The organism is Flavobacterium polysaccharolyticum (genome assembly GCF_038739875.1).
In the GTDB taxonomy this organism is placed as follows: Bacteria; Bacteroidota; Bacteroidia; order Flavobacteriales; family Flavobacteriaceae; genus Flavobacterium; species Flavobacterium polysaccharolyticum.
This window is the reverse complement of the sequence record NZ_JBCGDP010000025.1, coordinates 1-54,464: the sequence shown is the minus strand read 5'-3', so window position 1 is coordinate 54,464 and position 54,464 is coordinate 1. Positions and strand designations below refer to the sequence as shown.

The 54,464-nt window shown below is 35.6% G+C and carries 45 protein-coding genes; 29 read left to right on the top strand and 16 right to left on the bottom strand.

The genetic code is table 11. The annotated features are described in order from the left end of the window. Positions 1-20: 20 nt before the first annotated feature. A complete protein-coding gene (locus WFZ86_RS18320) occupies positions 21-2,804 on the bottom strand; it encodes a TonB-dependent receptor (protein ID WP_342693278.1) in 2,784 nt (927 codons plus the stop codon). Positions 2,805-3,042: 238 nt separating this feature from the next. Here WFZ86_RS18320 and WFZ86_RS18315 point away from each other — a divergent pair, with 238 nt between their 5' ends. The 8 genes from WFZ86_RS18315 (at position 3,043) to phoU (ending at position 11,569) form a co-directional block, all read left to right on the top strand. Further along, a complete protein-coding gene (locus WFZ86_RS18315; protein ID WP_159687398.1) occupies positions 3,043-3,726 on the top strand; it encodes a response regulator transcription factor in 684 nt (227 codons plus the stop codon). Positions 3,727-3,878: 152 nt separating this feature from the next. Further along, positions 3,879-4,982, top strand: coding sequence for a sensor histidine kinase (locus tag WFZ86_RS18310; protein WP_342693281.1), 1,104 nt, complete (start codon positions 3,879-3,881; stop codon positions 4,980-4,982). Between the two features lie 375 nt (positions 4,983-5,357). Beyond that, the gene (locus tag WFZ86_RS18305; RefSeq protein ID WP_342693277.1) at positions 5,358-6,650 is read left to right on the top strand and encodes a porin; all 1,293 of its coding nucleotides are present in this window, start codon (positions 5,358-5,360) and stop codon (positions 6,648-6,650) included. Between the two features lie 168 nt (positions 6,651-6,818). Next, positions 6,819-7,646, top strand: coding sequence for a phosphate ABC transporter substrate-binding protein (locus WFZ86_RS18300; protein WP_342693276.1), 828 nt, complete (start codon positions 6,819-6,821; stop codon positions 7,644-7,646). Positions 7,647-7,720: 74 nt separating this feature from the next. Beyond that, positions 7,721-8,893 (top strand): phosphate ABC transporter permease subunit PstC, encoded by a 1,173-nt coding sequence (pstC, locus tag WFZ86_RS18295; RefSeq protein ID WP_342693275.1) that lies wholly within the window; start codon positions 7,721-7,723, stop codon positions 8,891-8,893. 3 nt (positions 8,894-8,896) lie between these two features. Then, entirely contained in the window at positions 8,897-9,844 is a 948-nt protein-coding gene (pstA, locus tag WFZ86_RS18290) for a phosphate ABC transporter permease PstA (protein ID WP_342693274.1), read from the top strand. Positions 9,845-10,014: 170 nt separating this feature from the next. Continuing rightward, entirely contained in the window at positions 10,015-10,773 is a 759-nt protein-coding gene (gene pstB / locus WFZ86_RS18285; RefSeq protein ID WP_342693273.1) for a phosphate ABC transporter ATP-binding protein PstB, read from the top strand. Positions 10,774-10,900: 127 nt separating this feature from the next. Then, positions 10,901-11,569, top strand: a complete 669-nt coding sequence (phoU, locus tag WFZ86_RS18280; protein WP_342693272.1) for a phosphate signaling complex protein PhoU — start codon at positions 10,901-10,903, stop codon at positions 11,567-11,569. Between the two features lie 129 nt (positions 11,570-11,698). On the opposite strand, the gene WFZ86_RS18275 is transcribed toward phoU, so the two are convergent. The 3 genes from WFZ86_RS18275 to WFZ86_RS18265 all read right to left on the bottom strand — a co-directional run bounded on the left by WFZ86_RS18275 (position 11,699) and on the right by WFZ86_RS18265 (position 17,356). Then, on the bottom strand, positions 11,699-12,787 hold the full coding sequence (locus WFZ86_RS18275) for a glycosyltransferase (protein WP_342693271.1): 1,089 nt from the start codon (positions 12,785-12,787) through the stop codon (positions 11,699-11,701). 162 nt (positions 12,788-12,949) lie between these two features. Further along, on the bottom strand, positions 12,950-13,474 hold the full coding sequence (locus tag WFZ86_RS18270) for a hypothetical protein (RefSeq protein ID WP_342693270.1): 525 nt from the start codon (positions 13,472-13,474) through the stop codon (positions 12,950-12,952). A 450-nt stretch (positions 13,475-13,924) separates the two neighbouring features. Beyond that, positions 13,925-17,356: a hypothetical protein gene (locus tag WFZ86_RS18265; RefSeq protein WP_342693280.1), complete on the bottom strand. Its 3,432-nt coding sequence runs from the start codon at positions 17,354-17,356 to the stop codon at positions 13,925-13,927. Positions 17,357-17,598: 242 nt separating this feature from the next. Between WFZ86_RS18265 and WFZ86_RS18260 the strand changes: the two genes are divergently transcribed. Next, positions 17,599-17,976 carry a VOC family protein gene (locus WFZ86_RS18260; protein ID WP_342693269.1) on the top strand — a complete coding sequence of 126 codons (378 nt, stop codon included), beginning with the start codon at positions 17,599-17,601 and terminating at the stop codon, positions 17,974-17,976. Between the two features lie 26 nt (positions 17,977-18,002). Continuing rightward, positions 18,003-18,365, top strand: coding sequence for a DUF2200 domain-containing protein (locus WFZ86_RS18255; RefSeq protein WP_342693268.1), 363 nt, complete (start codon positions 18,003-18,005; stop codon positions 18,363-18,365). 87 nt (positions 18,366-18,452) lie between these two features. On the opposite strand, the gene WFZ86_RS18250 is transcribed toward WFZ86_RS18255, so the two are convergent. Together WFZ86_RS18250 and WFZ86_RS18245 are read right to left on the bottom strand one after the other, a co-directional pair. After that, positions 18,453-19,712 carry an aspartate kinase gene (locus WFZ86_RS18250; protein WP_342693267.1) on the bottom strand — a complete coding sequence of 420 codons (1,260 nt, stop codon included), beginning with the start codon at positions 19,710-19,712 and terminating at the stop codon, positions 18,453-18,455. A gap of 68 nt (positions 19,713-19,780) precedes the next feature. Continuing rightward, entirely contained in the window at positions 19,781-20,257 is a 477-nt protein-coding gene (locus WFZ86_RS18245) for a GNAT family N-acetyltransferase (RefSeq protein WP_342693266.1), read from the bottom strand. Between the two features lie 171 nt (positions 20,258-20,428). Between WFZ86_RS18245 and fbp the strand changes: the two genes are divergently transcribed. Then, positions 20,429-21,442 (top strand): class 1 fructose-bisphosphatase, encoded by a 1,014-nt coding sequence (fbp, locus tag WFZ86_RS18240; protein WP_342693265.1) that lies wholly within the window; start codon positions 20,429-20,431, stop codon positions 21,440-21,442. Between the two features lie 607 nt (positions 21,443-22,049). Here fbp and WFZ86_RS18235 read toward each other — a convergent pair. Then, the gene (locus WFZ86_RS18235) at positions 22,050-22,481 is read right to left on the bottom strand and encodes a TerB family tellurite resistance protein (RefSeq protein ID WP_342693264.1); all 432 of its coding nucleotides are present in this window, start codon (positions 22,479-22,481) and stop codon (positions 22,050-22,052) included. A 263-nt stretch (positions 22,482-22,744) separates the two neighbouring features. Here WFZ86_RS18235 and WFZ86_RS18230 point away from each other — a divergent pair, with 263 nt between their 5' ends. Genes WFZ86_RS18230 through WFZ86_RS18220 form a run of 3 tightly spaced genes read left to right on the top strand, consistent with a single transcriptional unit; the run spans position 22,745 to position 25,344 of the window. Then, positions 22,745-23,338 (top strand): HupE/UreJ family protein, encoded by a 594-nt coding sequence (locus WFZ86_RS18230; RefSeq protein WP_342693263.1) that lies wholly within the window; start codon positions 22,745-22,747, stop codon positions 23,336-23,338. Positions 23,339-23,340: 2 nt separating this feature from the next. Further along, positions 23,341-23,772: a deoxycytidylate deaminase gene (locus WFZ86_RS18225; RefSeq protein ID WP_342693262.1), complete on the top strand. Its 432-nt coding sequence runs from the start codon at positions 23,341-23,343 to the stop codon at positions 23,770-23,772. Continuing rightward, entirely contained in the window at positions 23,773-25,344 is a 1,572-nt protein-coding gene (locus WFZ86_RS18220) for a S41 family peptidase (protein ID WP_342693261.1), read from the top strand. A 2-nt stretch (positions 25,345-25,346) separates the two neighbouring features. Here WFZ86_RS18220 and WFZ86_RS18215 read toward each other — a convergent pair whose 3' ends face one another. The 3 genes from WFZ86_RS18215 to WFZ86_RS18205 all read right to left on the bottom strand — a co-directional run bounded on the left by WFZ86_RS18215 (position 25,347) and on the right by WFZ86_RS18205 (position 26,863). Continuing rightward, positions 25,347-25,982: an FAD-dependent oxidoreductase gene (locus tag WFZ86_RS18215; RefSeq protein ID WP_342693260.1), complete on the bottom strand. Its 636-nt coding sequence runs from the start codon at positions 25,980-25,982 to the stop codon at positions 25,347-25,349. Beyond that, the gene (locus tag WFZ86_RS18210; RefSeq protein WP_342693279.1) at positions 25,983-26,186 is read right to left on the bottom strand and encodes a hypothetical protein; all 204 of its coding nucleotides are present in this window, start codon (positions 26,184-26,186) and stop codon (positions 25,983-25,985) included. Between the two features lie 98 nt (positions 26,187-26,284). Then, the gene (locus WFZ86_RS18205) at positions 26,285-26,863 is read right to left on the bottom strand and encodes a MarC family protein (protein ID WP_159687534.1); all 579 of its coding nucleotides are present in this window, start codon (positions 26,861-26,863) and stop codon (positions 26,285-26,287) included. 257 nt (positions 26,864-27,120) lie between these two features. Between WFZ86_RS18205 and WFZ86_RS18200 the strand changes: the two genes are divergently transcribed. The 8 genes from WFZ86_RS18200 (at position 27,121) to WFZ86_RS18165 (ending at position 35,628) form a co-directional block, all read left to right on the top strand. Further along, entirely contained in the window at positions 27,121-27,687 is a 567-nt protein-coding gene (locus WFZ86_RS18200; protein WP_342693259.1) for a DUF3109 family protein, read from the top strand. A gap of 267 nt (positions 27,688-27,954) precedes the next feature. Continuing rightward, positions 27,955-28,932 carry a ribonucleotide-diphosphate reductase subunit beta gene (locus tag WFZ86_RS18195; protein ID WP_342693258.1) on the top strand — a complete coding sequence of 326 codons (978 nt, stop codon included), beginning with the start codon at positions 27,955-27,957 and terminating at the stop codon, positions 28,930-28,932. A 213-nt stretch (positions 28,933-29,145) separates the two neighbouring features. Next, positions 29,146-31,569, top strand: coding sequence for a ribonucleoside-diphosphate reductase subunit alpha (locus WFZ86_RS18190; protein WP_342693257.1), 2,424 nt, complete (start codon positions 29,146-29,148; stop codon positions 31,567-31,569). A gap of 362 nt (positions 31,570-31,931) precedes the next feature. After that, complete coding sequence (locus WFZ86_RS18185) at positions 31,932-32,831, top strand: hypothetical protein (protein WP_342693256.1); 900 nt, start codon at positions 31,932-31,934, stop codon at positions 32,829-32,831. Positions 32,832-32,975: 144 nt separating this feature from the next. Then, positions 32,976-33,182 (top strand): addiction module protein, encoded by a 207-nt coding sequence (locus tag WFZ86_RS18180; RefSeq protein WP_342693255.1) that lies wholly within the window; start codon positions 32,976-32,978, stop codon positions 33,180-33,182. After that, complete coding sequence (locus WFZ86_RS18175) at positions 33,182-33,481, top strand: type II toxin-antitoxin system RelE/ParE family toxin (protein WP_300978067.1); 300 nt, start codon at positions 33,182-33,184, stop codon at positions 33,479-33,481. The genes WFZ86_RS18180 and WFZ86_RS18175 overlap by 1 nt, the downstream gene beginning before the upstream one ends. Before the next feature lie 27 nt (positions 33,482-33,508). Further along, on the top strand, positions 33,509-34,228 hold the full coding sequence (locus WFZ86_RS18170) for an AAA family ATPase (RefSeq protein WP_342693254.1): 720 nt from the start codon (positions 33,509-33,511) through the stop codon (positions 34,226-34,228). 56 nt (positions 34,229-34,284) lie between these two features. Then, the gene (locus WFZ86_RS18165) at positions 34,285-35,628 is read left to right on the top strand and encodes a deoxyguanosinetriphosphate triphosphohydrolase (RefSeq protein WP_342693253.1); all 1,344 of its coding nucleotides are present in this window, start codon (positions 34,285-34,287) and stop codon (positions 35,626-35,628) included. Between the two features lie 3 nt (positions 35,629-35,631). Here WFZ86_RS18165 and WFZ86_RS18160 read toward each other — a convergent pair whose 3' ends face one another. The 3 genes from WFZ86_RS18160 to WFZ86_RS18150 are packed head-to-tail and all read right to left on the bottom strand — an operon-like array spanning position 35,632 to position 39,115. Next, positions 35,632-36,702 carry a DUF3078 domain-containing protein gene (locus WFZ86_RS18160; RefSeq protein WP_342693252.1) on the bottom strand — a complete coding sequence of 357 codons (1,071 nt, stop codon included), beginning with the start codon at positions 36,700-36,702 and terminating at the stop codon, positions 35,632-35,634. Positions 36,703-36,726: 24 nt separating this feature from the next. After that, positions 36,727-38,505, bottom strand: a complete 1,779-nt coding sequence (locus WFZ86_RS18155; RefSeq protein WP_342693251.1) for a 1-deoxy-D-xylulose-5-phosphate synthase — start codon at positions 38,503-38,505, stop codon at positions 36,727-36,729. 37 nt (positions 38,506-38,542) lie between these two features. Further along, positions 38,543-39,115: a hypothetical protein gene (locus WFZ86_RS18150; RefSeq protein ID WP_342693250.1), complete on the bottom strand. Its 573-nt coding sequence runs from the start codon at positions 39,113-39,115 to the stop codon at positions 38,543-38,545. A 60-nt stretch (positions 39,116-39,175) separates the two neighbouring features. Here WFZ86_RS18150 and WFZ86_RS18145 point away from each other — a divergent pair, with 60 nt between their 5' ends. From WFZ86_RS18145 to pbpC, 3 genes are all read left to right on the top strand, one after another. Beyond that, a complete protein-coding gene (locus WFZ86_RS18145) occupies positions 39,176-39,619 on the top strand; it encodes a nucleoside deaminase (RefSeq protein WP_342693249.1) in 444 nt (147 codons plus the stop codon). 260 nt (positions 39,620-39,879) lie between these two features. Further along, on the top strand, positions 39,880-45,558 hold the full coding sequence (locus tag WFZ86_RS18140; protein ID WP_342693248.1) for an alpha-2-macroglobulin family protein: 5,679 nt from the start codon (positions 39,880-39,882) through the stop codon (positions 45,556-45,558). A 137-nt stretch (positions 45,559-45,695) separates the two neighbouring features. Then, the gene (gene pbpC, locus WFZ86_RS18135) at positions 45,696-48,071 is read left to right on the top strand and encodes a penicillin-binding protein 1C (protein WP_342693247.1); all 2,376 of its coding nucleotides are present in this window, start codon (positions 45,696-45,698) and stop codon (positions 48,069-48,071) included. A 261-nt stretch (positions 48,072-48,332) separates the two neighbouring features. Here the strand turns inward: pbpC and WFZ86_RS18130 are convergent, their stop codons facing one another. Together WFZ86_RS18130 and WFZ86_RS18125 are read right to left on the bottom strand one after the other, a co-directional pair. Further along, a complete protein-coding gene (locus tag WFZ86_RS18130) occupies positions 48,333-49,877 on the bottom strand; it encodes an Rne/Rng family ribonuclease (protein ID WP_342693246.1) in 1,545 nt (514 codons plus the stop codon). 380 nt (positions 49,878-50,257) lie between these two features. Continuing rightward, on the bottom strand, positions 50,258-50,548 hold the full coding sequence (locus WFZ86_RS18125; protein ID WP_024981932.1) for an HU family DNA-binding protein: 291 nt from the start codon (positions 50,546-50,548) through the stop codon (positions 50,258-50,260). Positions 50,549-50,681: 133 nt separating this feature from the next. Here WFZ86_RS18125 and mutY point away from each other — a divergent pair, with 133 nt between their 5' ends. From mutY to gldD, 3 genes are read left to right on the top strand one after another with little or no spacing between them, the layout of a single operon-like run. After that, entirely contained in the window at positions 50,682-51,725 is a 1,044-nt protein-coding gene (gene mutY, locus WFZ86_RS18120) for an A/G-specific adenine glycosylase (protein ID WP_342693245.1), read from the top strand. Positions 51,726-51,769: 44 nt separating this feature from the next. Further along, positions 51,770-52,207 (top strand): single-stranded DNA-binding protein, encoded by a 438-nt coding sequence (locus WFZ86_RS18115; protein WP_342693244.1) that lies wholly within the window; start codon positions 51,770-51,772, stop codon positions 52,205-52,207. Between the two features lie 22 nt (positions 52,208-52,229). Then, a complete protein-coding gene (gldD, locus tag WFZ86_RS18110) occupies positions 52,230-52,787 on the top strand; it encodes a gliding motility lipoprotein GldD (protein ID WP_342693243.1) in 558 nt (185 codons plus the stop codon). A gap of 200 nt (positions 52,788-52,987) precedes the next feature. Here the strand turns inward: gldD and WFZ86_RS18105 are convergent, their stop codons facing one another. After that, a complete protein-coding gene (locus tag WFZ86_RS18105; RefSeq protein WP_342693242.1) occupies positions 52,988-53,362 on the bottom strand; it encodes a heavy-metal-associated domain-containing protein in 375 nt (124 codons plus the stop codon). 104 nt (positions 53,363-53,466) lie between these two features. Between WFZ86_RS18105 and WFZ86_RS18100 the strand changes: the two genes are divergently transcribed. Then, on the top strand, positions 53,467-54,333 hold the full coding sequence (locus tag WFZ86_RS18100; RefSeq protein WP_342693241.1) for a DMT family transporter: 867 nt from the start codon (positions 53,467-53,469) through the stop codon (positions 54,331-54,333). The last annotated feature ends 131 nt before the right edge of the window (positions 54,334-54,464 follow it).

The window sequence follows — 54,464 nt, the reverse complement described above, 5'->3', positions numbered from 1 at the left end:
TTTTAGGTAGCTTTAGTTTTTTAGAAGGTATAAGAAAGATTCAATGAAAATCCTCTTCCTCTTTTGAAACTCTCCAGAAGCAAAGAGCTCTCGTTGATGGTAAATCGATTTTCATTTCCTAATTCCATCTTGTATAATGGATTTAAAAGATTATCGATGGCAAATTTAGCATCTATGTTTTTGGTTAACTTACTAGACCAAACAAAGTCTAATTTATGAAATGGTTGTTCATAGATGTTATCCATTCCTGCTGAACCTACTGCGAAAATTCTAGGACCAAATACACCATATACTAATGAAATAGAGTTTTTCATTACTTCGTTAAATTCAAAATCGTATTTCAAATCTGAATTGATAATCCATTCTGAAGCACCTTGTAATTTTCTACTTGGATTGTTCTCTAAAGAAGTGTTTCCAAAGTTTACTTTTACATCCGTTTTCATTAATGAAGTGTTTAATCCGAATGAAAAATTAGCTAAAGTAGGGGAAATTCTTTCTAATTGCAATAGCATTTCAATTTCTGCTCCATACAATAATGCTTCTTTTGAGTTTTGGTAGGTCATTAATTGTCCGCTACCTCCTGCACCAGCAATAAAAATTCTTTCTATTGGGTTTTGAATTTGTTTAGCAAATAAGCCAGCAGCTATAAGTTCGTTATTCTTAGGGAACAATTCATATTTGAAGTCAATATTGTAATTGTCACTATTTTTCATATTTGGATTACCTAATATCGATTTACCATCAGGGCTTATGTATTGTAATGGTAACAATTCCATAGTCACTGGTCTAGTGATGGTTTTTGAACCGTTAAAACGCAAATTACTGTTTTCAGTAAGTTCGTATTTTGCATTCACTACTGGCAAGAAATCTAATTTTTGATCGTTTATGTTTTGATAAGGACCATTAATGAGTTGACCAATACTTCTGTATTTTATAGTTCTGTCTGAGTTTTCTAATCGAAGACCTGCGTTTACTTCTAATTTTTCGCCAAAATGGTGCAAGTAGTTAATGTAACCAGCATTTACCATTTGGTTTAATTTTACTTTATAATCGGCATTCGATTCTTCTCGAACTGAAATAATTCCGTTGTTAATGTCATCAACAATAAAAGAATCGATAGTATTTACAGGGGCAGTATAGTTTTTATTCACTGAACGTATACCTGAGAAGATACGATAGGTTGATTTTAAGTCGTTAGCAAAACCATTATAACCTACGGTCAAACGATTGGCTTTTCCGTTTTCTTCTTCATTAAACTTATAATTATACTCTAATAATCCAGAGAAATAGTAGTTTCCGTTGATATCTAAATACTGTCTATTCAAATGATTTCCACCATAAGAAGTATTGATTTCTGTTGGCGATACTTTTTCGCCAATGATAAATTTACGATCAGGTTGCTCATAAGCAGTTCTCACAAATGATCCACCTACTTTCAAGGTATGTTTTTCGTCAGAAGTAAGCTTTACATTTCCTAATAATTGTGTGTTTAGGTAATCTGATTGATCAAATTGGTTCGTACGAATCAAGATGTTTGGATTACTTGATTGGTTGTTAGTGTATCCTAATTGATCAATAATTTTACTATCGGTTGAACGTAAGTAAAAAGAATTCAACCCAATATCAAAACGTTTGGCTTTATAGTTTACGGCTGCCAAAGCAGAGGCATTCGTTTGATAACTATAGCTTTCTCTCTGTAAATTGTTGTCATAGTCACCAGCACCTAAAATGAAAGTACGGTCAACCCCTTTTCTGATAACAAATTTATTATCGCCATTGATAGAAAAAGTATAGTTGATTTTGTCACCATTGTCTAGGTTGAATTTTTCTGAGTGGATAAAACCTACACTTGTATTTAAAGGGCTTGAGGTTTTATCAACATTCCAAGTGTTGTTTTTGTATGTAGCATTATACTCATCTGGAGTAAGTTTTTTACCTGTTGGGACACTCCCAAATGCAGGACTTAGTTGACGGTCTCTTCCGTTTAATCCAAAAAAGCCTTGCGTATTGTTGGCATCACTATGAATTAAAAAATCAGAACCATTATTCTCAGTTGTAAAGCCAGCACCAATAGATAGTTTAGTGATACTTTTAGCTTGAACTGTTTCTATGTTTACTGTGGCTCCAGCAAAATCACCTGCAATATTTGGATTGAATGTTTTGTATACATTCAAAACACCTACGATATCTGTTGGAAATAAATCTAATGGGATGATTTTAGTAAAAGGACTGTTAGAGGGAGCTTGTAATTCATTAATCAATAAATTATTGTAACGATCTTCTAAACCTCTTACAAATAATCCTCTAGATTCTACTTTGGTAATACCAGTAATTTTGGTCAAGCCTTCTTCTACATCACTAACTCCTTTTCGGGCTAGTTCTTGCGCTCCGATACTTTGTTTAAAAACCACTGCATTTTTTTGATCTAATAATATAGCAGTTTCTTTCTCTCTATTTGGTGCAGTTGCTTTTACTACCACATCTTCTAGTTTGTAACTTCCTGAACCAATAGATTTGTTAATAGTTACTGTTTCATTTGCTTTAACGGTTACAGGAACTTCTACCGTTTCGTAACCTACAAAACTAAATTGAATTACATAATTTCCTGGAGTAGTACTAATGGTATATTTTCCATCAATGTCTGTGTTTACCCCAATTTTTGTTCCTTTTAATGTTACATTTGCAAAAGGTAGGGATTGATTGTTGGCATCTTTATCCGTAACGATACCAATAATTGTTCCTTTGTTTTGAGAAAATCCAATAACACTTATAAGTAAGGTTAGGATTAAAAGTTTTAATTTCATTGTTGTCTTTGTTTGTTGGCGCAAAATAACGACCGTGTTTTAAACCCGATGTTATTCCAGCATTAACATTGTGTTTTATTATTATTACGACAATGTTAACAGATTAAATTAAGGTTAAGTCCTTAAATTCTGTTTTCACATATGATTTCTTTATAGCTACATTTACGATGGCTTTTGTGAATCTATAGCGATAAAAGCCTAAATTTGATTTGTTTTAATAGATTTTGCACCATTTTTTATGAAAAAAAGAAGCACAAAAATTTTGTTGGTTGATGATGAGCCAGATATTTTAGAAATTGTAGGTTACAATCTTTCTCAAGAGGGTTATCAAATTGTAACTGCAAGCAATGGAAAAGAAGCGGTTACGAAAGCCAAAAAAGAATTGCCAGATTTGATTATTATGGATGTCATGATGCCCGAAATGGACGGAATGGAAGCCTGTGAACATATTCGTAAAATCCCTGAATTAAATAATGTAATCATTACTTTTTTGACCGCTAGAAGCGAAGATTACTCCCAGGTAGCAGGTTTTGATGCAGGTGCCGATGATTATATTACCAAGCCCATTAAGCCGAAACTTTTGGTGAGTAAAGTAAAAGCTTTGTTGCGAAGATTAAAAGAAGAATCTCAAAATAGTGAAACACTTAATGTAGGGGGAATCGAAATTAACCGTGAAGAATACAAGATCATAAAAGACAATATTGAAATTGCGTTACCAAGAAAAGAGTTTGAGTTGTTTTATTTGTTAGCTTCAAAACCGGGAAAAGTATTCAAACGAGATGAGATTTTGGATAAAGTCTGGGGAAATGAAGTTGTGGTTGGTGGTAGAACGATTGATGTTCACATACGTAAATTGAGAGAAAAAATTGGAGAAGACTTATTTAAAACTATCAAAGGAGTAGGATATAAATTCGAAGTATAACACTTCATACTTACTTTAAATAATCAAAAAAATAAAAAGAAAATTCACAAATCACAGCTGATATTTGGTTGTAATTTGTGAATTTTGTGCTAATAAAAGTATCTTTATCTACTTTTTTGGTACTTCTAACACAAAAAAGCATAACATTGGAAATGAATACTATGGTAAAAATCAATTTTAAGAAAACGTATAAATTTGCCATAAAGTCGGCCTTGTATGTTAGTATTTTTGTAGCAATAGCTTCTTCTATATTACTTCAAGCTTTTTTTAGACCTCATTCTAGAATTATTTTTTCGTTTGCAACAATAGCTTTTGTGGGTACTTATGTTTTTTCTTTTTTAGTCATTCAGTACCGTGTTGAACGATTTATTTATCGAAGAGTAAAAAAAATATACGATGATGTGGCCTTGTTAGAATCCAGTTCGTTTATCAATCAGCCTATCACTACTGATATGGAAACCTTAACGAGGGAAGTTAAAAAATTTGCTACGGATAAAAAGTTAGAAATTGAAATGCTTCAAGTACGTGAGGCCTATCGTAGAGAGTTTTTGGGTAATGTTTCGCACGAACTAAAAACACCGTTGTTTACGGTACAAGGTTATATAGAAACACTATTAGATGGTGCTATGGATGACAAGTCTATTCGTAAGAAATATTTAAAGCGTGCAGAGAAAGGTGTGGAGCGATTGATTTATATTGTTGAAGATTTAGATATGATAACCAAGTTAGAGTCTGGAGATTTGAATTTGGATTTTTCTAATTTTGATATTGTAGATTTGGTTCAGAATGTTTTTGATCTGCTAGAGATGAAAGCCGATAAAAAGAAAATTACCCTCGCTTTTGAAAATTATAATATTCAACCAGTTTATGTTCATGGCGATAAAGATAAAATTCAACAAGTGGTGGAGAACCTTATCGTAAATTCTATCAAGTATGGTAGAGTTGGAGGTTCTACTGAGGTGACCATTGTTAATTTGACAAATAAAAAAGTATTAATACGTGTAACGGATAATGGTGAAGGTATTGAACAACAAAACATACCTCGACTTTTTGAACGTTTTTATCGTGTAGATAAAAGCGGCTCCCGTTCTGAAGGTGGATCTGGTTTGGGGCTTTCTATAGTAAAACACATTATAGAAGCCCATAAAGAAAAAATTTATGTGGAAAGTGAGTACGGAATTGGTTCTGAGTTTTCATTTACATTAGAAAAAGCAAAGGATAAAAAAGTAAGCCAAATAACTTCTCAAGAGGATTAATAATCCGCTTTATTGTCAAAAAAGGTAATGTTGTAGGACTAGCCTAATTTTTCAAAATTTAATATAACACTTAATAAATTAGCTTAAAAAGGCTTACTTGAGTCACTGTGGCTATAAGTTTTCCTTGTTGTATATCACCAAATAGAACCGTTTTTTATAAACTGTTTAATTTTAGAGGTGTGTTGTAAATAATTAATTTACAATTGCTTAACAATGAATAAAAAACAAAAAATAGTCCAATTTAGTACTTAAAAATTAGTGGTGAAAGATTGTTTCGAATATTTAATGATAATTTATTGTCTTGATAATATATTGCTAACGTTATATTAACATTGCACCTAGACATTTGCACCTGAATAAATCATACAGGAAAAGATGAGAAAAATTTTGGTGGCCATGTTATCATTAGGTTATTTTGTAACAAGTGCTCAAGAAGTAAAGAAAGACGAAATCACAAAAGCGGTAATGCATGTTTTAGATTCTATAAACAAGGCAAAAATCGCTGAAGAAAAAGATAATACTACTAAAGAGCAATGGTACAATAACTTAGGAATAAGAGGATATGTACAAGTGCGTTACAATGGTTTACTCTCTACCAATGATAAAGTTTCTTGCGAGCAATGTGACAGGTCTTGGGGAACTACCTCCACGGCTCCAGATGCAAAAGCGAATAATGGTTTTTTTATACGACGTGCCCGTATTATATTTTCCGGGCAAGTTCATCCAAATGTATTTGTATATATACAGCCTGATTTTGCTAGTTCACCTAGTTCAGGAATGAATCATTTTGTACAATTGCGGGATGCTTATTTTGATTTGTCTATTGATAAGAAAAGAGAATATCGTTTCAGAGTGGGACAAAGTAAAATTCCTTATGGTTTTGAAAACATGCAGTCAAGTCAAAATCGTCTATCATTAGACCGTAATGACGCGATTAACAGTGCGGCAGCTAATGAGCGTGATTTGGGAGTGTTTTTCTATTGGGCACCTGCAGAAATTAGAGAACGTTTTGCGATGTTGGTAAGAGATGGTTATAAAGGTTCTGGAGATTATGGAGTATTTGCTTTTGGAGCATACAATGGACAAACGGCTAACAGATCTGAAGGTAATAGAAACTTACATGTGATTACTAGAATTACTTATCCATTTGTAATTGGTAATCAAATTATCGAACCAGGATTACAGGCATATACTGGAAAATGGGCATTTACATCAGAATTATCAACCGGGGTGACTACCCCAAACAGATTACAAACTACAGACCAACGTATTGGAGCTACTTTTGTTTTGTATCCAAAACCATTCGGAATCCAAACAGAGTACAATATTGGTAGAGGACCTCGATATGACAAAGTAACTAATTCTGTTCAGGTGTCGGATTTAGAGGGAGGTTACATTACTCTAAATTATAAGTGGGATTTGCCTAGAAAACAAATATTGATCCCTTTTGCTAAATTTCAATATTATGATGGAGGAAAGAAATTCGAAAGGGATGCACGCAGTTATGTTGTGAGAGATTATGAATTAGGATTTGAATGGCAGCCTTTCAAAGCTTTCGAATTTGTTGCTGAATGGGTTATTTCAGACAGAACATTCGAGGATAGTGTACTAAGAAACAACAGACAAAGAGGAAATTTATTGCGTTTACAAGCACAGTTTAATTTCTAAATCATTGAAAATAGATAGATTCTAAAGAGAGACCACGATTTTTGGTCTCTTTTTAATTCACATTGTAATGACAATTTCAATCAAAGCATAAAGATTGAATAATATTGACTTAACACACGCTTAACATTCCCCCCTTACTTTCCCTTAAAATTAAATAAACTTTAAAAAATGTATAAAGCAAAGTTAGCAGCTGTATTAATAGTTGTTATGATGATTGGATTTTCGCTTACTACTACAACGAAAATAACGGTAAAAGGATCTGATACTATGGTTATTTTATCCCAAAAATGGGCTGAGGTTTATATGAGAAAAAATCCAAGCGTATTTGTTCAAGTTACTGGTGGTGGGTCAGGCGTTGGAATTGCTGCATTGATTAATGGGTCGACTATGATTGCAAATGCAAGCCGTCCGATAGAACAAGAAGAACTAGAAAAATTGAAAACCAAATACAAGCAAAATGGGATTCAAATTGCTTGTGCGAAAGATGGTTTGTCGGTGTATTTGAATAAAACCAATCCTGTAAATGAGTTAACCATTGATCAGTTATCCGATATTTTTTCGGGAGCAATCACGAATTGGAAACAAGTGGGTGGATCCGATGCTAAAATTCAATTGTATGGAAGAGAAAGTAGCTCAGGAACTTTTGAATTTTTTAAAGACCATGTGGTAAAAACAGATTTTGCTCGTACTTGTCAAACGTTGCCAGGTACAGCGGCTATTGTGAATGCAGTAAAGAAAGACAAGTACGGAATAGGATATGGTGGCGCGGCATATGCAGAAGGAGTAAAAGATTGCAAAATAAAAAAAGACGCCAAGAGCAAAGGGATTTTGCCATCGGCCGCTACAATTAAAAATAAAACGTATCCAATTTCTAGATACCTTTTTATGTATTTGAGAGAAAAACCAACGGGTGAAACCAAAAAATTCATCGATTGGATTTTGAGTGCCGAAGGCCAAAATGTAATTGTTGAGGTTGGATATTATCCTTTAAAATAAACCCAATGCTAGACTTCCTTCTTTTTAGTTAACGAAGGAAGTTTTTTTTTAATACGAATTCCTAAATTCATATCATGGAAGCTACGCCTTTATCGAATGCTAAGTTTACTAAAGACAGTCTAAAAAAACAATTCCGGTGGTCTGAGTTTTTAGCCGAAAAGATAATTTCTAGTGTAGCTTTTTTATCCATTGCTATTATTTTCTTGATTTTTATTTTTGTTTTCAAGGAATCCTTACCTCTTTTTAGTTCGACTAAAAAAATGGAGAAAACCGAAGTAAAAACTACTACAGGACAACCCGAAACCTATGGCGGAGCCACTGAAGATTTAGCGCCCGAAACGTACGGCGCACCTTTAGAAGATTTGTCTCCAACAGAAGCAGCGTCGACCAATTTACAGCCAGAAACTTATGGCGAACCTATAGAAGAGTTAGCCGCTGAAAATCAGGGAGAAACGAAATTAGCCAAACCCAATCAAGAAGGAGCCGATAAAACGTGGAGTACTTTTGCTTCAGCAGAATGGATGCCCGTATCCGACAATCCCCGTTTTGGTTTGATTTCTTTATTGGTCGGAACATTAAAAGTGACCCTTATTGCTATGCTGATAGCAGGTCCTTTGGCTATTTTGGCCGCCATTTACACCTCTTGTTTTGCTTCCAAAAGAAGAAAAGAAATCATTAAACCTATTATAGAAATGTTAGCCGCTTTTCCCTCCGTGGTGATTGGTTTTTTTGCTTTGATGGTGTTGGCAACTTTTTTTCAAGATGTTTTTGGGTATGACTCTCGTTTGAATGCTTTTGTAGGGGGAGTAGCGATGGCATTGGCCGCCATACCAATTATATATACTATTTCTGAAGATGCTCTTTCGGCTGTACCAAAAACGTATACCGAAGCGAGTTTGGCCTTAGGTGCTAGTAAATCGCAAACGGCTTTTTTGGTGACTTTACCAGCAGCAACCCCAGGAATTTTTGCCGCCTTATTATTGGGTATTGGTCGCGTATTTGGTGAAACTATGATTGCTTTGATGGCGACGGGGAATGCTGCTTTGCTATCTGCGAATCCGTTTGAGAGTGTGCGTACTTTTGCCGCTACCATTGGTTCTGAAATGGCTGAAACGGTGTTTGGTGAAACCCATTATAGTGTTTTGTTTTTTATAGGATCGTTACTTTTTATTTTCTCTTTTGGTTTGAATGCCATTGCAGAGTTTTATGTAAAAGGAAAATTGATCAAAAAATTTCAAGGAAAATAAAGTATGGAGACTTCTACAAACAAAATACAACCTTCTTTCTTGAGTACAAGTGGCCAAAAAGGAGATTTAAAAGGAAAAGCAGTTGTTGGGATTACCCAATTGGCAGTTCTTTTAATCATCGCTATTTTATTTATTATTTTAGGTATCATAGTTTATGAGGGGAGATCTAAATTTTCTTGGGAGTTTGTTTCTTCTTTTCCTACCGATGGAATGACCGAAGGTGGAATTTTTCCCGCCTTGATTGGAACTTTTATTTTAGTAATAGTAATGTCGATTGCAGCGGTCCCTTTTGGAACCATTACGGCTTTGTATTTGACAGAGTACGCGAGTGAGAACTCAAAATTTGCTGCTGCGGTTCGTTTTTCCATTCGTACCTTGGCGGTAGTACCTTCGATTATTTTTGGGTTGTTTGGATTGGGGTTTTTTATTCAATTTGTAGGTACTGGAGCAGACACCGTTTTTAATGGAGGGCAATTGCGTTGGGGGCAACCCAATATTTTATGGGCGAGTTTAACGATGTCTTTGTTGACGCTTCCAGTAATTATTGTTTCGGTAGAAGAAGCTTTAAAAACCATTCCAAGAGAGTTGCGGGAAGCGAGTTTGGCTTTGGGTGCTACGAAATGGGAAACTATCAAAAACGTGGTCTTGCCAGGTTCTGTCTCTGGAATTATGACGGGTACTATTTTGGCCGTGAGTCGTGGTGCGGGCGAGGTAGCGCCGATTTTGTTTACCGGTGCGGCTTATTATTTGGCATCATTGCCGGGCTCATTGAGTGATCAGTTTATGAATTTAGGGTATCACATTTATATTATGTCTACACAATCTTCGGATGTGGAGAAGACGATGCCGATACAATTTGCTACGACTTTGGTCTTGTTGATTTTGACGTTGTCATTGAATTTAGTAGCGGTATTGATAAGATCTAGAATTAGAAGAAGGGCGAAAGAGTGATGTTTTTTGCGTGAGGGATAGGAGCAAAGTACCGAAGTACTGCGTATAGCCCGACCGCAGTTGCGAAAGGCGCAAACTAACGGGTTGCTGAAGGAAGCCTTTTGCAAATGGGGTCACGCCCAACTTATATTTTAAATGCCTTATTTTAAAAATTTGAAGTAAAGATTATTATGAAAGATGTAAAAATACAGGTAGAAGACTTGTCGTTGTATTATGGGGAGAAGAAAGCGTTGAATGAGATTTCTTTGCAAATTCCTGCCAACAAAGTTACCGCTTTGATAGGACCTTCGGGTTGTGGAAAATCGACTTTTTTGAGGTGTATTAATAGGATGAATGACTTGATTCCAGGCGTAAAAATTACCGGGGAAATGCTGGTGGAAGGTGTTGATATTTATGATAAGGATGTAGATGTGGTTAATATTAGAAAGAAGATTGGAATGGTTTTTCAAAAATCAAATCCTTTTCCGAAGTCTGTTTATGAAAATGTCGCGTATGGTCCTAAAATTAATGGCATTAAAAACAAGGCGCAGTTGGACGAAATCGTTGAGGTTTCCTTGCGAAAAGCAGCAATTTGGGAGGAATTAAAAGATCGTTTAACAGAGTCGGCTTTGGGACTTTCTGGTGGTCAACAACAGCGATTGTGTATTGCTAGAACTTTGGCAGTGAGCCCAGATATTATTTTGATGGATGAACCAGCGAGTGCGCTTGATCCTATTTCTACTTCAAAAATTGAAGAATTGGTACACGAATTAAAAGAGCAATACACTATAATTATTGTGACCCACAATATGCAACAAGCAGCTAGAACGAGTGATCATACCGCTTTTTTCTATATGGGTGAATTGATAGAAATGGGTAAAACTAGAGATATTTTTACCAAACCAGAGAAGAAACAAACGGAAGATTATATTACAGGAAGATTTGGGTAGTACAATGGTGATTAGATATCATTGTAAGCAAATAGTAACCCGTATTTAGTGACTGGTAATTTGTAATTAAGTTATAAAAGCTAAGGATTAACCACTATCCACTAATTACTAAAATATAAAATAGAAGATGACACATTTTGAAATAGAATTAACAAAATTAAGAGACATCATCACCAAGATTGGTGTTTTGGCTGAAACGCAGGTTGGGGAAGCAGTAAAAGCTATTTTATCTGAACCTATTGAGGGGAAAGAAGTCAAAAAAACGGAACATAAAATTGATAAATTAGATGTGAAAATCGAGGAGATTTGTCAAAATATTTTTGCGTTGCATCAACCAGTAGCTTCAGATTTGAGGTTTATAATGTCGGCGATGCAAATTAGTAATGAGATAGAACGTATAGGCGATTTGTCGATAAGTATTATAAAAAAAACCAAGAGTATTAAAGACAAACATGATTTGGTTGCTAAGTTTGCGATTGAAGATTTGACGCGAGAAATCGTTCAAGTTGTTGTTAAAACCAATGCTTGTTTTGTTACTAAAGATGAAAGTATTATTGGAGAAATTTTTGTTTTGAACAAAGCTATCAAATACAAAATAGATGACACGGTTCATCAAATCATCAGCGAAATGAAATCCAATTCGAAAGTAGTAGTTTCAGGAACGAATTTGGTGATGGTGTTGAAACATTTAGAACGCATTTCTGAGCATTGTACCAATGTAGCCGAATCGGTTTATTTTATGATTCACGCTAAGATTATCAAACACGAAAAATTTGATCTTCCAGGAGAAGAGTAGTTCTTTTTGATTATTTTTTTGAACCATATAAGGCATATATTTTAAAATATGAGCTTTCAATACAATTAAAAAAATAGAATATGTATTCTTTTAAACGGTTAAAATATATTTAAAATAAACTTATATGCTTTATCTGGTTTTATCTTTTTCATCGGTTTGAAAAACAGACAAAAGTTCTTCCCAATCTATCGTGGTATTCATTTCTGAAAGCCCTTTGTAATTAGCTATTTTTGAAAGCATTTCAATTGTAAAATCTCCTTGATTGGCAAAAGGAACGATACCTTCTTTGTCTAGTTTGACTGCCAAATATTCTTGTTCGTATTGTCCAGGAGTGGGAATAAAAAAAGCTTTTTTACCTAGTTTAACCAAATCCATAATGGTCGTATAGCCTGAACGACAAAGTACGTGTTCACTTTCATTAAAAGTTTGTTCCAATTGGCGTGTATTCATGAAATTGTAAAAAGTTACATCGCCTACAATTTCTTTAGCTTGTGTTTTTTCGATGATTCCTTTGATGAAAACCACTTTGCCTTTGAATCGTTTTACCTCTTCGGTTAATTTTTCTTCTAGAATGCCTCTTTGGGGTTCAGGTCCCGAAAGAATAATCATCAAATCGTATAGTTTTGGACTCTCTTTTTTGTGTAATCGGCTTAAGGGGCCAATATAACGCACGGGGAAATGTTTTCTGCTTATGTGGCCCAAATCGCCTGTTAAGTTAGGTGGTCCTGATACATCGGGAACCCAGCATTGCGTATATTTTTTAATGATAATTTGATGTAATTTGCTGGTAAGCCAAGTAGTGTTTCCGGTCATTACATTCAATTGATGGGTAATAAAAACAGAAGGCACTTTGGCACTATATACCCCCAAACGATTATCCGAAATAATTCCATCTATCTCGTATTTGGTAATCCATTTTTTAACCAATTTCTTCTCTTCCCTAATAGCTTCGAGCATCCTAGGCAAACTTTGAATGAGTTTCCATTTGAAATTTTTACCATTCTTGGCATATTCTATTTGGTAGGAGGGAAGTTGTAGGGTTTGAATATAAGGAAATTCTTTTTTTAACAATTCGAGCGCTATACCATCCGAGGCGATGATGGGCGTAAAATTGTTTTCTTGCAGCGCTTTTATAATTGGAATACAGCGTGTTGCGTGGCCTAAGCCCCAGTTTAATGGAGCGATGAGTATCGTTTTTGAACTAGAATCCAAAGTCATTTCGCAATCAAAATTAAGAATTTATACTAAGGCAAGGTAGCAATACTCCTATTTTTTTAAGTTTAGACAACATTACCAAAAGTTTAATTTAACAACGAAATACTACAAAAAAGGCTCTCTTTTTACAGAAAGCCTTTGAAATACTGTGTTTTATAAAAAAAACTAGTTTTCGATATAGGTTTTGTTACCGTTTTTATTGATGTAATACTTCCCACCTCTTGGACCAGTATAGACTTTTTTTCCGTTGTATTCACCAGTAACTTTGTCTGGAGTTTTTGGGGCTTTTTCGGTAGTCTCTTTGATTTTTACTTCGCCTGCTTTTTTTGCTTTAGTAGCTTTTTCAGTTACTGTTTTTTCTGCTTTACTTTTTTCTGCTTTGGCTTTTTTAGCTTCTTTTTCAGCAGTTTCTTTTTCGGCGGCGGCTTTTTTGGCAGCTATAGTTGCTTTTCTTTTCTCGTTAGCGGCTTGTTGTTTGGCAGCTTTAGCTTCAGCGGCTTGGGTTTCGGCTTCTTTTTTGGCGGCTATAGTTGCTTTTCTTTTTTCGTTGGCTGCTTTTTGTTTGGCTTCTTTTTCGGCTGCGGAAACTTCTGTTTTAGCTTTTGTTGTTTTCTTTTTGATGGCTGTTTCTTGAGCGAAAATGGTGTTGGATGCGATAAACAAGAAACATAAAATTAGTATTCTTTTCATAGTTTTTAGGTTTTAAATTAATTGGAATATTAAAACTACTAATTATTTTTGGTAATTGGATATAAAGTTCTAAAAATCTTAGTTTTACTGTTAGCATGAATGCCTCAATTTCCCTTCTAGTCCTGATAGGAACGGCATCCTCTTGTCTTGTCATTACAACAAGACAAGAGATATAGTGGATAGCAGGAATCTCTGATGGCTGGAAAAGCCTTTTGTTGGCTCTCCTACTATTTAATTTTTAACATATAAGTCAAATAAGTTTGAAAATTTTGAGGATATCACTTTGTGAAGTAGTGGATATAAGTCCATAAAAGTCGAGGCTATTGTTTTCAAGTCTCTAGGACTTTGCTTATTTGTACTATTTTTTTCTTGATTTTATTGAAAATAAGAACTCGAATGACTTATATGTTGTAAAAATTATAGCTGTTATTCAGTGGATGAGGTGTTGTCCTAAAAATAAGCTCTTAACTGCACATTGCCAGTGTGAATGGCAGCGCTGGTTTCACTTTTGCGGCCTTGATAGTTGAAATTAATATCGAGAAATTGGGTGATATTTTTTTGCAATAACACGCGCCAAGTGAGATTTTGTCCTGTTTGTAAGCCTTCGAGCATTTGGAAACCTACGGCAGATTGTGCATTGCCATCGAATTGATTTTGATAAAAAGAGAGTTCGCCGTTGAGGGTGAATTTTGCGTTGCGCGCATAGCTGAAGGCGGTTCCCAATCGGTTTTGTTGCAGGGTTTCGGCTTGAGCGAGTTGGTTTTCTTTGTGTTGGAATTCATAAAACAATTCCCAACTGGCGTTTTTAGAAAACAAATAGCTGATTTTTGGAGCGATTTGATAGCCTTTGATGTCGAAGTTTTTCTCAGCATAATTTTCGGAAACCACGGCGGTCGCCAAAGTTTTGGTAAAGAAGTTCAGTAACCAACTTTTTTGAAACAAATGTTGGTATTGCAGTTGGTGCGAGGCATTGCTGTTTTCCTGTGAGCCATTGGACAATAAACTCTTGGATTTGTTTTGCAAATAGGTGTAAGTGACCGAGTGTTTTTGTTTGCCTCGATTGAAAAACAAGCTGTTTCTGAAAACGGAGTTGAGTCCCAAGACATCGTCCTTCGGGCTTCCAAACGGATTCAAATCGAAGTTCCCGCCTTCGTTTTTAATTTTTCGGTCCATAATAAACGAGGTTTGGTTGTAGAAATAGGAGGCTATTTTTTTGAATCCTTTTTCGTTTTGCCATTGGTTTGGGTTAATGATGAGAGACTGCGAAAACTTATTTTGATGGGTTTTGATAAATATTTGGTTGGGCAAAAACACGCGAATGTATTTGGCCAAATCAGGATAAGGCGCGATTTCGAATTCTTGTAATTCCTGAATGCCGTTGCCGTTGTAATCGTTCCAAGCGTATACTCCTTGCCCTGCATTGACTTCTAAAAAGGTAAATTCTTGTTGGGCAATCGAACCCGAATTGGTTTCATAAGCGGTGGTGCTTTGTACCAATTGTTTCCAAAAACGGTCGTTGTAGACCACTCTCGAATTGAGTGAAGGCTCTTTTTGTGCCGAGTTATTGGTGTATTCCAAGACACGATAATTAGCAAAAACAGACAAATCGCTTTTGGTAGTTTGGAAGACTTTCGATTTTAAGCTGAAGGTTTGCGAATGGTTGACGCGTTGTAAGACGCCATTTTGAATACTATCGTTGGCTCTTTGCAAATATCCCAAAGCCACGAAGACTTTGGTACTATCACCGCGACCTGCAAATCCTCCTATTTCTGAAAAACGCTGGCTGATGGGCGTGAAGGTTTGGGTACTTTTGATTTTCTCTTGGTTGTCTTCTAAACGAAAGGTAGCGCCCACCCAATTTTTCTTTTTGTGAAAACGGACTTGGGTTTGTTGGCGAACAAAATTTGAAGTGCTCAACAAATTATCACTTTTGAGTACGCTGGTTTGGTTTTGAAAACGCCAATTCGGAAGCTGGAAGTGCGCCATTATGCGGTGTTTTTGCCCAGAAAAAGAATCGGTAAAATCTAAATTTTCTAGTTGATAAGACGCATTGCCTTTTAACGCTCCTTTGTAGTTTGGGTTCCATTCGCTTTGGATTCCTGCAGTCCAGAAGCTTTGATTACCCGCAGTTGTGGTGCCCAAATTCCAATCCCGATTGAATTCAATATTGAACAAGCGTTCTACGGTTTTGAAACTTTCGGCTATGTATTGGTAATTGCCTATAAAATTCAAATTCCATTTTCCAGTAAACAAGCGTTGTTTGGTGTTGAGTTTTGCGGCTAATCCTTTGTTTTGATTGTCATCAAGACTCGAGAACAAGTTTTTGTCGTTGTTGCTAACGCCAATTTCAAAATCGGTACTGCTTTTTTCATTTGGATGGTATTGCCCTAAAAAAGTAGCGATTTGTATTTTTTTGGGAGCGATGAGCGGAATCGTTGGCTCATATTCTCCTTGTAAAATCCCGTTGATGGGCGCTATGTATTCGTAAATTCGGCCAATGGCTCCAGCGTTTTTCAAGAGATAATTTCCTTGATTTGGACCTATTTTGCTGAAACGGACATTGTACAAAACGGCTTGGTCATCGGTGGAAAATTCAAAGTATTCAATACCATTGGCACTTTTTTTCTCGTACAAGATTTTATTTTCAGAATACGAATCTTCATAGGCCGATGGCGCATTCATTTTGCTTGGGTCATTGCCCGCATTTTGTAAAATGGCGACTTGTTCTTTGGATAAACTTTGCTGCACGGGTTGGTTTTTCAAGTCGCTTTCGGAATACAAATAACTACCAAAACGCCAGTTTTTGTTTTCGTGCATTCCACCTCCATACGCAACAATTCTGGTGTAATTTTGGTCTGTAAATTGGTATTCGACTACAATTCGCATTTCGGAAGTGATCGTGAATAAAGGCGTAAAGACCAACTCACCCGCGTTGTAATCCATCACATAATCGTTGTTTTCTCCACGTTTTAGCAAATTGCCATTCACATACACACGCTCCGAACCCGAGACGATTAATACGTAGGCTTCTTCATTATTGCCTTTGAGTTTATAAGGTCCTTGATTGCCTTCTTGACCTGTAAACGCACTTCTGGCATATTGCCCTCTAACCAAACCAACAGCAGCCTCGATTTTGGTGTGTTTTTCGGTGTTGCCCCAATCGAATTGAGTGCTCAAACCTTGTACTTTTTTGTTGAAATTCATAAACTGAGCCGTTCGATTTTCTAAAAACAAATCGCCTCCGCGGACTCTCCAATCTTTGCTGTACAATTCCATAAAAATATTATCAAACTGATCCAGTTTTTGCGAATAGCCTCCGTCTTGTAACGGAATATTACTGTCTTGAATCGAGGCGCTAATACTGACTTTATCTGAGAGTTTACCGCTGATTTGCAGGTCCAAATTCGAGTTAAGCACCGCGTTTTGATTGTTGCCGACCGTCACCCCTCGCGTGATGCTTCCAGAGGTGTTGAGACCATCAAAAGGCGTTGTTTTTTTGGGATTCGTTTCTACCATTTGATACAAAGTGCCCTTGAGCGCGTCATTGTTGACCACTAAACTATCTGAGTAGAATTGGTAGGTTTTGGTTAAAAAGTCGGGATACTTCAGGTATTGAACCGTTAGTTCTTCGATGGTAAGTTGTGAAAGGGATTGTAACAACACATAGCCTTTTTCAAAATTCACGCTGTAGTTTGCGGTGGGAAGTGTCTCCTTTTTGTCGGTGGTAATTTTAAAAAAACTCGGATTGATGCTTGTTTTTTCTAACCAAATGGTATCGGTAGTAACGCGGATTTTTTTAGTGCGATAGGACGATTGATTTTCCTGCGCGTAAACGCCAGAAAGCCAAAAGAAGACTCCAAGAAGCACAATTTTATTCCACATAGCTACGATAACGTCCAATGTTCAAAAGTAGTATTTAATAGTGAATAGTGGTAGGGAATAATAATTTGATGGATTGTGGTTTAAGTAGTGATAATTTTATTTGTATTTTTATAGATAGTGAATTCTAGAATTCTTCATAGGATTGCTAGCACTATTCAATTTGTACAATGCGTTACATTGAGAAAAATAGAAAATAAATAATTGATTTATAATTAGATAGAATAATTAAAAAAAGTAAGGAAATGAAAAGAGTAACAGGAATTGGTGGTGTTTTCTTCAAATGTAAAGACCCACAAAAAGTAACAGAATGGTATCGAAAGCATCTTGGTTTAGCTACCAATCCTTATGGAGCCACATTTGAATGGCTAGAAAGTGAAGAAAGTACCAAAAAGGGTATAACTCAGTGGTCACCGTTTCCAGAAGAGACCAACTATTTTGAACCTTCTACTAAAGATTTTATGATCAATTATCGAGTAGAAAACTTGGAACGATTGGTTGAAGAATTAAGAAAAGAAGGGGTAACAATTTTGGATGCAATTGAAACTTATGATTATGGTAAATTTGTTCACATTTTAGATTTTGAAGGGAATAAAGTAGAATTGTGGGAACCAATTGGCTAGTTACTATATTTATCTATTTCAAAATTATGGCACATCCTAAAAATTATGAACGCGTTTTTACAATGACTTTCGCGAGTGTTTATCCGCATTACTTAGCCAAAGTCCAAAAGAAAGATCGCTCCCAAGAAGAACTTGATACCATTATTTGTTGGCTAACAGGGTATACACCACAAGCCTTGCAGCATCAAATGAAAATGAAAGTAGATTTTGAAACTTTTTTTGCCCAAGCGCCTCAATTGCATCCCAACGCTAGCCTAATTACTGGAGTGATTTGTGGCTATCGTGTTGAAGACATCGAACACCCGTTGATGCAGAAAATTCGTTATTTAGATAAATTGGTCGATGAATTAGCCAAAGGAAAAGCTATGGAGAAGATTTTGAGAGATTAGGAAGTGAATTGTTTAAGTAACCAAGAATTTGTTTTCAATAAAAAAAAAGACCATTTTAAAATTGCTTTAAAATGGTCTTTTTTGTTTTTATAAAGTCTCTTTGGTGATGATTTGCATCGTTTCACGACTGACTTGTTTGAGCAGGACTAGCTTATTTTCTTCTACTAGCTTAGCGGCTTGATCGTTAAAATGACGAATAGTGTACAACGTCACATCCTCGTTAAAATCTACTTTGAATTTCTTAGAGAGTTTAGCATTCAATTCCCCGAAATTGCCAAATTTGTCTTCCACGCAAACCGAGAAACTAATTGCCGAGTTTTGAATCAAGTTCACTTTGATTTTGTATTTATGGAACAAAGCAAAGATTTCACTAATATTTTCCTCCATAATGAAAGAAAAATCAATAGACGAAAGTGAAATCATCAACTGGTTGCGCTTTACGATAAAACAAGGCATTTTAGGTTCCAAGTCGGGACCTTTTGCAACAGCAGTTCCTTTTAGTAATGGGTTTACAAATGATTTTACGAACAAAGGAATTTCCTTTTTCTGCAAAGGTTGTAAGGTTTTAGGGTGAATTACTGTGGCTCCGTAAAAAGCTAGCTCAATCGCTTCACGATACGAAATCTGATTCAATAAACTTGCGTTTTCAAAATACCTTGGATCGGCATTCATCACCCCAGGAACGTCTTTCCAAATCGTTACACTTTCTGCATTCAAGCAATACGCAAAAATAGCCGCAGTATAATCTGACCCTTCTCTTCCTAAAGTGGTCGTAAAGTTATTTTCATCCGATCCTAAAAATCCTTGAGTGATGTTTAAGGTTTTGGTTTTGATGTTTTTGGTGATATTGTTCTTGGTTTGTTCCCAATCTACTTCGGCATCACGATAGTTGGAGTTGGTTTTTACTAAATTACGTACATCTACCCACTGCGTTTCGATATTCATATGATTCATGAAATAACTCAAAATAGTGGTCGAAATCAATTCCCCAAAACTCACAATTTGATCGTAAACAAAGTTGTAATTTGGTGATTTGTTGTGTGCCAAGAAATACTCTAATTCAGCAAAAAGTAAATTAACTGCACTAAAAACAGGATGATTTTCGTCTTCAAACAAATCCAAAACGATTTGGTTATGGTACTTTTTCACTTCTTGTACCGAAGAATTCAATTCTGGTGATTTATCAAAATAATTCTTGATGACTTCTTCCAAAGCATTAGTGGTTTTACCCATTGCAGAAACCACTAATAATACATTTTCGTACCCAACGGTTTTCAATACGTGGTGTACATTTTTTATTCCTTCGGCATCTTTTACAGATGCACCTCCAAATTTAAATACTCTCATTGTATCAACTTAAATTGTAAAACAATCTCTTGCTTTTGTGTATTTGAGCCAAAAGATTTGCTTTAATGTTATTTACTTTTTTCTAAAAATGCATCAATTCCGTTCTGATCCATTTGTACCACTTTCCAATCGTCCAAAACTTTGGCTCCTGAATTTTCATAGAAAGTAATGGCAGGTGTGTTCCAATCCAATACATTCCATTCTATTCTTCTTACGCCATCGATTTTACCTTGCTCAATTATGGCGGAGTACAATGCAGAACCAAGACCAGTCCCACGCATACTTTCTTTGACCACCAAATCTTCTAAATGAATCGTTTTCCCTTTCCAAGTAGAATAGCGATAATAATACAAAGCTATTCCAACAATCTCTTGTTCTTTTTCGGCTACAAAGACAGAGAACAAAGGTTTTTCGCCAAAACCGTCTCTGATCAAATCCTCTTCGCTAATTACAACAGCTTCAGGCTCTTTTTCAAAGATAGCAAGTTCTTTGATGAGTGCCAAAACACCCTTCATATCCGTAGCGGTCCCTTTTCGTATTATCATCTTTTTTGATATTTAGGTTCTAAATTGACTAAAAAAACAGATAAAAATACAATTTTTTTGTCATTTTTATTACAAAGATACAATAGTGACCAACTATCTAAATAATTATTAATTCATTTTCACAAAAAAGCCGATATTTGTTATCTCAAACTTAACTACAACGATTTCGTAATGGAAGAACGCAACAAAACCTTAGGTGAATTTATCATCGAAAAACAAAACCAATTTCAATACTCCTCGGGAGAGTTATCCCGAATCATCAACTCCATTCGCTTGGCGGCCAAGGTTGTAAACTATAAGGTGAACAAAGCCGGTCTTGTCGACATTATTGGAGCAGCTGGAGAACAAAACATTCAAGGCGAAGACCAACAAAAATTAGATGTCTATGCCAACGAAGTGTTTATTCAAACTTTAATCAATCGAGAGATTGTATGCGGTATCGCCTCCGAAGAGAACGATGATTTCATCACCGTCGAAGGTTCGGACAGCAGTCACAATAACAAATATGTTGTATTGATGGATCCTCTTGATGGCTCTTCTAATATTGATGTAAACGTGTCGGTAGGAACTATTTTCTCCGTGTATCGTCGAGTTACTCCAATAGGAACTCCAGTAACTATCGAGGATTTCTTGCAACCAGGAATCAACCAAGTGGCGGCAGGTTATGTAATTTATGGTACCTCAACAATGTTGGTGTACACTACGGGTCACGGTGTAAACGGCTTTACCCTAAACCCCGCTATCGGAACGTTTTATCTATCGCACCCCAATATGCAATATCCAACCGATGGAAAAATTTATTCCATCAACGAAGGGAATTATGTACACTTTCCACAAGGAGTCAAAGATTATATCAAATATTGCCAGCTCGAAGAAGGCGATCGTCCCTACACTTCGCGCTACATCGGAAGTTTGGTGTCCGATTTTCACCGCAATATGATTAAAGGCGGTATTTATTTGTATCCTACGAGTTCTAAAGCACCCAACGGAAAATTGCGTTTGCTCTACGAATGCAATCCTATGGCTTTCCTTGCTGAGCAAGCTGGTGCCAAAGCCTCGGATGGTTTTGGTCGCATTATGGAAATTCAACCTACAGAGTTGCACCAACGCGTACCATTCTTTTGTGGCAGCTACAATATGGTCGAAAAAGCCGAAGAATTTATGGCAAAAGCAAAAAATAAATAGGAGCGAAATAATAGGCGTTTTCAGTAAACAAGGGTTCCTGCTCTCCGCTATATCTTTTGGGGCGAACCCCGCCCCAAAAGGATGCCGCTACGATCAGGGCTATAAGAAAAACAATTCGCTTCTTTGTAAGCATAAAAAAGGATTCGACAAGTTTCCGTTTTGAATGTAAAAAAGCCTAATCAAAAGTCATTTTTATAGCTTTCATTCTATTGATAATTTTTGAATTGGCTCCAGCTTTGTCTTGAAGTATCTTTTATGTTATAATAATTTTTGAATTGGCTCCAGCTTTGTTTTATGCTATAATTTTTGAATTGACTCCAGCTTTAGCTGGAGATAAAGGAATAAATGTAAATTGGCTTTAGCCCAAATTTAATATTTTTGGCTAAAGCTGATAAAATCTAGCAAATCTTATCCCACCAACTAAAGTTGGAGGCAATTAAGACTTACACACAAAAATTTGCGACAATTCGACCCTATTAAAAAGAACAGAATTTGTCGTACTAAAAAAAACCGGTAGCTGTAAAAAAGCACCGGTTTTCCATTTTAAAATATTTTTTACTAACGACTAAGAACTAGCTACTAATCACTAATTACTAAGGACTAATCACTATTTATTCATATTCTTCATTTCAAAGATAAAAGTATCTAAGTCTACTTTTTTGTCAAGGAGTGTCAATGCTTTGTTTACAATGTAACCCACATTTCCTGGGGTAAAGCCTAACGCCAAACCAAAACGCACCAATAGTCGTTCTTGTTTATCACCCAAATGATGGTCTATGTGAACCATTCGACCCAAATCATACAGTCTCTCTAAACGCTCCACATACAAATAGGGAGGATTAATGTCATAGTTCAAGGGGTTTTTTAAAATTTCGCGGTATTCCTCGGTAGAGATGTCCAAGCGAGAAGCCAGTTTGTCCAAAAAAGCTTGTTCTTCTGGTGTTGCATTTCCGTCAGCTAAAGCTACACGAACAATAGCAGAAAAATGACCTTTGTTGCGACTTTTGAATTCGTTATCAAATAAATCTGAAATTGACATAATAGTTGTTTTTATGGTTGTATTAAAGATACGAATTTTTTTAAAAAAGTAGGAATGACTGGTTGAAATTATGTAATATAGACAAGTGAAAATAGCATTATCAAATGCTTTATTCAGCCTTAATCCCGAGAGAGATGAAAATTAGTGCCATCCAACCCTTATTTTTAATAAAAACTAGTGAATTCGTGGCCAATTTTCAAGCAACTCCTTTTCAAAAATTGTCGTAAGTTTACAGACCCTTAATCAAATTTATATAATTACCTATGTCAGAATTTTGGATTTATTTTCAAATCGGTTTACGCCACGTTTTAGATATTCATGCCTATGATCATGTTTTATTTTTAATCGCTTTAGCAGTTCCTTATTCGTTCAATGATTGGAAGCGCATCTTGTTATTGGTTACTTTGTTTACAGTTGGTCATACGATGGCCTTGTTTTTGTCGGTGTACGGAATTGTAGCTATCAAAGTAAATGTAGTCGAGTTGTTGATTCCTATTACGATTTTGATAACGGCTTTATTCAATTTGTTTACCGCTGGAAAGTCCAGCAAAAAAGAAAGTATTAATCTGGTGTTTTTTATCACTTTGTTCTTTGGAATCATTCACGGTTTAGGATTTTCTAACTATTTCAAAACCATATTAGGCGGAACAGCTAATTCAAAATTATTACCGTTATGCGAGTTCGCTTTAGGAATCGAAGCGGCACAAATTGCGGTAGTTTTTGTAGTTTTGATACTGTCTTATATTGTACAAACAGTTTTTAGATTTTCAAAAAGAGATTGGACTTTGGTTATGTCTTCTTTTATAATCGGTGTAGTGCTTCCAATGATTGTTGAAAGTGAATTTTGGTTACGATAAAAATGAACGAAGTAAAATTAAATAAATACGACAAAGCCTACTTGCGAATTGCGAGAGAATGGAGTTTGTTGTCTTATTGCAAACGCAAACAAGTGGGCGCTATCATTGTGAGAGACCGAATGATTATTTCGGATGGTTACAACGGAACGCCTTCAGGATTTGATAATTGTTGCGAAGATGACGAAGGATTGACCCGTTGGGATGTGCTACATGCCGAAGCAAATGCCATTCTCAAAGTAGCTCGATCAACACAATCTTGCGAAGGTGCCACCTTGTACATCACGCTTTCTCCCTGTAAAGAATGCAGTAAGTTGATTCATCAATCTGGAATTAAAAGAGTGGTGTACCAAAACGGATATCGTGATGATTCTGGAATACAATTTTTAATCAAAGCAGGCGTTGAGGTAATTCACATTCCCAATTTAGACGACTAAATGAAATTCGAAAACAAATATTTGCCCATACTATTGAGCGCTACTTTAGCGCTTGGCGTTGGTATTGGCGGATGGCTAAATGTTTCAAGAGATCCTGGTTTGGTCGCTTCTAATGCTTCCAAATCAAAGTTGAATTCTTTGATTGATTTCATCAATAATGAATATGTAGATGATGTCAATACAGATTCTATTGTGAATTTGACCGTAGATAATATTTTGGCAAAGTTAGATCCTCACTCTGTTTATATTCCGCCAAGCGTACAAACACAGGTTGCTGAGAGTATGAAAGGCGATTTTGTAGGTATTGGGATCAATTTTTATATGTACAAAGATACCGTTGCGGTCATAAAACCTGTTGCTAATGGCCCTTCGGCAAAAGCAGGAATACAAGCCGGTGATCGATTGCTATACGCTGGAAAAACCAAACTATTCGGTCGTCATTTGCCTAGTGATAGTCTTTTTGCAAAACTAAAAGGAGCGGTAGGTTCTGATATAGAAGTGACGGTTTACCGAAAAACTACACGTCAGAAGCTGAAGTTTAAAATTAAAAGAGCCATCATTCCGCTAAAAAGTGTTGACGTGGCTTTGATGTTGAATCCTACTGTGGGCTATATCAAAATCAACCGCTTTGCTGAAACTACTTTTGACGAATTTAATTCAGGATTGGCACAATTGAAAAAGCAAGGCGCACAAACACTAGTCTTGGATTTGCGTGATAATGGCGGAGGATATATGGAAGAAGCCATTGCGATAGCCGATCATTTTTTAAAAGATAACGACTTGATCGTTTTCACCAAAAGTAAGAGCGGAACGATAGAAAAAACCTTCGCTACTGAAAAAGGGAATTTTGAATCGGGCAGATTATTTGTTTTAATCAACGAAAATAGCGCTTCCGCAAGTGAAATTCTGGCTGGAGCGATACAAGACAACGATCGAGGAACTATAGTAGGACGTCGTTCTTTTGGTAAAGGACTTGTGCAACGCGAAATGGATTTTAAAGACGGTTCTGCCGTGCGTTTGACCGTGGCTAGGTATTATACTCCTTCAGGACGTTCGATACAAAAGCCTTATGCCAAAGGCAATGCCGATTATTTTAAAGAATCGGAACACCGTTTTTTGAATGGCGAATTGTATCATAAAGACAGTATTAAAGTTGCTGATACTTTGAAATTTAAAACCAAAAAAGGAAAATTAGTCTATGGTGGTGGCGGAATTGTCCCTGATGTTTTTGTCCCAATAAGTACTGAAAAGGAGGAAGAAAACGCAGCAATATTAGAACAATCCGGAATGGTAGGGCATTTTGTTTTTGAAGAATTGGACCAAGATCGAAAAGCGTTCAAGGGATTAACTTTCCAAGAATTTCAAATGCAATTCAATGCTGAAAAATATTTTAATTTATTCCAAAACTACCTCAAAGAGAACGGTTTGTTACTTCCATTGGAAAAAAGTAAAATAGTAGTGAATCAATACATCAAGGCCGAATTTGCTAGACAATTATTTGGCGAAGACTATTTCTATCAAATTGTCTTGAAACAAGATGAGATGGTTAAAAAAGTTTTGACTAAAAAATAGCATTAACGAATACTGTCATGTGCATGCGTTTGCACGCCATCATTCCATAATGTAAGAATGTCTGTAGCTACGGCTGCGCCGCTTCCAGCCGCAATGGCTAGTTGACTTCTCCAACCTGCTAATGTACCTATTACATAAATCCCTTCCACTACTTTGTGGTCTGTGTTTCGCAATTGTATGCGTTGTTTTTCAGGTAATGCTTTTTTATGAGGTTCTACATATTGCATCAAGCCTTCAATAGCAAATGTGTTGGCTGATCCAATACCTACAATAAGATTTCGGGTGGTATAGGTGTTTTTGTTTGTAATGACTTTAAATTCAGAAACCGAAGGAGAAGAATGAATTGATGGAGCAAAATTGCTTTCAACTTTTATTACTTTTTCTTCAGGAATTTGAATGATATGGGGGTAAGAAGTGCTCAAGTGTGAAAGGCTTTGTTTTAACAAATCACTACCTAAAGCGCCCGCAGGAATTCCATAGGCATTATTAAACAAGGCTTCTTGTAGAGAAGAGGCTTTTTGATGGGTAATAATCCCAATTTTTTTGTCTGTAACAAAAGATTTGTTTTGGGCGGAACCTAAAACTAAGGCACAAGATACTCCTGAAACACCACCGCCAATTATTAGGACATCAAACATCTAGATGTTGTCGTTCATTTTTTCTTCAATTTTTTTAGAAATTCTAAAAATCAGAAGAATTAAAATAGCACAGAAAGAGGCTCCAACACCAATAAGTGCTACACCACTATTGCCTTTTAAGGGCTCTGAAAAGTCCAATAAGGTAATATTAAAAACGATTAAGGCAACAGCTAAGAAAATTAAAACAGTAGTAAAGATCTTCATGGTATTCATCAATTATGGTTTTAATCATCCTAGTTATTTTGCAATCAAATATGGAGTGATTAAAAGTATTCGAGAGGGTAAATTTATAAAATTTTACTTTAGGCAAACAAACCTTTAACATTAGCAGCGAATAATTTAACAGCAATGGCCAAAAGGACTACGCCAAAAGTTTTTCGTACGACTCCAAGTCCGTTTTTACCCAACATTTTTTCGATTTTACCAGAAGATTTTAAAACGATATAAACCAAAATAATGTTCAAAATAATTCCTATCAAAATGTTGATAGTATGAAACTGTGAACGAAGCGATAGCAGTGTAGTCATGGTTCCTGCACCTGCAATTAAAGGAAATGCAATTGGAACAATAGAAGCCGAATTAGCTTCTTCGTCTCTGTACAAATGAATGCCAAGAATCATTTCTAGAGCTAAAAAGAAAAGTACAAATGAACCAGCAACGGCAAAAGAATGGACATCTATCCCTATTAAACTTAAAAATTCTTTTCCTATAAAAAGAAAAACAATCATAATTAAGCCTGCTACAAGAGAGGCTTTTTCGGATTCAATATGTCCGTGTTTCGCTCTTAGATTGATGATAATGGGAATAGAACCTACAATATCAATCACGGCAAATAGTACCATTCCTACAGTAGCGACTTCTCTTAAGTTGAATTCTAACATACTTTTTTTGAAGGCAAAGGTAAAACATTGTATAGATTTTTAATAGTTAGACGTAATAAATCAGATTTTTTTAATAAATTTTATAAAATATAAGTTGACTTTTTTCGTTTAGTTTTTGATTTGGCAGTTGTTAATAATCGGTTTACCAAAGCTATTTTTTATTTTATGCAGTAGCTAATAGTTAAAGGAGGATAAAAAAATAACAGACTCCATGACTTTCATTAACTTTGCCTCAAAATAAAAATTAGCGCACATTCATGTTTCAATTAGGAAAAACCATCGTATCCGAAGATATACTCGAAAAAGAATTTGTTTGTAATTTATCTGCTTGCAAAGGAGCTTGTTGTGTTGATGGTGACGCAGGAGCCCCTTTGAGTGTTGAAGAAACTAAAATTTTAGAAACGATTTATCCTAAGGTAAAACCCTTTTTACGTAAACAAGGTATCGAAGCCATAGAAGCTCAAGGCACTTGGCTAAAAGGAACGGATGGTGATTTAGAAACGCCACTAATCGATAATAAAGATTGTGCGTATGTTATTTTTGATGGTGCTACAGCACTTTGCGGAATCGAACAAGCCTACAATCAAGGTATAATTGACTGGAAAAAGCCAGTGTCTTGTCATTTGTATCCTATAAGAGTGAAAGATTTTAGTGATTTTGCAGCGGTTAATTATGACAAATGGGATATTTGTGACGATGCTTGTTCTTTAGGAAAAGAATTAGAGGTTCCAGTGTATAAATTTGTTAAAGAAGCACTCATTAGAAGGTTTGGAGAAGACTGGTATATAGAACTCGAAAAAGTAGCAAATGATCTAAAAAAATAAATTAAAAAAAATATCTTTTTTCTCTTGCACGAGAGTTTTAAAATCCTATATTTTACGGCACTTGAGCTGTTTTTTAAAATACAAAACGCTGTTAATCAGTGGTTTAATAAAATATAATTTCCGATTTATAAAATGGCTCTTTGTTAAAAACTAGAGGTGATTGTGAATAAGTTTGACTTTTAATACACGCAATATTTCACAATCTTTGTACTCCCCAAATGGATTAAAATTCTCTAAAAAAAATCAAAAAAAAAGAAGCAATAAAAAATGTCACAATTAGAACCAATTTTACAAGAAAATAAGAATCGTTTCGTGATTTTTCCTATCAAACATCATGATATTTGGGAATGGTACAAGAAAATGGAAGCTAGTTTTTGGACTGCAGAGGAAATTGACTTGTCTCAAGACTTGAATGATTGGAATAATAAGTTAAGTGAGGATGAAAAATATTTTATCAAACACATTTTAGCTTTTTTTGCCGCTTCTGATGGAATTGTAAATGAAAATTTAGCTGAGAACTTTGTAAACGAAGTGCAATATGCTGAAGCTAAGTTTTTCTATGGTTTTCAAATCATGATGGAAAACATTCATAGTGAAACCTATTCTTTATTAATTGATACGTATGTAAAAGATGAAGTAGAGAAAAATGAGCTATTTACCGCTATTGAAGTATTTCCGGCAATTAAGAAAAAAGCAGATTGGGCGTTGAGATGGATTGAATCAGATTCGTTTGCTGAGCGATTGATTGCTTTTGCAGCGGTTGAAGGGATTTTCTTTTCAGGAAGTTTTTGTTCCATTTTTTGGTTGAAAAAACGTGGCCTAATGCCAGGATTGACTTTTTCTAATGAGTTGATTTCTCGTGACGAAGGAGTTCACTGTGATTTCGCAGTACATTTGCATAATCATCATTTGATTAATAAAGTTTCTAAAGAGCGTATAAGACAAATTTTAGTTGACGCATTAAATATTGAAAGAGAGTTTATTACTGAATCGCTTCCGGTAAGTTTGATTGGAATGAATGCAGGATTAATGACTCAATATTTAGAATTTGTAACCGACCGTTTGTTGGTTGAGTTAGGTTGCGAAAGAGAATACAATACCACAAATCCTTTTGATTTCATGGATATGATTTCATTGCAAGGAAAAACCAATTTCTTTGAGAAAAAAGTAGCAGAGTATCAGAAAGCGGGTGTAATGAACACAGACAGTGACGCGCAGAAGATTTCATTCGACGCTGATTTTTAAAAAAGTTAAGTAGTATCGTTTAGTAATTAGAAGTAACTAGTTCTTTTTATTACCTATTAAATTTTGTCCTTCAAATGGGCAGAGAATTTTATGGTGATAAGGAAGTATTTGCCTCTGACCAATCAATACATTCTAGGGATTAGTTTCCCAATTTAATTATTACAAATACTCTAAAATGGCAAAGGGATTTGCTGTTTTTTTAAACTAAAACTTATGTACGTAGTAAAAAGAGGTGGCCATAAAGAGCCAGTAATGTTCGACAAAATCACAGATAGAATTAAAAAGCTATGCTATGGTTTGAATGATTTAGTAGATGCTGTAAAAGTAGCCATGCGGGTAATCGAAGGCTTGTATGATGGAGTATCCACTTCTGAGTTGGACAATTTAGCAGCTGAGACTGCTGCTTCTATGACCATTGCACACCCAGATTATGCACAATTGGCCGCTCGTATCGCTATTTCAAATTTGCATAAAAACACGAATAAATCGTTCTCCGAGACTATGAACGAAATGTACCATTACGTAAATCCTAGGAATGGTCAAAAAGCACCCTTGCTTTCTGATGAGGTACATAAAGTAATCATGGAAAATGCTGAATTCTTGAATTCTCACATCATTTATAACCGTGATTTTAATTATGATTATTTTGGTTTCAAAACATTGGAACGCTCTTATTTGTTAAAAATCAATGGCAAAATAGTAGAGCGTCCCCAACATATGTTGATGCGTGTTTCTGTTGGTATTCATTTAAACGATTTAGAATCGGTTATTGAAACCTACGACTTAATGTCTAAAAAGTTCTTTACCCACGCAACACCAACCTTATTTAATGCCGGAACACCAAAACCTCAAATGTCTTCTTGTTTTCTTTTGGCGATGCAAGACGATAGTATTGATGGAATTTATGATACGTTGAAACAAACGGCTAAAATTTCACAATCCGCTGGTGGAATTGGACTTTCTATTCACAATGTAAGAGCAACTGGTTCTTATATTCGCGGTACTAATGGAACCTCAAACGGAATTGTTCCAATGTTGCGTGTATTCAATGATACCGCTCGTTATGTAGATCAAGGAGGAGGAAAACGCAAAGGAAGTTTTGCAGTATATGTAGAAACTTGGCACGCGGATATTTTCGAATTCTTGGATTTGAAAAAAAATACTGGAAAAGAAGAAATGCGTGCTAGAGACTTATTCTATGCCATGTGGACTTCAGATTTATTCATGAAACGTGTGCAAGAAGATGCGCATTGGACTTTGATGTGTCCAAACGAATGTCCTGGATTGTATGACGTGTATGGCGAAGAATTTGAGGCACTCTATACTGATTATGAAAGTAAAGGAAAAGGAAGAAAGACTATAAAAGCTAGAGAATTATGGGAGAAAATTCTAGAATCTCAAATTGAGACAGGAACTCCTTATATGTTATACAAAGACGCTGCTAACCGTAAATCAAATCAAAAGAATTTAGGAACAATTCGTTCTTCTAACTTGTGTACAGAAATTATGGAGTACACTTCAAAAGATGAAATTGCAGTATGTAACCTTGCGTCTATTTCTTTACCAATGTTTATTGAAAATGGGAAATTCAATCACGACTTGTTATTCAAAGTTACGAAACGTGTGACCCGAAATCTAAATAAAGTTATCGACAGAAATTACTATCCCGTAAAAGAAGCCGAAAATTCTAACATGCGTCACCGTCCAGTTGGATTGGGTGTACAAGGGTTGGCCGATGCCTTTATTTTGTTACGTATGCCTTTTACTAGCGATGAAGCAAAGAAATTGAACCAAGAAATTTTCGAAACCCTTTATTTTGCTGCGGTTACTGCCTCTATGGAAATGGCCAAAGAAGAAGGCCCTTATTCTACTTTCGAAGGTTCGCCAATTTCTCAAGGAGAGTTCCAACACAACCTTTGGGGACTAAAAGACGAAGAGTTATCTGGAAGATGGGATTGGGCTTCTTTAAGAAAAGCAGTAATGGCTAATGGTGTGCGTAACTCTTTGTTGGTAGCACCAATGCCAACAGCATCTACTTCTCAAATTTTAGGAAACAACGAAGCATTTGAACCTTATACTTCTAATATTTATACCAGACGTGTGCTTTCTGGAGAGTTTATCGTAGTAAACAAACATTTATTACATGACTTAGTAGAACGTGGTTTATGGAATGAAACGTTGAAACAAGAAATCATGAGACATAATGGATCGGTACAAAATATTGATTCCATTCCTCAAGATCTGAAAGAATTGTACAAAACGGTTTGGGAAATGTCCATGAAAGATATTATCGACATGTCACGTCAAAGAGGATATTTCATTGATCAATCTCAATCTTTGAACTTGTTTATGCAAGATGCTAATTATTCAAAATTAACTTCAATGCATTTCTATGCTTGGCAATCAGGATTGAAAACAGGAATGTACTATTTGAGAACCAAAGCTGCTGTAGATGCTATTAAGTTCACGTTGAATAATGACAAAAAAGAAGAGGTAATTCCAGAAAGTAAACCAAAAGCAAGACCACTTGAAGCGGTTGAAATCGAAACAGTAGAAATGACTGCCGAGGAATATAAAGCCATGATTGAATTGGCCAAAAATGCAGGACCAGAGGATTGTGAAATGTGTGGGTCTTAAAAGTTTATAGATAAAGGCTTCGATTCAAGTTGAAGCCTTTGTAAATATTACGTTTAACTTTTTAATCTAGATAGAGAGGTAAAGAAAAAAACGACATAAAAAAAGGGATATCTGTGATATCCCTAACTTTGAAAACTTAATAATAATGCCGTCGGAAGCTTTTTGAATTAAGTTATATTAAGATGATGAGGTTACCTCACCTGCTTATTTTATACTTCAAAAGTATAAAAAATTATCATTTTTCAAAGTTAAATTATTCACAGAATTTAAAATGTTAATAATTTTTTTTCAACCCATTGTTATTTAAGGGCTGTAGAGATTGTTAACAAAACCAATCTAATAATTTAAATAAGAAAAAAAGTATGGTAAATTTAAATATTTACAGATTTGAGCTTTTAAATAAAGCAAAAGAGCAACAGGTGTTAAGTTTTTATAATGAGGAAGAGGATTTGTTAGACACAATTGATGACTTCTGTAGTTACATACATAAGAATATTAAATCTTATACCGATGCTCAAGGGAAATATAGGACATTTTCACTTGCAAACAATCAAAATACAGATTTTGATAAAAGAGTTATATCAGGATATTTTGATTCTGCTTATACAGGCGAGTATGGCAAAATCAAGGATAGAAGAACTTCAAGCCTTAAATATGATATTTTGAAGGGAGATTTGGTTAGTAAGGATTTCTTCTATCTATTTCACATTCCTAAAAATTCAAAATATGGTTTTTTTATTTTTCAAAAAAAAGAAAATCATGGTGTTAAAATGGTGTTTGAAAATGCATTCAATTCTTTTATGAGATCGAAAGGAGTCTCAAATTATTATTTAGAATTAAAATATGCTCCTCCTAGATATTTGATTAGTAGTTTTTTAAAATCTGGCGTACTGAAAGAATTTAGATTAATTCACTCTATGCCAAAAATGAATGAAGATTCATTGAATATTGATATAAGCAAGGAAGAACGAGTAATAAAAATAAGCAATTCTGCAAAAAGTGAGGATATAAAAAGTGTTCTGGTTGAATTGTTTAATAATTTTTCGACTGAAACTAAAATACCTTTTCTCAATCATGGAGAGTATGATGAAATAGCGTTTGTGATTAATTATGATGGTGTAACAAAAACTTTCTATGTTAAAAATAAAGAAAGAATTAGATCTAGCGTTAATGTAAGTACGATGGTTGAATTTGAGGATGGTGAGGTTACATTTGAATCTTTAGTAAAAGTATCGTTAGAGTTGATTAGTTCTGCAGCGTAATATTTTAGATTAATTTGAGGGAGTGTTCGTTATTTCTGAGCACTCCTTTTTATTTTTAGATTTTGACAAATCTTTAAATAACATCCTTCCTTACAAACATTCATTGTATTTGCTTAAATTTGTTGTCATAAAAAATAGCTAATCATGGAGATTAAGGATTTTTCAAAATATAGTAATGCTGAAAAAATTGTTTTTGCAGAGCAATTATGGGATAGTATTTCTAAAAACGAATTAGAAATCTCTGATGAAATACAAAAAGAGTTGGATATTCGACTTCAAAATTTAGAAGATGGCAAATCTGAATTGTATTCATGGGAGGCCGTAAAAGCGCATTTGAAAACGATTAGATAATGCGTGATATTCAATTTACAAAAGAAGCATTATTTGATATTGAGGCCGCTGTTTTATGGTATGAAGAACAAAGAACAGGTCTTTCTTATGATTTTGAATTGTGTCTAGAAGCAGGAATTGATGCGATTTTGAGAAATCCCGAGGCTTTCCAAAAGAAATATAAGGATATTAAAATTCGATTTATTTCAAGATTCCCCTATGGAATTCATTATAGATACAAAGAAAATAAGATTATAGTTATTGCTGTTTTTCATACCTCTCGCTCTCCAAAAAACTGGTCAAAAAGACTTGGTTTATAAGTAAAACCTTTTAACAATCCTGTCCCTTTGAGTTTATTATATTTTACGGACCGAAGTAATGTCCTCCTTGAAGATGTTGTCTTTAATGAAGCCGTTTCACAACAAATTAATCAATTTTTAAAGGAGTATCAATTTCGAAAAGTACTCGAAAAATATGATTTACCTGTCGCCAATAAAATGTTACTTTATGGCAAAACAGGTTGTGGAAAAACGATGACTGCCAAAGCCATTGCTCAAAAATTGGATAAAAAACTTATTATTGTTAATTTGTCAAGAATTGTTTCGTCTAAATTAGGAGAAACTTCCAAAAATATCGAAGGGCTATTTAAAGAAGTACAGTACGAAAGTGCCGTATTGTTTTTTGATGAGTTCGATTCTTTAGGACAAATAAGGGATTATGATAACAAAGACAATACGGAGATGAAACGAGTGGTTAATTCCATTATTCAGTTGATTGATAGTTTTCCGAGTCGCTCTGTTTTAATTGCTGCTACCAATCAAATTCAAATGATAGACGAGGCTTTAGTGCGTCGTTTTGAATTACAACTCGAGTTTACAGCTCCCAATGCAACCGTTTTGGATAACTATTATGATACTTTGCTTCAAAAGTATCCACCTCAATTTCAAAAAATGGAACGCTTGTACGACCTTACTTTTGCTGAAGCCAAAAATCATTTGCTACAATCAGTAAAAAACAATGTGATTCAAGATGCAATTGAGAACCAAGATCCGGATTTATCTCAATAACAAATATTAAACGAATCGTATTTGTATCTTTGAAAACTAATCATGCATAAAGTAAAATGAACTGGGAACAACTATTATCATTAAAACGTCAAGGCGACACAGGAAAGCGTTTGCGCATCGAACAAGATGAAACTCGTTTAGGGTTTGAGGTAGATTATGATCGTATCATTTTTTCGTCTGCTTTTAGAAGTTTGCAAGACAAAACTCAGGTTATACCATTGTCTAAAACCGATTTTGTGCATACTCGTTTAACACATAGTCTAGAGGTTTCAGTGGTAGGACGTTCTTTAGGGAGATTGGTTGGAAAAAAAATAATCGAGAAATATCCTTACTTACAAGATATTCATGGTTATCAAATGAATGATTTTGGAGCCATTGTTGCTGCGGCTTCTCTCGCACACGACATTGGAAATCCTCCGTTTGGACATTCTGGTGAAAAAGCTATTGGAGAGTATTTTTCAATTGGAAAAGGGCAACAATATAAAAATGAATTGACTCCCAAGCAGTGGCAAGATTTGGTCGATTTTGAAGGTAATGCTAATGGATTTTCGGTATTGAATAGTTCTCGTCCAGGAGTAGAAGGAGGGATTCGATTATCGTTTGCTACTTTAGGCGCTTTTATGAAATATCCAAAAGAGAGTTTACCAAAAAAGCCTACCAAGGATATTGCCGACAAAAAATATGGTTTTTTTCAAACTGATAAAGCTTTTTTTCAAGAAGTAGCTCAAGAAATGGGAATGATTCCCAATAAAAGCAATCCAGATATTGGCTTCGAAAGACATCCATTGGCGTATTTGGTCGAAGCAGCCGATGATATTTGTTATACTATTATTGATTTTGAAGATGGGATTAACTTGGGATTAATTTCGGAAGATTTTGCACTAGAGTATTTAATTAAGTTAGTAAAAGATAGTATTGATATTTTTAAATATAAGACATTGACCACCAAAGAAGATCGAATTAGTTATTTACGAGCTTTGGCTATAGGAAGTTTGATCAATGATGCTGTAAAAGTCTTTATCGAAAATGAAAGTAGTATTTTGGAAGGAAATTTTCCTTTTGCAATAATGGATAAAAGCAAATACAAAGCACAAATGGATGATATCATCAAGATCAGTGTCAAGAATATTTATCAGAGTAGAGAAGTGATTGAAAAGGAATTAGTGGGGTATCAAATTATTCAAACTCTTTTGGATAAATTTATTATTGCTTTTAATAATAAATTTGAAGGTAACGCTTCCAATTACGACCAGCTAATTTTAAAAATGCTTCCAGAAAAACACCATCTCAAAAAAGAAAATTTATACGAACGCTTGTTACACATCTGTCATTATATTTCTATGTTGACGGATGGGAATGCTTTACGTCTCTATGAAACTTTGCAGGGAGCAAAAAAATAAAAATCAAAACTCATATACTATTCCCACTCCAAGGGCTTGTTTTAATTGTACTTTTGGGCCTTCGGTAATTTGAACCCCATTTTCTTCTCGTTTTGATTTGATGTCGTCGTCATATATTAGGTGTGTACCAATATTGGCTTTTACATATTTGTTAACTACAAGTTCAAATTGTACATTCCAATCAATGTCAACATTGCCAAATTTGTTGATGTAATCTGAGTAAAGTATTAGTCTATTGTCTAGATGAATGTTTTTAAAAACTTCTTTTTTCATCTGTCCAGTGAACAAGAAACCCAATTCTGTTCTTGTTTTCTTTCCTCTTACTAAAAGATTTCCATTTGTATCATAAACGGCTTTGTCTACCCCGAAGGCACCTTGATCAGCCAATCTTTGGTCTAATACCAACGTGTTTTTGAAAGTAAAGGGGGAAATATAGTAGGAATAATTTTTTTTCTTATTGATGTTTTCAGCTCCCAAACCCATAAAAATGTAAGCTGGAGCGAAAGGTCTAGAAATAGCTATTTCTGTATTTGGATAGGAGTAACCATCAGTGAATTGCGTATTGAAATTAAATTTTGCAGAATAGTACCAATTGGTCAAGGTGTCTTTTCTGTAACCAAAAGTGGAGTTGATCAAAACGGCATCATCTGTTTTTCGTAATTCAATCCCGTCTTGTTTATTGAGACCATAGCGTACAATCAATTCATTTTGCCATTTATAGTTTTCTCTAGTATAGACTCTTGTAAAATTACCTTTTACTAATCCAGAAATAGAACTAGTACCCCCAGCATTCCAGTTTACAAAAGCAATTTGAGTGATGTCAAAACCTAGTTTGTTTTTTTTAATCCAGTTTGAAATCCCTAACGTATTTACAGAGGTCTTTCGTATCGTTGGTGCTTTTATAGGCGGTAATGAAGTTGGAATTACGAAAGGCCGGAAAGTAGGTCCAGTAGTAGGAGTCAAAAGAATAATCGAATCGTTGGTAGTTTCTGGTATAGGTATGGTTTCTTGTGCGAAACTATGAAAAGAAAAACTAAAGAAAAATAATAAAAGTGGTATTGATAAAAATTTCATTATTGTCGTTTTAATAAATGCAAATTAACTGATTTTGTGGGTTGAAAAAAAGTCTTTCAAGCTTTTAACGTCAATTTTACAGGCGTATTGTAATTCGGTTATAGTTCCTTGTTCAATAAAAGTATCGGGTATTCCTAGTGTTTTAATTATTTTCTGATAGTTATGTGAAGCCGAAAATTCGAGTATGGCTGTACCAAAACCTCCCGTCACCACTCCATCTTCTATGGTGATTATAGTTTTAAATTGGTTAAAAATGGCATGTAAAAGTGTTTCGTCTAATGGTTTTACAAAGCCAAAATGATAATGAGCAAAATAGGAATTCTCCTCTAGTCTCTCTATTGCCTTTATTACATTGTTACCTATGGTTCCGGTAGAAAGAACGGCAATAGAAGTTCCTTCTTTTATACAGATGGCTTTTCCGAACGGAATTTTTTTGTAAAGTGATTTCCAATCGATGAATTCACCTCTACCTCTAGGGTAGCGTATGGCAATAGGTTGGTTGATTCCTAATTGTACAGTATATAAGATGTTTTGTAGTTCTATTTCGTTCAATGGAGCATAGATCATTAGATTTGGAATGCATCTCAAATAAGCTAAGTCAAATACGCCATGATGTGTAGCACCGTCTTCACCAACCAATCCCGCTCTGTCCAAACAAAAGATAACAGGTAAGTTTTGTAAGGCCACGTCATGTATCACTTGGTCATAAGCTCTTTGTAAAAAAGTAGAGTAGATATTACAATAGACTATCATTCCTTGAGTAGCCATTCCAGCGGCTAGCGTTACGGCATGTTGTTCCGCAATGCCTACATCAAAGGCTCGACTTGGAATTTCATTCATCATAAATTTTAAGGAACTACCAGAAGGCATGGCAGGTGTTATTCCGATGATTTTTTCATTCTTTTTGGCTAAATCTAAAAGCGTTAAACCAAATATATCTTGATATTTTGGAGGTAGATGCTCTTCAGATTTAGGTAATAAATCTCCAGTTGAAGCATCAAATTTACCCGGTGCGTGGTATTGTACTTGATTGTCTTCGGCTTGTTGTAGTCCTTTACCTTTGGTGGTAATAACATGAAGGAATTTTGGACCTTTCACGTTTTTTAAACGTTTTAATTCTTTAATAATTGTAGTAAGATCATGACCATCAATTGGTCCTGAATAATCAAAATTCAGGGACTTAATCATATTGTTTTGTCGATGGTTTTTTCCTTTTTTTACCGCAGTTAAATATTTTTTTAAGGCACCAACACTAGGGTCTATTCCTATGGCATTGTCGTTTAAAATGACTAATAAATTTGCATCGGTCACACCCGCATGATTGAGTCCTTCAAAAGCCATTCCTGAAGCAATAGAGGCGTCTCCTATTACGGCAATATGTTGCTTTTCGGTGTCTCCTTTTAGATTAGATGCAATTGCCATTCCCAATGCAGCAGAGATGGAAGTAGAGGAGTGGCCTACACCAAAGGCATCATAAATACTCTCGCTTCGTTTTGGGAATCCAGAAATACCCTTCAACTGTCGGTTGGTATGAAAAACAGCTTTTCTTTCGGTTAGAATTTTATGGCCATAGGCTTGATGTCCTACATCCCAAAGTAATAAATCATTTGGAGTATCAAACACATAATGCAAAGCAACGGTCAATTCAACCACACCCAGACTGGCCCCTAAATGCCCTTCTTTTACTGCAACAATATCAATTATAAAATCGCGTAATTCTTGCGCTAACTGTGGCAATTGTGCTTCATTCAGTTGGCGTAAATCGATGGGGGAGTTGATGTATTCTAGTAAGTTGCTTTTCATTATAGTTTAAAAAGCAAATTTACGGCTTTAATTTAATTTAATTTTGTTTGGTTTTGGTTTTTGTGGAATCTTTTATTACTGGTATTTCGTTTTCATTTATTTCGATTTTGTCTTCACGTCTTACAATTGGTTTCACAAATTTAACTTGATCTATTTTAGGAGGTGGTGGAGGTGGCGGAATATGGAAAGTGTCATTTGGATTGTATTTTACATCGCCAACAGTAATTCTGTCGATTTCAGGTTTAGGTTCGGATACAACTTCAACTTTTTCAATTTTTTGCTTGTTTCCATTTTTATCCGCACAACTAAATAAAGTAGTTCCCATTGCAATGAACAAAGCCAATAAAAATATTTTGTGATAATGTTTTTGTGAATATAAAATTTGATTTGGAATTTGAATTGTTAATGAATCCAATTGAGAGTTTTTAAATCTCCCGCAAACATTGCCATGCTGTTGAAAATATACTTGAATTTCATTGGGCATCATATTAGTAAAATCAACTACGTTTTTGGAACAGCTACCACAAAATTTTCCATTGCCGTTTGGAGTCATTTTGTTCCAGTCTTCGTGACAGGGTTTCGGAATAGTGATTTTGTGGTTTGTGTCCATATTTTTGCTTACTGAATTTTAAAAGTAATAAAAATTACTTCAAAAGTGTATTTTTGTTTTATGGAAAACATTTTTACGGACGAGTACTTTATGAAAAAAGCTTTGCAGGAAGCTGAAATGGCTTTTGAAAAAGGCGAAATTCCTGTGGGAGCCGTTATTGTTGTGGCCGACAAAGTCATTGCCCGAACTCATAATTTGACTGAATTACTCAACGATGTTACTGCCCATGCCGAGATGCAAGCCATAACCGCAGCGGCCAATTTCTTAGGTGGAAAATATTTAAAAGATTGCACGTTGTATGTGACTTTAGAACCTTGTCAAATGTGCGCAGGGGCCTTGTATTGGAGTCAAATAACTAAAATTGTTTTTGGCGCCAGTGATACGCATCGGGGATATGAAAAAATGGGTACTCAATTACATCCCAAAACTACTGTGGTCCGAGGTGTTTTAGCAGAAGAAGCGGCTGATTTAATGAAGCGTTTTTTTGTTGAAAAAAGAAAGTAATTGAACTCTTAAAGTCCTAGCCCAGATAGCAACGGCATCCTTTTACTGCCTTCTTTAGGCAGGAAAAGATATAGTGGATAGCTGGAAATAGCTCCCAAAAAAGACCATTTAAAATATTTTACCTCCAAAGAATTTTCTTCTTAAAATAATAAATTAAATACTATACTTTTACTACAATATAATGCACCCTTTTACAGTTATGGTTTTAATTGTGAAATGTTGCAATAATTTAATTTATAAACCATTAACTCTAGGTAAAGGTGAAAAAAAAAGGATTGATTTACGTATTTTGTATGTTTTTTTTGTTTCAAGCGTGTGGTAGAAAATCAGCCACCGATTTTAATTCGGATTTCTCATTATTTAAAGAGTATATCGTTAGTTTTACGGGGGGAATAGTCTCGGCACAATCTGATATTCGGGTGGTTTTGGCATTTGAAGATAATAATTGGAAGGTAAATCAGGTTTTAGATCATGATTTATTCGATATTTCTCCAAGTGTCGATGGAAAAGTGATCGCGCTTTCAAACAATACCATCGCTTTTATTCCTGAAAAAAAATTAGAATCAGGTACGGAATACCAAGTGACTTTGCATTTGGATAAGCTAAATCCAAAAGTAGCAGAAAAAAACAAGGAACTTTCCAATTTCAATTTTACGGTAAAGACCATTAAACAGGATTTTATCGTTAACACACTAGACGTTCAATCGTATAGTAAAGACTACCAATATTTGAATTGTGTGTTGAAAACTGCTGATAATATTGATTTAGAAACAGCAAAAAAATTAGTAGAAGCCGAACATAATGGAGAAAATTTACATCTTGTTTTTGAAAAATCGACCACAGTTGGGAAAGAATTTAAGTTCAGAATTGATAGTATTCAAAGATTAGATTCAAAAAGTAATCTTGAGATAGCTTATGACGGAAGCGATTTTGATATAGATCAAAAAGGAACCATCGATTTTCCAATTACAGCCCTGAATGAATTCAAAGTAGTTAAAACCGAAATACAAGAAGGAGACGATCAATCGTTGTGCATAAATTTTTCTGAGCCACTAGAAAAAGAGCAGGACTTTAAAGGTTTGGTGGCGATTCAAAATACTAATAATTTAAAGTTTTCTACACAAGGGAACGTGTTGAAGATCTATTTTGATAAAGAGAAAGTTATAGAAAAACCAGTTGAGGTGGTTACTGAGCCGGTTTCCGAAGGTATTGTCACTGACTCTACAGTTGTGGTTTCAGACACTACAGTTGTTGAAGAATCTCAAGAAATTGTAGAAGTAGTAGAAGTCGTAGCAACCGAAGCTGTTGATGCTTCTCAAACACTCACAGGGGAATTACTCTTAGAGGTGTTTCAAGGCATAGAAAGTGAATATGGGAAAAAGTTGAACGAGAATTATACTGAAAAAATTTCGTTTGATGAAATAAAACCCAATGTTCGATTTATCAAAAATGGAACCATCTTACCAAGTTCCAGTAATCTAAAAATCAACTTTGAAGCTGTAAATCTAAGTGCTGTCGATGTGAAGGTGTATAAAATATACAAAAACAACATTCTTCAATTTTTGCAGGATAATGAATTAAATGGTGCACGAAATCTGAAAAGAGTAGCGCAACCTATCGCTAAATCAACACTCAATCTTAACGAACATGGCTTGGTTAATCTGAGTAAATGGAACACTTTTGCTTTGGATTTATCCAAGATTATAACTCCAGAGCCAGGAGCTATTTACAGGGTAGAGTTTTCATATAAAAAGGCGTATTCTTTATATAAATGCGACGCTTCATCTGGTGACGAAAGTGAAAATGTAGAGGAAGAAGAAATAGATGAAAAGGAGGTGAATTATAGCGATAATGTATATGATGATTACTATTATGACGATTATGAATGGAGACAAAGTCAGGATCCATGTACAAGCTCCTATTTTTATAATGCCAAAATAGGAACGAATATTTTAGCTTCGGATGTGGGTGTAATTGCCAAAAGAGGAGAAAATAAATCGTATTTATTTGCCGTAAGCAATATTATTACCACCGAGCCAATTTCAAATGCAAGAGTAGATTTGTACAGTTTCCAGCAACAAAAATTGGCAACTGGAGCAACTAGCAGTGAAGGAATTGCCAGTTTTCAGCTGGATACTTTTGCTTATTTTGCGATTGTGACTTACGGAACGCAGTCCACTTATGTAAAACTTGATGATGGGCATTCTTTATCGGTAAGTAATTTTAACGTATCTGGCGAGACTTTGCAAAAAGGTCTCAAAGGATTCATTTATGGGGAACGTGGAGTTTGGCGACCTGGAGATAATTTGTATTTGTCTTTCATTTTGAATGATGCTTCGAATAAAATTCCGTTGGGACATCCTATAAAATTTAGATTAGCTGATCCAAATGGAAAAGTGACCTATCAAACAGTTCAAAAAGCAAATGAGTGGCATCATTATGCGTTTACTGTTCCAACAGAAAGTGATGCGCCAACCGGAAATTGGGAAGCAATGCTTAGTGTGGGAGGAGCGAAGTTTTATAAAAGTATTAAAATCGAAACCATCAAACCCAACCGTTTAAAAATTAAAAACAGTTTCAAACGAGCCGTACTTTCTGCTTCTTATCCCAATACGAGTAATCTAGAAGTAGCTTGGCTTCACGGAGCGGTGGCCAAAAATTTGAATGTTGAAATGCAAGCCAAATTTTCGCAACAAATCACGACTTTCAAGAATTATGAAAAATATGTTTTTGATGATTTGGTTCGAAAATTCAGCACCGAAGAAATTACCGTTTTCTCAGGCAAATTGGATGCTACCGGAAAAGCGAATGTGACAATTGAGCCCAAAATACAAGGAGAAGCACCAGGAATGCTGAAGGCGGCGTTTATTACCAAAGTGTATGAAGAAGGCGGCGATTTTAGCACCGATGTTATGGCGACGACTTATTCTCCGTATACTACTTACGTTGGGATCAAATCACCTGAACCTAACAAATACGGAATGTTAGAAACCCGTAAAATGAATCAATTTGATATCGTTACCGTAGATGAAAACGGAAGACCCAAAGCAGTTAAAAATCTAGAAGTCAAAGTTTACAAAGTAGAATGGCGCTGGTGGTGGGATGCATCAAGTGATAATTTATCGAATTATAACGCTGATGATGCTACGACTTCGTATAAAACTTTTAGAATAAACACAGATGCCAATGGAAAAGGAAACGTTCGATTTGCCTTGACGGATGAAGAGTGGGGGCGTTATTTAATTCGAGTTACTGATGAGGTTGGAGGCCACGCAACAGCATTGACCGTAAATATCGATTGGCCAATATGGTCTGGAAAAACCAAAAACACGGATGCTTCAACGGCGAATATGTTGATTTTTTCTACAGATAAAGAGAAGTATGCCGTGGGTGAGAAGGCACAAATCTCTTTCCCATCTAGCGAAGGAGGTCGTGCTTTTATTTCTATTGAAAATGGCTCAAAAGTAGTACAAACGCTTTGGGCTAAGACCCAAAAAGGAGAAACAAAAGTAACTATCCCGATTACTGCTGCGATGGCACCAAATGTTTATTTTAATATTACGCTGTTGCAACCACATGCTACAACCAAGAATGATTTGCCAATCCGTATGTACGGAATTGTACCAATCGAAGTGATTGATAAAAACACCATTCTTGCTCCCAAATTAGTAATGCCTGATGTCTTGCGTCCCGAACAATCATTTGCTTTAAAAGTGAGTGAACAAACTGGAAAAGCAATGACTTATACCATTGCTATTGTAGATGAAGGTTTATTGGATTTAACCCGTTTCAAAGCCCCAAATGCCTGGGACAGCTTTTATGTTCGTGAAGCTTTGGGCGTAAAAACATGGGATATTTATGATGATGTGATTGGGGCGTATGGCGGAAAAGTAAATCAGATTTTCAGTATTGGTGGTGATCAAGATTTGGGCGGTGGAAAAGCCAAAAAAGCCAATCGTTTTAAACCAGTTGTTATTTATATGGGGCCTTTTAAATTAGAGAAAGGACAAACCAAAACGCATCAAATCAAATTACCAAAATACATTGGATCTGTAAAAACAATGATCGTGGCTGGCGATGCAACTACAAGTGCGTATGGAAGTGTTGAAAAGGCGACTCCAGTTCGTAGTCCTTTGATGGTGTTAGCTTCATTGCCTAGAAAGATTTCTCCATCCGAGAAAGTTACGATTCCTGTTACTGTTTTTGCCATGGAAAAAAACATCAAGAACGTTACGGTTCAGATTAAGACGAATAACGGATTAAAAGTTATTGGCAGTGCCACTCAAAAATTGTCATTCACTCAACCTGACGAAAAAATGGCTTATTTCAATTTGGCTGTGGGTTCTGTAACCGGAATTGGGAAAGTGCAAATTGTGGCGACTTCGGGCAAGGAGAAATCCGTGTATGATGTAGAAATTGACATGACCAATCCGAATCCAGTGACCAATACGTTTACCGATGTGATTTTGGAGCCCAATAGTTCTAAAACAATTTCTTGGAAAACATTTGGTGTTGCGGGAAGTAATAAAGCAAAATTGGAGATTTCCTCAATGCCAACCATCAATTTGAATGGACGCTTGCAGTATCTGATTCAATATCCTCATGGTTGTGTAGAGCAAACGACCTCGTCTGTTTTTCCACAATTGTACTTAAATGAGATTACCGATTTGGATGCCATGCGTCAACAATTAATTCAAAAAAATATCACGGCAGGAATCACGCGTTTAGGAGGTTTTCAATTGTCGAATGGAGGATTATCGTATTGGCAAGGAGGAACCGTTGCCGATGATTGGGGTTCTTCGTATGCGGGACATTTTATGATTGAAGCAGAGAAAAAAGGGTATTTCTTGCCAATCAATTTCAAAACCAAATGGATTTCGTATCAGCAAAAAGAAGCCAAACAATGGCGATTTGAACCGAGTTATGGCAATGATTTGGCACAGTCCTACCGTTTGTATACTTTGGCTTTGGCGGGAGTTCCTGATTTGTCTTCGATGAATAGATTGCGTGAAACCAAAGGAATTTCGAACGAAAGTAAATTGCGTTTGGCTTCGGCTTATGTATTGGCGGGACAAAAAGCAGCTGGTTTGACGCTGTTGTTGAAGACTTCTATAGATGATGCTTCCAATTATACGTATTACTATTATGGTTCTGCTGATAGGAATCGTGCCATGGCTCTCGAAACATTGTTATTGCTAGGGCAAAAGCAAAAAGCATTTGCAATGGCAACAAAATTGGCCAAAAATATGTCTAGTGACCAATGGATGAGTACGCAAACTACAGCGTATGGTTTGTATGCCATGGCTAAATTTTCTGTGAGTAATGGTCCGAAAGGAATCGATGTTCAGTTCAGTAAAGACGGAAAAGCGCAATCAATTAAAACGATGAAAACCATCGCTGATCGAAGTCTGGTGGTCAAAGCAGGTTCAAATAGTGTGACTTTGAAGAACAACCAAAAAAATAGATTATTTGTTCGTGTGCTGAATACAGGAATTCTTCCAATTGGACAAGAAAAAGCGATTCAAAGCAATGTTTCGGCTTCTATTGTTTTCAAGAACAGAAAAGGAAGCAATATCAATGTTTCGAAAATTAGCCAGGGAACAGAATTTATTGCTGAGGTAATGGTTAGAAACCAGAAAAATGAACGTGTAGAAAATGTGGCGTTGTCACAAATTCTACCTTCTGGTTTCGAGATAGTAAATACCCGTTTCACAGACTATGGAGATGCAACTAATAACGTTGCTGATTACATTGATATTCGCGATGATAGAACCAATTTCTATTTTGGATTAAAATCGGGTGAAACCAAAACGTTTAGAATATTGCTGAATGCCTCTTATCTAGGAACCTATTATCTGCCAGGATTGCAATGCGAAGCGATGTATGACAATACGTTTTTGGCAAGAACCAAAGGATTTTGGGTTCAAGTGGTGAAATAGAAGATGCTAAAATGGCCACGGATGACACAGATAGAACGGATTTCACACAGATTGAAATTATAATGTGTCTTGTGTCTTAATATTCTTCGCGAACTTTGCGTATAACTTTGCGACCCTTGCGGTTAAATAGAATAACTTTGAAAAACAAACTAATAGCGTTCTCACAACGCATCATCAATTGGATAAAAACAAATAAAATTAAATCATCAATAGTCTTTTTGCTGTTGGTGGTTTATTATTTTTCGTTGCCACGAACTTTGTTTCAAGAGCCCTATGCTACGGTGATTGAAAGTAAGGAAGGAGAATTGCTCAGCGCTAAAATTGCTCTTGACGGGCAATGGCGATTTCCTGCACAAGGCAGCGTTCCCGATAAGTTTAAAAAATGTATTGTTTATTTTGAGGACGAATATTTCTATAAACACCCCGGATTCAATCCTGTGGCGATGGTTAATGCTTTTCAGCAAAATAGGCAAGCAGGCAAAGTGGTTCGTGGAGGAAGTACATTGACACAACAAGTCATTCGCTTGTCCAGAAACGGGAAAGGGCGAACCTATTTCGAGAAAATAATCGAGCTCATTCTCGCCACCCGATTAGAATTAGGTTATTCTAAAAATGAAATTCTAGAATTATATGCTGCTCATGCTCCGTTTGGAGGAAATGTGGTAGGGTTGGAAATGGCTTCTTGGCGGTATTTTGGCGTGCAATCCCATCAATTGTCTTGGGCAGAAAGCGCAACCTTGGCTGTTTTGCCCAATGCGCCTAGTTTGATTTATCCAGGAAAGAACCAAATCAAATTATTAAGCAAGCGCAACCGACTTTTGTTAAAGTTAAACCAAGAAGGAATTATCGACAAACAAACCTATGAACTTTCGATAGCCGAACCTTTGCCTCAAAAACCGTATGATTTGCCCCAAATTGCCCCACATTTATTGCAACGTGTGGCCAAAAATCAAGAAGGATCTCGGGTGAAAACAACAATAGAAATTGGGTTGCAAAACAGAGTCAATCAAATAGCAAAGTATTATTACAACCAATACAAGCAAAACGAGGTGCATAATTTGGCTATTTTGGTTATCGATGTGTCGAATAGAAAAGTGATGAGCTATGTGGGTAACTCACCTACAGACGGCAATCATCAAAAAGATGTGGATATTATTGATGCGCCAAGAAGTACAGGAAGTATTCTGAAACCGCTTTTATACGCCGGTATGCTCGACGATGGAGAGTTGCTGCCCAATACATTAGTGGCTGATATTCCAACGCAGATTGCGGGCTATACGCCTCAGAATTTCAACCTGACTTTTGATGGAGCAGTTCCAGCACATCGGGCTTTGTCTCGTTCCTTGAACATTCCTTCTGTATTGATGTTACAGGATTTTGGAGTCAATAAATTTTATGAAGAATTACAGCGATTCAAATTAAGGGATATTTCAAAACCACCAGACCATTATGGTTTATCACTTATTTTGGGTGGTGCCGAAAGTAATTTATGGGATTTGTGCCGAACTTACGCAGGTTTATCTTCCACTTTGAAGTATTTTAATGCAAATCAAGGGCAATATAGAACCAATGAATTTGCTGAATTAAACTATGATGATGCTTTTCAAGTTGATTTTGGCGATGAAACCCGACAAAAGAACATCTTGGGAGCAGGATCGATTTGGCTTACCTATAATGCCATGGAACAAGTCAATCGCCCCGAAGGAGATGAGGCTTGGAAGTTCTACGATAGTTCACTCAAGATTGCTTGGAAAACGGGAACAAGTTTCGGAAATCGCGATGCGTGGGCGATAGGTACCAATGCAAAATACGTTGTAGGTGTATGGGTGGGTAACGCTACAGGTGAGGGTAGACCCATATTGACGGGAGTCACTAGTGCAGCACCAATTTTATTCGATGTTTTTAATTTGTTGCCTAGACAGCGATGGTTTGATACACCTTTTAAGGATTTAGAAGAAGTTGAGGTGTGTAGTCTGAGTGGTCATTTGGCCAAAGAGGGTTGTCCAACAATAAAAGAACTCGTTCCGAAGAAAGGGAAAAATACTTCCGTTTGTCCGTATCACAAAACGGTACATTTAGACAAAACATTAGAATTTCAAGTGAACAGTAGTTGCGAAAATATGCAAAATATAGTGACCAAAAACTGGTTTATTTTGCCACCCGTAATGGCTTGGTACTACAAAAGTCAGCATATTGAGTATTTGCCGTTGCCACCATTTCGTAATGATTGTATGGGTACACAAACGGCAACAATGGATTTTATTTATCCAAAAACGAATAGCAAAATCTATCTTACGAAGAATTTCAATAGTGAAGTTCAGCCTGTGATTTTAAAAGTTGCCCATTCTCAAAGAGAAAGTAAGTTGTTTTGGTATGTTGATAAAGTGTTCAAGGGTAGTACCAAAACCTTTCATGAAATGCCTATTTCGGCAACGACAGGATTTCATTACATAACCGTTGTGGATGAATTTGGAAACGAAATCCGAAGAAAAATTGAGATTGTAAAAGAGTAATAGATGTTGTGAAAACAAAATGCACTAGCCCAGATAGAAGTGAAAAACCTTACATGCCGGTGTTCGGCATATAAGATTGCAACGAATAGCTGGACACGAGCGGAGCGAACTGACGAAGTAAATAGCTCCCGCTTATCGTTTTGAATTTTAAAAGTATAAAAAGAGAATTGACGAATTAGAATCAATTATAATTTGTGAATTTGTAGCCCAAAAAAAGACACAAAAAAACCGCTAATCTCACGAAAAGCGGTTTTGTTTGTTTTAGTCTGTAATAACATTTCCTTTTTTGTCGTAGAAATGATATTCTAAATACGTGTAAGCGTCACGTGGTATAATTTTCACCCATTTTTTATGCTCAAAAAACCATTTTGAACGTAATGATGGAAAACCTTTGCTGAGGTAAGCAGCCACAAATGGATGTACATTAAGTACTACCTTGTTGTGGGTTTTTAGAAGTCTTTCTAAATCGGAAGTGATTTTGTCAATGATTAAAATTGGCGCTTCTATCTCGCCATTTTCATTATTAGGATCTTCTTCTCTGGTCTTGATGTTGACTTCTGGTCTTACTCTTTGTCTAGTGATTTGAACTAATCCAAATTTGCTAGGAGGTAAGATCTTGTGTTTGGCTTTATCATCGCTCATCTCTTCTCTTAAGAAGTCAAATAAGACTTTGCGATTTTCGGGATTGGCCATATCGATAAAATCAACTACTATGATTCCACCCATATCTCTCAAACGCAATTGTCTTGCGATTTCGGCGGCGGCTATCATGTTAACTTCCATTGCGGTGTCTTCTTGATTGGTAGCTTTGTTCGAACGGTTACCGCTATTTACGTCTATAACGTGAAGTGCTTCTGTATGTTCGATGATTAAATAAGCTCCTTTACTCATGGAAACTGTTTTTCCGAAGGAAGTCTTGATTTGTCTCTCTATATTGTATTTCTCGAATATTGGAGTGTCTTTCGATTGATAAAACTTTACAATTGATTGTTTGGATGGTGCAATTTCTTGCAAGTAATCCTTTGTTTGTTGGTACAACTCTTCATCATCTATTTGAATACCGCTAAAGGTATCATTAAACACGTCTCTGAGGATAGAGGAGGCTCTGTTGAGTTCACCTAGCACTTTTGACGGATGATGAGCAGTTGGTAATTTCTTACACATTGCAGCCCATCTGCTGAGCAGGTTCTGCAAATCTTTTTCTAATTCGGCTGTATTTTTGCCTTCGGCTACTGTGCGAACAATAACGCCAAAGCCTTTTGGTTTGATGGATTGTACTAGTTTTTTGAGTCGATCTTTTTCTTTTTTATCTTCTATTTTTTGAGAAATAGAAACGCGATCCGAAAAAGGAACAAGAACGATAAAACGTCCGGCCAAAGATAGTTCTGCGCTAATTCTTGGGCCTTTGGTCGATATAGGTTCTTTGACTACTTGTACTAAAACAGATTGATTGGCATTCAAAACATTGGTGATGGTGCCGTCTTTATCAATCTCTTTTTCAAACTGAAAGTTTTTTAGGGAGAAATCTTTTATTTTACCTGCGCTTACAAGTTTTATGAATTTCAATTGAGAAGCAAGGTTTGGACCTAAATCATGATAATGTAAAAAGGCGTCTTTTTCGTAGCCTACATTAACAAAAGCAGCGTTTAAGCCTGCAACTGGTTTTCGTATTTTAGCAATAAAAATATCACCTACTTGAAAGTTGCTTGTTTCTTGTTCTTTGTGTAATTCAATTAGTTTTCCATCTTTTAATAAGGCAAAATCTACGGCATCAGAACTAGAACGAATAATTAATTCTTTATTCACGCTGTACATTTTTATCCTGACTTTGTGTTTGTTGTTTTTGGTTTTTAGTTTGTAGTTGAATAGTAACAAACGATGAACATTAAACGATAAACTTTCCAGCAAGGATGGATTAAACAATATTTAACAGGTTTGACCCGATGAAAACTAGTTGGCAGTCTGCAGTTGTAAGTAATCAGTTGGCTGAATACTAAATACTGATGACTGAATGCTAATTTTCGATTTCAATGAACTTTTAAAAAGAAAAAAGTAGTTTAAAACTACTTTTTCTTTTTATGACGGTTAGCTCTCGCTCTTTTTTTACGTTTGTGCGTCGCTACCTTATGTCTCTTTCTTTTTTTACCACTTGGCATATCCTGAAGATTTTATGATTAATTAATAGATTATTTTGCTTCGTTATTTGTTTTTACACCTTCTACAAACACTTTAGCTGGTTTAAAAGCTGGAATGTTGTGAGCAGGAATTTTGATAGTGGTATTTTTAGAAATATTTCTTCCTGTTTTTTCAGCTCTAGTTTTTACGATAAAACTTCCAAAACCTCTTAGATACACATTGTCTCCAGTTTCTAATGAAGTTTTAACTTCATTCATAAAAGTCTCAACTGTTGCTTGAACATCTCCTTTTTCAAGCCCTAATTTTTCTGAAATCTTTGCTACGATATCTGCTTTCGTCATTTTCTTTCCTTTTTAATATGTTGTACTATTTTTTTTGAGGTTGCAAATATATGAATTTAAAAAACAATAAATCAACCTAATTCGTTAAAATTTAATTACATAAACTTTTACTTTTGCTTTCAAATTTTTAAAGATGACTTTTTCTAACTTGTTAATTCAATGGTATTTACAAAATAAGCGTGATTTACCATGGCGAAATACCACAAATCCATACCCAATTTGGCTCTCAGAAATTATTCTTCAACAGACGCGTGTTGCTCAAGGAACGCCTTATTTTTATAATTTTTTAAATCAATTTCCTACAGTTAATCATTTGGCTCAGGCCGATGAACAACAAGTTCTTAAACTTTGGCAGGGATTAGGATATTATTCTAGAGCTAGAAATTTACATCAAACCGCTCAATATATAGTAAATGAATTAGACGGTATTTTTCCGAATTCCTATGCAGGTCTTTTACGATTAAAAGGTATTGGTGAATATACAGCTGCTGCGATCGCTTCGTTTGCTTACAACGAACCTGTGCCTGTGGTAGATGGAAATGTATTTCGGGTGTTGTCTCGGTATTTCGGAATCGAGTCAGACATAAGCTTAGGGAAAACCAAAAAAGAATTCACCGCTTTGGCTGCCGAATTATTGCCCAAAGACCAACCCGCACTTTTCAACCAAGCCATAATGGAATTTGGTGCGTTGCAATGTGTGCCCAAGAGTCCTAGTTGCGAGGATTGTATCTTTAATACCAGTTGTGTCGCTTTGCAAAAAGGATTGGTAGGCGAGTTGCCTGTAAAATCCAAAAAGCTAAAAGTAAGCCATCGTTACTTTAACTATATAGTAGTAACCGATACAAACGGAAACACAAAACTGCAACAACGAACCGATAAAGGGATTTGGTACAATTTATATGAGTTTCCTCTGATAGAAACCCAAAAAGAAGAAGGATTCGAGACCATCGCGCCGTTGATTCAGAATGATGCTTCTTTTGGAGCTTCGGTTATTAGTATTCAAGAAGTGAATCCTATTAGTATAGTGCACAAGTTATCACATCAGCATTTGCATATCAAGTTTTGGAAAGTGACTCTTGATGGTGCTTTGGATGATGGAGTAACCGATCAACAATTAAAAGCCTTTCCGTTTCCAATAGTGATTCACAATTTCATTGAAGATGTTTGGGCTAAATAATTTTAAAAAAATAATGTATCTTTGGTTGAAATACCATTGTAATCATGAACGGAACATTAAATAAAGTGATGTTAATAGGGCATCTGGGAGACGACATTAAGATGCATTATTTTGAAGGTGGTAATTGTATTGGACGCTTTCAATTGGCTACAAACGAAGTGTATATCAATAAATCTACCAACGAAAAAATTACTTCAACCGAATGGCATAACTTGGTGGTCCGCAACAAAGCCGCCGAAATATGTGAAAAGTACCTTTCTAAAGGAGATAAAATATACGTTGAGGGGCGTATCAAATCACGACAATGGCAAGCTGAAGACGGTACTATGAAATCAACAACTGAAATTCAGGTAACCGAATTTACTTTTCTGACTACCAAAAAGGACCAAGATCACAAAACGAATCCCGCTCAAGAATCACCAAAAAACACTAACTTTGACGCCTCAAATGGCGGTTTGCCTATAAACGACTTGCCATTTTAAAGGAAGTTGTAATTGAAAAAAAATGAAAAGAAAAGTTAGTACACTTATAGGAATAATATTGTTGACAGTAACGGGTTGTAAAGACGATGTGTTGCCTAAACCTTCAGGCTATTTACGCTTAGATTATCCTGAAGCCAAATACATCGATTTTAAAAATCCTTGTCCTTTTACTTTTGAAAGTAATGATGCAGCTATAATAGAGGGAAAATCAGATTGTAGTTATACAATTACGTATCCCAAAATGAAAGCTACCATTTATTTGACTTACAAACCGGTATCCAATAACATCAAGCAATTATTGCGTGACGCTCAGAAATTAACTTTTGAGCATGTAATCAAGGCTGATGATATTATTGAACAGCCCTACTTGAATCCCGACAAAAAAGTCTTTGGCATGTTTTATCAAGTAGATGGTAATGCGGCCACCAATTCACAATTTTACGCCACCGATAGTACACGACATTTCATTACGGGCTCCGTTTATTTCTATGCTAAGCCTAATTTTGATTCTATTATGCCTGCCGCAAGTTATATCAAAAACGACATGCAGCACCTGATGGAAACCTTGAAGTGGAAGTAGTTTTTTAGGAGCACAACAGTTGGTTTCTCAATAACGAATCCTCCTGCTGTCCGTTCTATCTTTCCCGCCGAACCCCGGCGGCAAAGGATGCCACTCCCATCAGGGCTAACCAGAACATTTGGTTTTTCATAAGAAAGTAAAAAATATAAAAAAAAGCATTCGTTTCTGGCGAATGCTTTTTTGCTTAAGAGTTTTTCTACCTATGATTTAGGTTGTACAACTTTATAAGTTTTTCCATCGGCTACGCCTTCAATTACTTGAGTTAGGGACGTTGGGTTTTGAACCGTTTTGTCAAAAGATACAGTAGCTAACTTTTTGTCAAAATCAACAGTAGCTTTTTCTACCCCTTCAGATTCTGCTAATTTTTTCTCGATAGTTTTTGCGCATCCTACCGCACAAGTCATTCCTGTGATTTCGAAGCTTGCGGTTTGTACATTTGCTGCTGCAATTGGTTTTTTAGTTGTTGGAGCTGCGGTAACAGCTACTTCTGGTTTGGCTGTTTCAGTTTCTTTTTTGCAACCTATCATGACGATACTTGCAATAGCCATAGCGGTAATTATTTTTGAACTATTCATAGGTGTTGATTTAGATGAACTTAAAATGTATTTTGGTCAAAATTAATCAAAAAAACACCTAGATATTGCCAAAATAATTACAATTTTGAACCAAAATAAAATAGATGATGTCAAAACAATTCAAATGGGGCTATTTACTGCTTTTATCTCTTATATGGGGTAGTTCGTTTATATTGATCAAAAAAGGGTTGGTGGGCTTAACCGCTTTTCAGTTGGGGTCGTTGCGTATTATTTTTGCTGCACTTTTTTTGTTGGTGATTGGTTTTAGAAGTTTGATAAAAATTCCGCACCATCAATGGAAATATATTGCTTTAACGTCGTTGTTTGGTACTTTTATTCCTGCGTATTTGTTTGCTATTGCACAAACGCAAATAGATAGTTCCATAAGTTCTATTCTCAATTCCTTAACGCCTTTGAACACCTTGTTGATTGGAGCACTTTTCTTCAGTTTGGATTTTAGACGCAATCAAATTTTTGGAGTATTAATTGGCTTAGTGGGTAGCGCATTGTTGATTTGGAATGGCGCGGTGCATCATCCCAATCAAAATTATTATTATGCTTTCTTAGTACTGATTGCTTCGATTTGCTATGCTACAAATGTCAATTTGATTAAAAAATATTTGTCCGATTTGCCTCCGTTGAGTATTACAACGGGTAATTTTTTGGTTTTGCTTTTTCCAGCTTTAGCGGTTTTATACAGTACTGATTTTTTCGCTATGACTTATGGGGCGGAAGTTCAAGAATCGGTGTTGTATATTTTGATTTTGGGAGTGTTGGGGACGGGAATTGCAAATATCATTTTCTTTAAACTCATTCAGATTTCGTCGCCTGTTTTTGCGACTTCGGTTACGTATTTGATTCCAGTGGTAGCTTTCTTTTGGGGGATGTTAGACCAAGAGTTGTTAACGCCTGTGCAGCTTTTTGGAGCTTTTATTGTTTTGGTTGGGGTGTATTTATCGGCTAGAAAATAGACTGTAGATTATAGAAAAGAGAAGGGAGAAAGCTACAAATTAGAAAGAGTAGGGATACAAAAACTCATAACAGAAATCATTTTGATTGCGGCGGCAAAATACTTTAAACGAAAAAAGACTGCCGATGAAAG

What these genes read in the sequence shown, in the direction of transcription:
- WFZ86_RS18205 (WP_159687534.1), bottom strand. Translation starts at nt 26,863, where the DNA reads ATGTTAGAATTCAACTTAAGAGAAGTCGCTACTGTAGGAATGGTACTA.
- pstB (WP_342693273.1), top strand. Translation starts at nt 10,015, where the DNA reads ATGAAAGATGTAAAAATACAGGTAGAAGACTTGTCGTTGTATTATGGG.
- phoU (WP_342693272.1), top strand. Translation starts at nt 10,901, where the DNA reads ATGACACATTTTGAAATAGAATTAACAAAATTAAGAGACATCATCACC.
- WFZ86_RS18245 (WP_342693266.1), bottom strand. Translation starts at nt 20,257, where the DNA reads ATGATAATACGAAAAGGGACCGCTACGGATATGAAGGGTGTTTTGGCA.
- WFZ86_RS18315 (WP_159687398.1), top strand. Translation starts at nt 3,043, where the DNA reads ATGAAAAAAAGAAGCACAAAAATTTTGTTGGTTGATGATGAGCCAGAT.
- WFZ86_RS18200 (WP_342693259.1), top strand. Translation starts at nt 27,121, where the DNA reads ATGTTTCAATTAGGAAAAACCATCGTATCCGAAGATATACTCGAAAAA.
- pstA (WP_342693274.1), top strand. Translation starts at nt 8,897, where the DNA reads ATGGAGACTTCTACAAACAAAATACAACCTTCTTTCTTGAGTACAAGT.
- WFZ86_RS18275 (WP_342693271.1), bottom strand. Translation starts at nt 12,787, where the DNA reads ATGACTTTGGATTCTAGTTCAAAAACGATACTCATCGCTCCATTAAAC.
- WFZ86_RS18235 (WP_342693264.1), bottom strand. Translation starts at nt 22,481, where the DNA reads ATGTCAATTTCAGATTTATTTGATAACGAATTCAAAAGTCGCAACAAA.
- WFZ86_RS18150 (WP_342693250.1), bottom strand. Translation starts at nt 39,115, where the DNA reads ATGGACACAAACCACAAAATCACTATTCCGAAACCCTGTCACGAAGAC.
- WFZ86_RS18220 (WP_342693261.1), top strand. Translation starts at nt 23,773, where the DNA reads ATGAAATTCGAAAACAAATATTTGCCCATACTATTGAGCGCTACTTTA.
- WFZ86_RS18265 (WP_342693280.1), bottom strand. Translation starts at nt 17,356, where the DNA reads ATGTGGAATAAAATTGTGCTTCTTGGAGTCTTCTTTTGGCTTTCTGGC.
- pstC (WP_342693275.1), top strand. Translation starts at nt 7,721, where the DNA reads ATGGAAGCTACGCCTTTATCGAATGCTAAGTTTACTAAAGACAGTCTA.
- WFZ86_RS18270 (WP_342693270.1), bottom strand. Translation starts at nt 13,474, where the DNA reads ATGAAAAGAATACTAATTTTATGTTTCTTGTTTATCGCATCCAACACC.
- WFZ86_RS18305 (WP_342693277.1), top strand. Translation starts at nt 5,358, where the DNA reads ATGAGAAAAATTTTGGTGGCCATGTTATCATTAGGTTATTTTGTAACA.
- WFZ86_RS18255 (WP_342693268.1), top strand. Translation starts at nt 18,003, where the DNA reads ATGGCACATCCTAAAAATTATGAACGCGTTTTTACAATGACTTTCGCG.
- WFZ86_RS18100 (WP_342693241.1), top strand. Translation starts at nt 53,467, where the DNA reads ATGATGTCAAAACAATTCAAATGGGGCTATTTACTGCTTTTATCTCTT.
- WFZ86_RS18180 (WP_342693255.1), top strand. Translation starts at nt 32,976, where the DNA reads ATGGAGATTAAGGATTTTTCAAAATATAGTAATGCTGAAAAAATTGTT.
- WFZ86_RS18165 (WP_342693253.1), top strand. Translation starts at nt 34,285, where the DNA reads ATGAACTGGGAACAACTATTATCATTAAAACGTCAAGGCGACACAGGA.
- WFZ86_RS18160 (WP_342693252.1), bottom strand. Translation starts at nt 36,702, where the DNA reads ATGAAATTTTTATCAATACCACTTTTATTATTTTTCTTTAGTTTTTCT.
- WFZ86_RS18125 (WP_024981932.1), bottom strand. Translation starts at nt 50,548, where the DNA reads ATGACGAAAGCAGATATCGTAGCAAAGATTTCAGAAAAATTAGGGCTT.
- WFZ86_RS18300 (WP_342693276.1), top strand. Translation starts at nt 6,819, where the DNA reads ATGTATAAAGCAAAGTTAGCAGCTGTATTAATAGTTGTTATGATGATT.
- WFZ86_RS18105 (WP_342693242.1), bottom strand. Translation starts at nt 53,362, where the DNA reads ATGAATAGTTCAAAAATAATTACCGCTATGGCTATTGCAAGTATCGTC.
- WFZ86_RS18225 (WP_342693262.1), top strand. Translation starts at nt 23,341, where the DNA reads ATGAACGAAGTAAAATTAAATAAATACGACAAAGCCTACTTGCGAATT.
- mutY (WP_342693245.1), top strand. Translation starts at nt 50,682, where the DNA reads ATGACTTTTTCTAACTTGTTAATTCAATGGTATTTACAAAATAAGCGT.
- WFZ86_RS18155 (WP_342693251.1), bottom strand. Translation starts at nt 38,505, where the DNA reads ATGAAAAGCAACTTACTAGAATACATCAACTCCCCCATCGATTTACGC.
- WFZ86_RS18250 (WP_342693267.1), bottom strand. Translation starts at nt 19,712, where the DNA reads ATGAGAGTATTTAAATTTGGAGGTGCATCTGTAAAAGATGCCGAAGGA.
- WFZ86_RS18215 (WP_342693260.1), bottom strand. Translation starts at nt 25,982, where the DNA reads ATGTTTGATGTCCTAATAATTGGCGGTGGTGTTTCAGGAGTATCTTGT.
- WFZ86_RS18230 (WP_342693263.1), top strand. Translation starts at nt 22,745, where the DNA reads ATGTCAGAATTTTGGATTTATTTTCAAATCGGTTTACGCCACGTTTTA.
- WFZ86_RS18145 (WP_342693249.1), top strand. Translation starts at nt 39,176, where the DNA reads ATGGAAAACATTTTTACGGACGAGTACTTTATGAAAAAAGCTTTGCAG.
- WFZ86_RS18185 (WP_342693256.1), top strand. Translation starts at nt 31,932, where the DNA reads ATGGTAAATTTAAATATTTACAGATTTGAGCTTTTAAATAAAGCAAAA.
- fbp (WP_342693265.1), top strand. Translation starts at nt 20,429, where the DNA reads ATGGAAGAACGCAACAAAACCTTAGGTGAATTTATCATCGAAAAACAA.
- WFZ86_RS18260 (WP_342693269.1), top strand. Translation starts at nt 17,599, where the DNA reads ATGAAAAGAGTAACAGGAATTGGTGGTGTTTTCTTCAAATGTAAAGAC.
- gldD (WP_342693243.1), top strand. Translation starts at nt 52,230, where the DNA reads ATGAAAAGAAAAGTTAGTACACTTATAGGAATAATATTGTTGACAGTA.
- WFZ86_RS18190 (WP_342693257.1), top strand. Translation starts at nt 29,146, where the DNA reads ATGTACGTAGTAAAAAGAGGTGGCCATAAAGAGCCAGTAATGTTCGAC.
- WFZ86_RS18115 (WP_342693244.1), top strand. Translation starts at nt 51,770, where the DNA reads ATGAACGGAACATTAAATAAAGTGATGTTAATAGGGCATCTGGGAGAC.
- WFZ86_RS18310 (WP_342693281.1), top strand. Translation starts at nt 3,879, where the DNA reads ATGAATACTATGGTAAAAATCAATTTTAAGAAAACGTATAAATTTGCC.
- WFZ86_RS18175 (WP_300978067.1), top strand. Translation starts at nt 33,182, where the DNA reads ATGCGTGATATTCAATTTACAAAAGAAGCATTATTTGATATTGAGGCC.
- WFZ86_RS18320 (WP_342693278.1), bottom strand. Translation starts at nt 2,804, where the DNA reads ATGAAATTAAAACTTTTAATCCTAACCTTACTTATAAGTGTTATTGGA.
- WFZ86_RS18210 (WP_342693279.1), bottom strand. Translation starts at nt 26,186, where the DNA reads ATGAAGATCTTTACTACTGTTTTAATTTTCTTAGCTGTTGCCTTAATC.
- WFZ86_RS18195 (WP_342693258.1), top strand. Translation starts at nt 27,955, where the DNA reads ATGTCACAATTAGAACCAATTTTACAAGAAAATAAGAATCGTTTCGTG.